The sequence below is a fragment of the Streptomyces sp. NPDC058401 genome (assembly GCF_042722885.1).
Lineage (GTDB): Bacteria > Actinomycetota > Actinomycetes > Streptomycetales > Streptomycetaceae > Streptomyces.
This window is the reverse complement of the sequence record NZ_JBHXKA010000012.1, coordinates 53,893-109,436: the sequence shown is the minus strand read 5'-3', so window position 1 is coordinate 109,436 and position 55,544 is coordinate 53,893. Positions and strand designations below refer to the sequence as shown.

Below are 55,544 nucleotides of genomic sequence, written 5' to 3'. Positions count from 1 at the left end.
CCGCCGCGGCCCCCGCGGGCGCGGGCCGGCGCGCCGGGCCTCCGCGCGCCCTACACCGAGGGCAGCGGTACCGGGACGCCCATGATCTCCCGCGAGTGCAGGTTCGGTACGAGCGACAGCCGCCACGCCTGCCAGCCCTCCGCCGGGTCCACCCCGCGCGCCAGGATCACCGTGTAGGACTCCAGGCAGTCCTCCAGCCGCCCGTCCCGCATCGGATGCGGGGCCGCCGCCAGCCGCGCCAGCTCCGTCCGCGCCTCGTCCGGGGCCGCCGGGACCGCGTACGGCAGGAGCGTGCAGCGCAGGAAGCGCGCCCAGTCCTCCCCGCGCCGGTCCCCGTAGGAGATGAACAGCCGCACCGCCTCCTCGCAGAGGTCCAGCGCCTGCGCGGTCCGCCCGTTGCCCGCGTCCACCACCGCCAGCTCCAGGCAGGTCCACGCCTCCCCGTGGGCCAGCCCGATCCGCCGGAAGTCCGCCCGCGCGTCCACCAGCAGCTGGCGGGCGAAGCCGGAGTTCTTCAGGTTCCCCGTCTGCGCCGCCCGCTGGTCGCGCGTGACCCGGCCCGAGTGGTGGCGGGCGTGCGCCAGCCCGTACACGTCCCGCATCCGCGAGAACATCGTGCGGGCCCGCTCCAGTTCCCGCACCGCCCGGTCCCGCTCCCCGGCCTCCTCCAGCGCCTGGCCCAGGTAGTACAGCGTCCACGCCTCGCCGCGCGCGTCCTCCGACTCCCGGTGCCGGGCCAGCGCGTCCCGCAGCCGCTCCAGCGCCGGCCCCGGATCCCCGTCGACCACCCGGGCCCGGCCCAGCTGGGTCAGCGCCCACGCCTGGCCCCGGTCGTCGCGCGTGCGCCCGTACAGCTCCAGCGCCAGGCGCAGCTCCGCCTCCGCGCGCGGCACCTCGCCCAGGCGCAGGTACACCTGGCCGAGCTGCAAGTGCGCCCAGGCCTCGCCGTGCACGCTCTCGCTCTCGCGGTGCAGGACGAGGGATTCGCGCAGCAGCCGCAGGGCCTCCGCGAGGTGTGCGCGGTCGCGTTCCACCGCGCCGAGCGCGTGCAGGCCCCACGCCCGGTCGCCCGCCAGCTCGTCCGGGGCCTGGAGCACGAGCGCCTCCCGGATGCGGGCCGAGGCCTCGGGGAGGTTGCCCTGGTGGTGCAGGGTGATGCCCAGGGAGACCAGGGCCATGCCCGCACCCGCCTCCTGCCGGGCCTCCTTGTACTGGTCGACCAGCGAGGTCAGGGTGGTGCGGGACTTGTCCAGCTCACCGAGCTGGCGGGCCGCGATGCCCGTACGCCACTGCACCGAGCGCACCAGCAGACCCTGGTCGACGGCCTGCGTGAGCTCGTTGATCTCACCGAGCCGGTACAGGTCGCCGCGCAGCAGGCAGAAGTCGCAGAGCGCGCCCAGGAGGTCCAGCACGGCCTGCTGGTCCACGCCCTCCGAGTGCCGCAGCGCCGCCGTGATGAAGCTCGACTCGTCGTCCAGCCAGCGCAGGGCCGCGTCCAGGGAGGCGAACCCGTGCCCGCCGACCGTGCCCGCCTTCGACAGGGCGTTCGCCCGCGTCGACATCTTCCCGTCGACCATCCGGATCACCGAGTCCGCGAGCTGCGCGTACGTACGGATCAGCCGCTCGTGCGCCGCCGAGGCGTCGGCCCGGTCCTCGTCCCGCTCGAGGCGGGCCGCCGCGTACGCGCGCACCGCGTCGTGCATGCGGAACCGGTCCCCGCGCACGTGGTCCAGCAGCCCCGCCCGCGCCAGCTCGCGCAGCAGCCGCCCCGCCTCCGCCTGGTCCGCGTCGATCAGCGCCGCCGCGGCCGCCGCCCCCAGCGAGGCCCGGCCGGCCAGCGTGAGGCGGCGCAGCAGCCGGCGCCGCTCCTCGGGCAGCGCCGCGTACGCCAGATCCAGGGCGGCGTCCAGGGAGGAGCCACCCGGCTCCGGAGCCTGCCCGGCGTGCCCGAGGGGGGCCAGCACGCGCAGCGCCAGCGGCAGGCCCGCGCCGAGCGCGAGCAGCGCCCGTACGGTCTCCTGCGGGTACGGGGCTGCGGGCGCGGCGCCGGCCGGGGGCGGGTCCGTCGCGGCAGGCGCGGCTCCCGGTCCCGCTCCGGGGCCTGCTCCCGGTCCTGCTCCGACTCCTGCCCCCGCTCCCGCTCCCGCGGCGGCCGCGCCTCCGGCGCCCGGCCCCGCGACCGCGACCGCCGCTCCTGCCCCGGCCCCCGACGCTTCCGCGGCCGCCGCCCGGACCAGCTCCGCGGCGGGCTCCTCCGCCAGCCGGGTCACCGGCAGCTGGTACACCCAGGCCGCCAGCTCGGCGGGCAGCTCCAGCGGCTCCCGGGCCGTGACCAGGACCAGGCTCTCGGACCGCTCGGGCACGAGCATCCGTACCTGCGCGGCATCCACGGCATCGTCCAGGACCACCGCCACCGGAGTGCCCTGCACGTGCTGGTGGTACAACTCGCCCAGCCTGCGCACCTGCTGCTCCGCCGACGAGCCCTCGCGGAACAGCAACTGCTCGCGCGGCGCACCGAGCCGGTTCATCAGGTGCAGCAGCGCCTCACGCGTAGGCAGCGGGCTCTCCGCGGCGCCCCCGCCGCGCAGGTTCACCACGCAGGCACCCCTGAACTGGTCCCGCAGCGCCTGCGCGGCATGCAGCGCCAGCGTGGTGCGGCCCACCCCCGGCTCCCCGTGCAGCACCACGACCACCGGACGGGTCTCGGTGCTCGCCCGGGCGCTCTGCACCCATTGCGCGATCCGGGCCAGCTCCGCCCGACGGCCGAAGAACCCGCCCTCCAGCGCCGGGAGTTGACCGAAGGACTGCTCCAGCATCGCCCGCCGGCGCGCCTCGGCGCTGCGATTGGCCCCGCGCAGCTGGAGCGTGGAACCGGCGCCGCCGCCGCTCCCGTTCACCTTGGCCGGGGCCTGCAGCGCCGCCGCCACCTTGCGCTGCTGCTCCAGGAAGGGGCGTATCCCGCGCATCTCCAGCGCCGTCAGCCACTGCAGCTTGAGCTGCTCCGCGCCGCCCGGCCGGCCCTGCTCCCCGGCACGGCGGTTCGCCGCGGGCAGGTGCAGGGCCGTCACCTTGACCACCGTCGCCGTCGCTCCGGCCACGCCCGCGATGGCACCGGCGGTCAGCGCCGTACCGGCGGCCACGCCGAAGGCCAGGTCGGCCACGACCGCGGCAGCGGCCGCAACTCCCGTGACCAGCACCGCCGTCGAGGTGTTCGCGCGCCGGAAGGCCTCGCCGAGCGACTCGTCCCCGGCCGCCGCCTCGTCCAGCGCGTGCGTGTAGGCCTCGTACTCGGCGGCCGCGCTCGCCGCGAGCGAATCCAGCGCCTGCCTGCCGCGCGCCAGCAGCGCCGCCCTGGCCTCCGGAGTACCGGCAGCCCCGCCCGCTCCCCGCCGGGACTCCTCCTCCACGGCCCGCCCCAGCAGCCGCTCGGCCTCACCGCGATGACTGTCCCGCATCGGCAATCCCCCTCAGAGAGCTCCGGCACCGTGCCACAAGTGTCCGTCGGGACGGTCGCGAGCGCGAGGGAATCTGAGCTAGTTCAGAGGGAGTTGGCCATCAACCGATCGCTTGAGGGATGCCGGTGGGCAGGCGCTGGGGATCCTCCGGACCGCGTGTGGGGCCGGTGGCCCTGCTCCTGCCGCGAGCGGCGCGGCCACCTGGACCCGAACACGAGGCGCCTGGACGGCTGATCTTGGGTCGTTACGGGTGGGGCGGTAATGAGCAATGGTGGTCCATGGCGGCCAATTTCGCACACTAGTGACCTTTTCGCGCATCCATGCGACTTGTGGGGCTACCGTCATATCTGTGCAGCTCCGATATAACTACCGGATATACCCGGATACCTCACAGCAGGCCGCATTGGCGCGGGCGTTCGGATGTGCCCGTGTGGTGTGGAACGACTGTCTGCGTGCCCGGAAGAAGGCGTATGAGGCGGGGCTGGCCTATCCGACTTCGGCGGTGATGTCCAAGCTCTGCATAACCCAGGCGAAGCGCACCAAGGAGAGGTCCTGGTTGGCCGAGGTGTCTGCCGTCGTACTGCAGCAGTCGCTTCGAGACCTCGATGCTGCGTTCAAGTCCTTCTTCGATTCGGTCGCGGGCAAGCGCACGGGGAGGAGGGTTGGCCCTCCACGGTTCAAGTCGAGGAAGGAAAGCCGGCAGTCCATTCGCCTCACCTCCGGTGCCTTCGGGGTGAGGGGCAATGGGCGCTGCATGTGGCAAGGGTGGGTGACCTCAAAGTCGCATGGTCGCGGGTCCTCCCGGCGGAGCCCACGTCGCTGACGATAGTCAAGGATTCGACAGGCCGGTACTTCGCGAGTTTTGTGGTCGATGTGGATGTAGATGTCCTGCCAGAAGTGGGTGGTGAGGTCGGTATCGATCTGGGTCTGGAGACGTTCGCGGTGCTCTCTGACGGCACCAAGGTCAAGACCCCGAGGTTCCTGCGTCGTGCGGAGAAGAAGCTCAAGAGGCTGCATCGGGAGCTGTCGCGTAAGGCGAGAGGTTCGAGGAACCGGTCCAAGGCGCGGATCAAGGTGGCGAGGCAGTATGCGCGGGTGGCTGACCAGCGCAGGGACTGGCATCACAAGGTGTCGACACGGATCATCCGCGATAACCAAGCGGTGTACGTGGAAGATCTCGCGGTGTTCGGCCTTGCGCGCACCCGGCTAGCCAAGTCGGTTTACGACGCAGGATGGTCGACGTTCGTGGGCATGCTGGAGTACAAGGCTGCCAAGCAAGGCAGGTACTTCGGGAAGATCGGGCGCTTTGAGCCGACCACGCAAGTCTGTTCTCTGTGTGGACACAGGGGAGGGCCCAAGCCTCTCAATGTCCGGGAATGGACCTGTGAGCCGTGTGGGGCCGTCCACAACCGGGACGAGAACGCAGCGATCAACACCCTGGCCGCCGGACGGGCGGACAGGCTAAACGCCTCGTGGAGCGCGGGTAAGACCGGGCCGAGAGCCTGGCGCAGCGCGATGAAGCAGGAAGCCGCCGAGACGGTCGTTTGACCGTGGCAGGAACCGTTGGCCCGTGGGTCGAGGGGTGCGTCAAATGAACGAGCACTTCGTGATGATGCGACCACACCGGTCGTTGCGGGGAGTGCTGGAGCGGTCGGGTTCCATGCGCGATGTGGCAGATCGCGCGCGCAGGCTTGCTGCGCATAGATTTGGCCCATGTCGAACCGCCTCGCGAACGAGACCTCCCCGTACCTGCTCCAGCACGCCGACAACCCCGTCGACTGGTGGCCCTGGTCCCCGGAGGCCTTCGCGGAGGCGCGGGAGCGTGGGGTGCCCGTGCTTCTCAGCGTCGGATACTCGAGCTGTCACTGGTGCCATGTCATGGCGCACGAGTCCTTCGAGGACGAGCTGGCGGCCGCCTACCTCAACGAGCACTTCGTCAACGTCAAGGTCGACCGTGAAGAGCGGCCCGACATCGACGCCGTCTACATGGAGGCCGTGCAGGCCGCGACCGGGCAGGGCGGGTGGCCCATGACCGTGTTCCTGACGCCCGACGCCGAGCCCTTCTACTTCGGGACCTACTTCCCGCCCGAGCCCCGGCACGGGATGCCCTCCTTCATGCAGGTGCTCGAAGGCGTGCGCACCGCGTGGGTCGGGCGGCCCGAGGAGGTGGCGGAGGTCGCGCAGCGGATCGTACGGGACCTCGCGGGGCGGCAGCTCGACTACGGGAAGGCCGGCACCCCCGGGCCCGAGGAGCTCGGGCAGGCGCTGCTGGGGCTGGTGCGGGAGTACGACGCCACGCGCGGCGGGTTCGGCGGGGCGCCGAAGTTCCCGCCGTCCATGGTGCTGGAGTTCCTGCTGCGCCACCATGCCCGGACCGGGTCCGAGGGGGCGCTGCAGATGGCGGCCGACACCTGCGGGGCCATGGCGCGGGGCGGGATCTACGACCAGCTCGGGGGCGGGTTCGCGCGGTACTCCGTGGACCGGGAGTGGGTCGTTCCGCACTTCGAGAAGATGCTCTACGACAACGCGCTGCTGTGCCGGGTCTACGCCCACCTGTGGCGCACCACCGGGGACGAGCTCGCCCGGCGGATCGCCCTGGAGACCGCCGACTTCATGGTCCGGGAACTGCGCACCCACGAGGGCGGCTTCGCCTCCGCACTGGATGCCGACAGCGAGGATCCGGCGACGGGCAAGCACGTGGAAGGGGTCTACTACGCCTGGACTCCCGCCCAGTTGCGCGAGGTGCTGGGGGAGGAGGACGGGGACCTGGCCGCCGCCTGCTTCGGGGTGACGGAGGAGGGCACCTTCGAGCACGGCATGTCGGTGCTCCAACTGCCCGCCCAGGGACCGGACATCGGTGACGAGCGGCTCGCCGGCTTCAAGGAGCGGCTGCTCGCCGCGCGGCAGGCGCGGCCCGCGCCCGGGCGGGACGACAAGATCGTCGCCGCCTGGAACGGGCTGGCCATCGCGGCGCTCGCCGAGTGCGGGGCCTTCTTCGACCGGCCCGACCTGGTCGAGCGGGCCACGGAGGCCGCCGACCTGCTGGTCAGGGTGCACATGGACGGGATGGCCCGCCTCGCGCGGACCAGCAAGGACGGGCGGGTCGGGACGAACGCCGGGGTGCTGGAGGACTACGGCGACGTCGCCGAGGGGTTCCTGGCGCTGGCGGCCGTCACCGGGGAAGGGGTCTGGCTGGAATTCGCCGGGTTCCTCGTCGACCTGGTCCTGGCCGGGTTCACCGCCGAGGACGGCTCGCTGTACGACACCGCGCACGACGCCGAGCAGCTGATCAGGCGCCCGCAGGACCCGACCGACACGGCGGCCCCCTCGGGCTGGACGGCCGCCGCCGGCGCCCTGCTCTCGTACGCGGCGCACACCGGCTCGCAGGCGCACCGCACGGCGGCCGAGCGTGCGCTCGCCGTGGTGCACGCGCTCGGGCCGCGCGCTCCGCGGTTCATCGGGCACGGGCTGGCGGTCGCGGAGGCGCTGGTCGACGGGCCGCGCGAGGTCGCGGTGGTGGGTCATCCGGAGGATCCGGCGCGGGCGGAGCTGCACCGGGTCGCGTTGCTGGCGACGGCTCCCGGGGCGGTCGTGGCGTCGGGTCTGCCGGGGGCGGCGGACGGCAGTGGCGGGGAGTTCCCCCTTCTGGCCGAGCGCACGCTGGTGCACGACCTCCCGACGGCGTATGTCTGTCGACATTTCGTCTGCGCGCGGCCTACGACCGATCCGGTCGAGCTGGCTGAGCAGTTGGGTACGGTTCATCCCTGAAAGTAGGGGAGTAGCGTCAATTCCGGTTGTATCAAGGTCAGTTCGGCAACGTGGTTTTTATCTCGAAAGCGCCTGAGCGTCATGTTCGCTGCCTAATCTCATGACTTCGGAGTCACCGATCAGTCACTGTCGGCGCCAGAGCGCGCCGGGGCAGTAGCGCGCACCGGGGGTTGCGCACGCGGGGGGAATCGGGGGGCGGGGCGAGTGCGGCGGGCTGGGGAGCCCGCCGCGCGACGCCCGTCCCCCGGGGGGTTCGGGGATCGCCGCATGGGGTTGCGGCACGTCTGTGGGGGACGCTTTGTTCATATCCGTGTTCATTTGTGTCGTATCGCTCGCGCTCTTCTGGATGGCGGCGTTCACGCTCTGGTGGCAGATGCACGCGTGGCGGACGCCCGAGACGCTCGCCTCGACCCGGTTCGACCGCCCCGACGGCGGCGGCCGGCTGGCCTTCTCCCTGCTGCTGCCCGCCCGCCACGAGCAGGCGGTCCTGGAGCACACCATCGAGCGGCTCCTGGAATCGAGCCACCGCGACTACGAGATCATCGTGATCGTCGGCCACGACGACCCCGGGACCGCGGAGGTGGCCGAGCGCGCCGCCGCCCGAGCGCCCGGCCTGGTGCGCGTCGTCACCGACCACCACGAGGTCAAGAACAAGCCGAAGGCGCTGAACACCGCCCTCCCGCACTGCCGGGGCGACATCGTCGGGGTCTTCGACGCCGAGGACCAGGTCCATCCCGAGCTGCTGTCCCACGTGGACCACGCCTTCCGCGCCACCGGCGCCGACGTGGTCCAGGGCGGGGTCCAGCTCATCAACTTCCACTCCAGCTGGTACAGCCTGCGCAACTGCCTGGAGTACTTCTTCTGGTTCCGCTCCCGGCTGCACCTGCACGCGGAGAAGGGCTTCATCCCGCTCGGCGGCAACACCGTCTTCGTGCGCACCGAGGTGCTGCGCGAGGCCGGCGGCTGGGACCCGAACTGCCTCGCCGAGGACTGCGACCTGGGCGTGCGGCTGTCCTCCGTCGGCAAGAAGGTGGTCGTCGCCTACGACTCGGACATGGTGACCCGCGAGGAGACCCCGGGCTCCCTGGTGAGCCTGCTCAAGCAGCGCACCCGCTGGAACCAGGGATTCCTCCAGGTCTACCGCAAGAAGGACTGGCAGCAGCTGCCCGGCCGCGGCCAGCGCTGGCTGGCCCGGTACACGCTCATGACCCCCTTCATGCAGGCCACGTCCGGGGTCGTCATCCCGGTGAACTTCGCCGTCGCCGTCTTCCTCGACGTGCCCGTGGGCGTCGCGATCGTCACCTTCCTGCCGATGATCACGGCGATGGTGACCTTCGTCTTCGAGGTGGTCGGCCTGCACGACTTCGGCCGTCAGTACGGGCTGCGCGTGCGCTTCACGCACTACGTCAAGCTCGTGGTCGGCGGCCCGTTCTACCAGGTGATGCTGGCCGGCGCCGCGATCCGCGCGGTCTGGCGCGAGCAGCGCGGACGGAGCGACTGGGAGCTCACCAGCCACACCGGAGCCCACCTCGCCGCCCCGACCGCCCCGACCAGCCCGAGCAGCCAGAGCAGCGCGACCGCCCCGACCAGCCCGACCAGCCCGAGCAGCCCGAAGACCCTCACCCGAGAGGACAGCCACCGGTGACCGCCACCCTGCCCACGGCCACTGATCCCGCGGCCGGTTCGACAGCCACTGCTCCCGCCACCACTCCCGCCGCCGCTCCCGCCACCGTTCCCGCCGCCGCTCCCGCCGCCGAAGTCCTCATCCCGCGCCAGCGGACCGGCGGCCTCGGGGTCCGACCGGCTGCGCCGGCCCGGCCGCTCGTCCGGTTCCGCTCCTCCCGTCCCGATCTGCTGCTGTGCGGTGCGCTGCTGCTCGCGATCCTCCTCGTGCAGGGCTGGAACATCACGAACTTCCCCACGCTCAGCGACGACGAGGGCACCTACCTCGCGCAGGCGTGGGCCGTCCAGCAGGGCAAGGGGCTGGCCCACTACACCTACTGGTACGACCATCCCCCGCTCGGCTGGATCCAGATCGCGGGCCTGACGTACCTGCCGTCCCTGTTCGTACCCGACGCGATGACCGTCGCACCGATGCGGTTCTCGATGCTCGCCGTGTCGGCCGCCAGCGCGGTCCTGCTGTACGTGCTGGCGCGCCGGCTCTGGCTGCCGCGCTGGGCGGCCGGTCTGGCCATGGGTCTGTTCGGGCTCTCCCCGCTCTCCGTCGTGCTCCAGCGGGAGATCTTCCTCGACAACATCGCCGTCATGTGGATGCTGCTGGCCTTCTGCCTCGCGGCGTCCCCCAGCCGCCACCTGTGGCACCACTTCGCCTCCGGCCTGGCGGCCGCCACCGCCGTGCTGACGAAGGAGACGATGCTGGTGGTGCTCCCGGCGCTGCTGGTGACGATGTGGCGCCACAGTCACCGCGACACCCGCAAGTTCGCCGTCACCGGAGCCGTCACCGCCTGCGTGCTGATCGGGGTGACGTACCCCCTGTACGCACTGCTCAACGCCGAGCTGCTGCCCGGCTCCGGACACGTCTCCCTCATCGACGGGATCGTCTACCAGATGGGCCGGGCCGGCTCCGGCTTCATCCTCGACCCCGGCTCCGGCTCGCACGGGGTCTTCGAGTCCTGGCTGTACTACGACACCGTGCTGCCGCTCGGCGGGCTGGCCGGCGCGGTGCTGCTCCTCGTCACCATCCGGTGGTCGGTCACGGCCCGGGCGCTCGCGGGCCCGGCGCTGGCCGTGGTCATCCTCGGCCTGGTCGCGCTGCGGCCCTCCGGCTACCTCCCGGCGATGTACGTGATCCAGGCGCTGCCCTTCCTGGCGCTGGTGCTCGCCGGGGGCGCGGCCAGCGTCACCCACGCCGTGCTGCGCCGCCGCCGCGCGCCGGGGGAGCGGCGCGCCCTGGCCTACGGGCGGTGGGCGCTGGTCGGCGTCCTGGCCGCCTCGGCCCTCGTCTACCTCGTCCCGCGCTGGTACGACGGCAACCGGACGGCGCTCACCGTCGACGCGAACGCCCCGTACCGGCAGGCCGCGGCCTGGCTCGGGAGCGAGGTGCGCGAGCCCGCCACGACCCGGGTGCTGGTCGACGACGCGCTGTGGCTGGACGCCGTCCACCACGGCTTCGATCCGGGGCTGGGCGCCATCTGGTTCTACAAGGCCGACCTGGACCCGGCGGTCACCAAGACCCTGCCGGGCGGCTGGCGGGACATCGACTACGTGGTCTCCTCGCCCACGGTCCGGCGCGACGCGGCCCAACTGCCCAACGTGAAGGCCGCGCTGGAGCATTCGACGCCGGTCGCCGTCTTCGGCGAGGGCGAGGACCGCATCGAGATCCGCCGCACGGACCGGCCGGCCGACAGCCACACCGCCCCTACCGCCAACGGGAGTTGATCCGGCATGAGCGAAGACCTGTGGGCCCCGCATGCGCCGCACGTCCCGCATGCCCCGCACCTGCCGGAGGGAGCCGTCGAGGCGCCCGCCCCCGGCAGTGTCACCCTGATCATTCCGACCTTCAACGAGGCCGGAAACATAGCGGAGTTGCTGAGCAGGCTGGCCGCCGCGCTGCCCGCGCACCTGCCCGTGTCGGTGCTGTTCGTCGACGATTCCACGGACGACACCCCGGCCGTCATCGAGACGGCCGCCCGGGAATGCGCCTTCCCGGTGGAGGTCCTGCACCGCGAGAGCCCCGACGGCGGGCTCGGCGGGGCCGTCGTGGCGGGGATCGGGCGGTCGGACACCGACTGGATCGTCGTCATGGACGCCGACCTCCAGCATCCGCCCCACCTGGTCCCCGAGCTGGTCGGGGAGGGGGAGCGCACCGGCGCCGACCTGGTCGTGGCCTCCCGCTACATCGCCGGGGGCAGCCGGGCCGGGCTCGCCGGGAGCTACCGGATCGCGGTCTCGCGCGGGGCGACCTGGCTGACCAAGGGGCTCTTCCCGCGCGCCCTGCGCGGGATCAGCGATCCGATGAGCGGGTTCTTCGCGATGCGCCGCTCGGCGGTCACGCAGGAGGCGCTGAAGCCGCTGGGCTACAAGATCCTGCTGGAACTGGCCGTGCGCTGCCGCCCGGCGCGGGTGGCCGAGGTGCCCTTCGTGTTCCAGGACCGCTTCTCGGGGGAGTCGAAGTCCACCGCCCGCGAGGGCCTGCGCTTCCTCACCCATCTCGCCTCGCTGCGTTCCGCGACCCCGCTGGCCCGCATGATCGGCTTCGGGCTGATCGGGCTCTCCGGCTTCGTCCCGAACCTGGCCGCCCTGTGGATGCTCACGCACACCGGCATGAACTACCTGGTCGCCGAGGTGGTGGCGAACCAGGCCGGGGTGCTGTGGAACTTCCTCCTCATCGAGACCCTGCTGTTCCGCGACCGGCGCCGGCACCGCCACTGGGCCGACCGCCTCGGACGCTTCACGCTGCTGGCCAACGCCGATCTGCTGCTGCGGATCCCGCTGATCGCGGTGTTCGTCGGCACTTGGGGCTTCGGGGTGCTGTCCGCGACGGCGCTGGCTCTGGTCACCACCTTCGTCCTGCGCTTCGCGGCGACGGAGGCATTCGTCTACCTTCCGCGCAAGACGGGCCGCACGCACACGAGTTGAGTCGTACGACGAGTCGTACGACGAGTCGTACGACGAGCCGCACGACGAGCCGCACGAAGGGATGCTCCCCATGGAGAGGAAGATCCGGCGCAGGGCAAGGGCAAGGTGGCGGGCCGCCCTGCCGGCCGTCGGGGCGATGATCGCGGGCCTGCTGCTGACCGCACCGCAGCAGGCCACGGCCGGACCGCCCAACCTGCTCACCAACCCCGGTTTCGAGACCGCCGGTCCGGCCGGCGCCGACATGCCGTCCTGCTGGTCGAAGTCCGGCTGGGGCGACAACGACTTCACCTTCGCGACCGTCGCCGACGCGCACTCCGGCACCAAGGCCATGAAGGTCTCGCTCACCCGCCGGGTCGACGGCGACCGCAAGGCCCTGGTCACCGAGAACGGCACCTGCGCCCCGACGGTCGTGCCGGGCCGCCAGTACGACCTGTCGGCCTGGTACAAGTCGAACACCCCTGACGTGTCGGTGACCGTGTTCCGCCACGACACGACGGCCGGCTGGCAGTACTGGACCGATCTGCAGAATCCCCCCGTCAGTGCGGCGTGGGCGCGCACGGCGGTCCGTACGCCGGCGGTCCCGCCCAATACCGACAAGATCGTGTGGGGCCTGTCCGTCTACGGGGTGGGCACGCTCACCACCGACGACTACGCGCTGGAAGAGGTGGGGGTGACCCCGCCGCAGCCCACCTGCACGGGTACGGCGACGGAGTGCGCGAAGGGCGCGTGGCAGGTGATCGCCGCCAAGAACCCGGTGCGCTCCATGCACGCCGTCGTGCTGAAGAACGGCAAGGTGCTGCTGATCGCGGGCTCGGGCAACGACATCGCCCAGTTCAACGCGGGCACCTTCACCTCCGCGGTCTACGACCCGGCGAACGGCTCGTTCAAGACGATCCCGACGCCCGTGGACATGTTCTGCTCCGGCCACGTCCAGCTGGCCGACGGCCGGGTGCTGGTGATGAGCGGCAACAAGGGCTACCCCTCGGCCGACGGCACGATCGGCTACCAGGGGCTGAAGGACTCGTACACCTTCGATCCGGCGACCGAGAAGTACACGAAGACGAACGACATGAACGGCGGGCACTGGTACCCGTCGGCGACCGTCCTCGGCAACGGCGACGTGATCACCTTCGGCGGGCTGAAGGAGGACTCCACGGGCAACGTGACCGCGGAGAAGTTCTCGGCCGCGCAGAACAAGTGGCTGCCGATGAACGAGGTCAACCAGACCTGGTCGTACTGGGGCCTGTACCCGTCGATGATCCTCATGCAGGACGGCCGGCTCTTCTACTCGGGCAGCCACACCTTCGGCAACGGAACCCAGGGCACCGGCTCCTCCGTGTACGACTACGGCGCCAACACCATCACCGACGTGCCGGGCCTGCGGGGCAAGGACCAGCGCGACGAGTCGGCGAGCGTGCTGCTGCCCCCGGCGCAGGACCAGCGGGTCCTGACCATCGGCGGCGGCAACAACGAGTCCAACCCGGCGGCGAACCGGCTCACCGACATCATCGACCTGAAGCAGCCGAGCCCCGCCTACACGGCCGGCCCGGACCTGCCCCAGGGCCTGGTCGACCAGGGCGCGGGCAAGCGCCCGCAGACCGGCGCCGAGGGCAAGATGTACGTGTCCGCGGTGCTGCTGCCGGACGGCAAGGTGCTGGAGACCGGCGGCGCGCTGCACGACCGGGCCGACCCGGTGTACGAGGCCTCGTTCTTCGACCCGGTGACCAACACCTACCAGCCGGGGCTGGCCACCGACCCGATCCCGCGGACCTACCACTCGGCTTCGTTCCTGATGCCGGACGGCCGCGTCATGTCGGTCGGCGACAACCCGGGCAACGGCACGTACAACAACAACGTGTCGATCTACACCCCGCCGTACCTCTTCAAGGGGGCGCGTCCGCAGATCACTTCGGTGATCGACAACCAGTGGGTGTACGGGGACACGCAGCGCATCACCGTCAACCGGGCGGTCGCCAAGGCGGAGCTGATCCGGCCGGCCGCGGTCACCCACTCCTCGGACCCGAACCAGCGGTTCGTGGACCTGCCGCTCACGGTCGTCAACGGCACCACCGTCGACCTGAACGTCACCAGCAACCCGAACCTGGCGCCGCCCGGCTGGTACATGCTCTTCGCGGTCGACGCGAACGGCATCCCGTCGATCGCGCAGTGGGTGCACCTGGGCGGCCCCTCCGCCCTGGCGGCCGAAGCCGAGCCCCCGACCGCGCACGAGCACACCTTCGCCGCCGAGCTGGCGGCCCCGAAGCAGAATCCCGCACGGCGGGACTCGGCCCCGGTGGCCCCGAGCGTGGCCGGCTGCGACCGGCACTACGGCACGGCCAACGTGTGCGTGCCCACGCGGTTCCCGGCGGAGGTGAAGGCGACGACGAAGTCCCGCTGCGACTGGCTGGCCGCCCACAAGTACCCGGCCCGCCTGAAGGTCAACGGCAGCGACCCCCTCCGCCTGGACCCGGACGGCGACGGCTACGCCTGCACGTAGGCGCACGCAGGTGCGCGTCCCAGGGGTGGTCCGGGCCCCTGGGACGCGTGCCGTGCGTCAGGCCCGACTGAGCCGGATCACCGGGATGTCCCGGTCGGTCCCCTGCTGGTACGCGTCGTACCGCGGGAACACGGCGAGCAGGAGGGGCCAGACCCTGGCCTTCTCCTCCGGGGGCAGCACCTCGGCCCGGGCCCGGAACCGCTCGCCCAGTACCCGTACGTGCACCTCGGGGTCGGCCTCGATGCTCGCGAACCACAGGGGGTGCCGGTCGGAACCTCCGTTGGAGGCCACGATCAGGTGGCTGTCCAGCTCCTCGGCGTAGATGAGCACGGTGCGGTGCCAGCCGCCGCTGACCCGGCCCCGGTAGTCCAGCAGCAGGCAGGGCGAGCCGTTCATGTCGGTGTCCCGCGTGCCGCCCGACTCCTCGTACCGAACCGCCTGGTCGCGCACGTGCGGGTTGGGGCTGAGCTTCACGGCGGCCGGGTCGTAGTCGGACATGTGGATTCCTCTAGTGCGAGTAGGCGGCCATCGAGATGCCCACGTAGTGGGCGACGAAGGCGGCCAGGGTCAGGGAGTGGAAGACCTCGTGGAAGCCGAAGAAGCGCGGTGAGGGGTTCGGGCGCTTCATGCCGTAGATGACGCCGCCGACGCTGTAGAGGAGGCCGCCGACGATGACCAGCACCAGGACGGCGATGCCGCCGGTGCGCATGAAGTCGGGGAGGAAGAAGACCGCCGCCCAGCCCATCGCGATGTAGCAGGGCGTGTAGAGCCAGCGCGGGGCGCCGACCCAGAAGACGCGGAAGGCGATGCCGGCCGCGGCCGCGATCCAGACCGCCCACAGCAGGGTCCGCCCGGTGGAGTCGGGCAGCAGCAGCACGGTCAGCGGGGTGTACGTGCCCGCGATGATCAGGAAGATGTTGGCGTGGTCGAGCCGCCGGAGGATGGCCTCGCCGCGCGGGCCCCACGTACCGCGGTGGTACACGGCGCTGACTCCGAAGAGCAGGCACGCGGTGAGGACGTACACCCCGCACGCCACCCGGGCCCGGGTCGAGTCGGTGAAGGCCATCAGGACGAGGCCGGCGATCACCACGGCCGGGAACATGCCGGTGTGGAGCCAGCCGCGCATGAGCGGCTTGGTCTCCTGATCGGCGGTTTCGACCATCGGAGCGGCCACGGCAGCGGCGTCGGAAGTCATGGCGGACATGCTACCTACGGTTGCGTAGGTTTCCGTTAGTGCGCTTTACGGAAGATTGACCGGAGTGGCGATGCTCACGTGAGAGGCCCCCTGGACATATGCGCACACGCACCGGATGATCAGATGAGTGCGGTCGACACCGGATGAGCGGAGCGCGAAGCGTCCGGGTCGCGGCCCCCACGGGGCAATCACAAATCAAACCCCTCAACAAGGAGCGATCGTGGCGCGCGACATCGCGGCTGGCACCACTTCCGACGTCCCCACCAAGCACCAGGAGCTCGTGTCCTGGGTCGGTGACATCGCAGCCCTCACCCAGCCTGACCGCATCGTCTGGTGTGACGGCTCGGAGGCCGAGTACGAGGCCCTCTGCGAGGAGCTCGTCTCCAAGGGCACCTTCAAGAAGCTGGACCCGGCCAAGCGCCCGAACTCGTACTACGCCGCCTCCGACCCCTCCGACGTCGCGCGCGTCGAGGACCGGACCTTCATCTGCTCCGAGAAGGAGGAGGACGCGGGCCCGACCAACCACTGGAAGGCCCCTTCCGAGATGAAGGAGCTCTTCGCGGGCAAGGGCGAAGAGGGCGGGATCTTCCGCGGTTCCATGAAGGGCCGCACGATGTACGTCGTCCCCTTCTGCATGGGCCCCCTGGGCTCCGAGCTCTCCGCGATCGGCGTCGAGATCACCGACTCCGCCTACGTCGCGGTCGCCATGCGCACCATGACCCGCATGGGCCAGGCCGTCCTCGACGAGCTCGGCACCGACGGGTTCTTCGTCAAGGCCGTCCACACCCTCGGCGCCCCGCTCGCCGCGGGCGAGGCCGACGTGCCGTGGCCGTGCAACACCACCAAGTACATCTCGCACTTCCCCGAGACGCGCGAGATCTGGTCCTACGGATCGGGCTACGGCGGCAACGCCCTGCTCGGCAAGAAGTGCTACGCCCTGCGCATCGCGTCCGTCATGGCCCGCGACGAGGGCTGGCTCGCCGAGCACATGCTGATCCTCAAGCTCACCCCGCCGCAGGGCGAGTCCAAGTACATCGCCGCGGCCTTCCCCTCCGCCTGCGGCAAGACCAACCTCGCCATGCTGGAGCCCACCATCCCCGGCTGGACCGTGGAGACCGTCGGCGACGACATCGCCTGGATGCGCTTCGGCGAGGACGGCCGCCTCTACGCGATCAACCCCGAGGCCGGCTTCTTCGGCGTCGCCCCCGGCACCGGCGAGCACACCAACGCCAACGCCATGAAGACCATGTACGCGAACACCGTCTTCACCAACGTCGCGCTCACCCCCGACGGCTCCGACGTCTGGTGGGAGGGCATGACCGAAGAGGCGCCCGCCCACCTGATCGACTGGAAGGGCAACGCCTGGACCCCGGAGAGCGACACCCCGGCGGCCCACCCCAACGCCCGCTTCGCCGTCCCGGCCTCGCAGTGCCCGACGATCGCCCCCGAGTGGGAGGACCCCAAGGGCGTCCCGATCTCCGCGATCCTCTTCGGCGGCCGCCGCGCCTCCGCCGTACCGCTGGTCACCGAGTCCTTCGACTGGAACCACGGCGTCTTCATCGGCTCGAACATCGCCTCCGAGAAGACCGCCGCCGCCGAGGGCAAGGTCGGCGAGCTGCGCCGCGACCCCTTCGCCATGCTGCCGTTCTGCGGCTACAACATGGGCGACTACATGGGCCACTGGGTCGACGTGGCCAAGGACAAGGACCAGGCCAAGCTCCCGAAGATCTACTACGTGAACTGGTTCCGCAAGAACGACGCGGGCAAGTTCGTGTGGCCCGGCTTCGGCGAGAACAGCCGCGTCCTGAAGTGGATCGTCGAGCGCCTCGACGGCGCCGCCGAGGGCGTGGAGACCCCGATCGGCATCCTGCCGACCGTCGCCTCCCTCGACACCGACGGCCTGGACCTGCCCGCCGCCGACCTGGAGTTCCTGCTCACGGTCGACAAGGAGGTCTGGCGCGACGAGGCCTCCCTGGTCCCGGCGCACCTGAACACCTACGGCGACCACACGCCGAAGGAACTGTGGGACCAGTACGAGGCGCTCGTCGAGCGCCTGGGCTGATCCCCGGTCCCTCCCCCCGCCGGGCGACCGGCACCACCGAACTCCTGCGGCCGGCTGTCCCCGGCCACGGGCTGACGCGGGATTCCCCGATCTAGGTTTCCCTGCGGCCTTCCAAATAGGTCGTGTGCGTCTGCTGACGGCGGGCCTCCGTTTCACGGAGGTCCGCCGTCATGCGTTCCGCCTCCTCGCGCAGCAGCGTCAGCTGCCGCTCCAGGTGGCGCTCGGGCGATTCGCCGCCCGCCGTCAGCCGGGTCCACCACCGGGTCCGGTTGTAGGTGTCCACGCACTCCGGCACGTCCGTGCGGATGGCCCGGGTCAGCGCGTGCACCGCCTCCGGGTCGGCGGCCAGCACGCCCGCCACCCAGCCCGGCTCCAGCATCGCCGCGTACAGGTCCAGCAGCCCGGTCAGCACCCCGGCGGGCTCCGAGGGCAGGTCCACCTCGCCGACGTACTCCTGGAGCCGCGCGAAGTCCTCCCGTACGAAGCCCAGCTGCTCGGCGGGCTCCGGCGGCACCGGCGGAGCCGGCACCTCCGGCGGGGCGACGAGCGCGCCCGCCCCGTACAGCCCGGCGACCACCAGCGGCCAGTACGTGCCGGCCACCCCGGTGAGGGTCAGCGCCACCCCGACCAGCCCGCAGGCGCTGCCGGCCAGGTTCTTCTTCGATTCGACGTAGGTGAGGAGACGCGGGCCGAGAGCCCTGCCGGTAGCCCTACTGGTAGCCACGGATCTCCTCGAAGGCTCCGTCCAGCGAACCGTTGCCGTCGGTGGCGTCGAAGAGCCGCCCGCCGGTCAGCTCGGTGATGTGGGCGAGTTCCTTGCGGTCCGAGTCGCCGAACAGCACCGCGAAGACCGGGGTGTGCTTCTGCGCCTCGGGCAGCCCCGCGTAGAAGGCGTCGAACTGCTTGGCGCCGGCGCCCGCGGTGTTCTCGCCGTCCGTCATCAGCACGATCGAGGTGAAGGCCTCCGCGTTGCCCTTGCCGAGCTGCTGGTACGCCGCCTCCAGGCTGCTGTAGATCGCCGTGCCCCCGTCCGGCCGCAGCGACTTCACGTCACCCCGGATCGCGTCCAGGGCAGGTCCGGCGTTGCCCGGCTCGACCGTGTGCGTCAGGACCTTCTTCACCTTGTCGCCGAAGGGCAGCAGCGTGACCTCCTCGCGGTCCCGGAACCGCTCCCCGGTGCCCGAACTCCCGGTCCCCGTCAGGTCGGTGAGCGCCGACTTCAGCCGGCCGATCCGGTCCTCGTCGGCCATCGACCCCGAGGTGTCCAGCACGTACACCGTGCGCGAGGGGCGCCTCAGTTCGTTCTCGTAACTGGCCAGCAGACCGTCCGCCACCGACCGGGTGCCCGGGAAGGGGAGCTCGCGCCGCTTGTCCGGGTTCAGCCCGGCCGCCGGGGTCACCCCGGCCGCGACGGGCCGCCGGAAGGTCTGCTCGGTGATCGCCTTCTGCGCCTCGGTGCCCCGCAGGTACTCGGTCAGTGCCCGCCCCGACTCGCGGGCCCCGGCCGGGGCCGAGGTCAGCAGGGTCAGCGGGTAGTGGGCCGTGACCACGCCGTCGAGCGGCCGGATCACCGTCAGGTCCGTCTTCGCGTCCCGGTTCATGGACAGCAGCACCGACTCGTAGTTCACCAGCGCGTCCACGTCCCCGCGCTGGGTGTACGCCGAGGCCAGCCAGCCCGAGGAGCCCGAGGTCAGCTTCTGCCCGGTGAAGAACCCCTTCAGCATCGGCTGCGCCTTCGCCACGTCGGCGTCGGTCAGCGCCGCCTGTGCGCCGGAGAGGCCGGAGGCCACCGAAATCAGTGCGGAGAAACCGGAGTTGGAACGCACCGGGTCGGTCATCCCGTACGTCAGCTTCCCGGCGGTCACGGCCTCGTGGACCGCCGACCAGGTCACCGACTCGGGCTTCCAGCCGAGCCGCGCCAGGGCCTCGGGCTTCACGCCGAGGGCGACGGGCGAGGACATCACCGGGGTCTCGCTCGACAGCTTGCCCGCGGCCTCGGGCCGCAGCCGCAGGTAGTCGTTGGAGGACAGCCAGACGGCGTCGTACGTGCCGTCCGCCTTGCCGGAGGCGATCTGCTCGACCGCGTCGAGGGTGCCCGACATGGTCAGCTCCACGCCGACCCCGGTGGCGGCCTTCGCGGCCTTCAGCACCTCGTCCATGTCGGACAGCTCGCTGGAGGCCAGGATGCGGAGCTTGCCCTCCTGGTAGGCGGTCTGCTTCGGCTTCGGGTGGTCGGGGTTCTCCGAGCACGCGCTCGCCCCGAGCAGGGTGGCGGCGAGGGCCACCGCCGCGGCGAGCCGTCTGCGCATCACGGCGCTGCGGATGCTCATGCCGTTCATCGGTCGTTACCGCCTTCCAGGGCGCTCGCGGTACGGGTGCGCGCCAGGTACGCGGAGGCGTGCTGGAGTTCGCCGGTCAGGGACTCCACGGTGGCGGCCATGCTCTCGGTCGCCTGCACCTTGAAGGTGTCGATGGTGTCGAGCGTCTTGTAGATCTGGGCGAAGGCCGTCCGCAGCGTCTCCGCGCCCACGGCCGGGTCGGCGGCGATCCGCTGGATCTCCCCGCTCTGCGTGGACAGCATCTCCGCATTGCCGCGGATCAGGCCCTCGGTGGTGTCGCGCAGGGTGTTGATCTGCTTGATCACCTCGCCCTGGGTGTTCAGGGCCTGCGCCAGCATCACGGCGATCCGCAGCGCGGACACCGTGGTCGTAGCGGCCCGGTCGACGCCCTTGATCAGCTCTTCGTTGTTGCGCCGGACCACGTCCATCGCCAGGTAGCCCTGCGCGCAGACGGCCAGCTGGGTCAGCAGGTCCTGGTGCTTCTGCCGTACCGGGAACAGCACGTCCACGCGCAGTGCGTCGGCCTGCTGCGGATCGCTCTGGCCGGCGATCCGCTGCTCGACGGCCGCGTCCAGGGCCTCGGTGAGCACCGCGTACTCCTGGAGCTTGCCCATGGTCTCCCACAGGCGGGCCCGCTCGGTGTGCAGGGCGGCGTTGTCGCGGCGCAGCTCGTCCTGGCCGCCGCGCAGCGCGCCGACGATCCGGTTGAGGGTGGTCTGCGAGGAGGCGTACCTGGCCACGTGGTCGCGGAACTTGTTGCCGCCGGGCAGCTTGGAGAGCAGCTTGCGCACTCCCTTGGTGGTGCCTTCGCTCGGATCCAAGTCCTCCACCGTGCGGCGCAGTTCGACGAGCGAGCCCGCGACACGGGCCTGGGCGTCGCCGCCACCGTCCGTGCCGAGGGAGCGCACGGCCCGCTCCAGCATGCGGTTGGACTGCTGGGCGGCGCCGCGGATGTCGGCGGCGCCGAGGCCGGTGATCTCCCCGATGCGGGTCGCGAACTCGGGGGAGCGGCTGTCGATCCCGGCCAGCGAGCCGACGTACTCCCCGGCCCGGCGGGCCATCTCCTCGCGCACCCCGTCCTGGAGCGGCACCAGGCCGGAGGCCTGCTCCCGCTTGACGGGGGCCACGGGTTCGGGGGCGGTGAGCACGAGCGGGCTGTCTTCAGGTGGTGTCAGTGTCATGGTGTGGTCCCCCTATCCCTTGGCGCGCGCGGCCAGCGCCATCAGGACCTTGACGGTCGGTGCGCCGACCTGGCGGATGCCGGTCAGTCCCGGGTTGAGGTACGCGGTGTGCGGCGCGGTGGCGGTCGTGAACTCCGCCACCCCCTCCGTCGGCCGGAACCCGTGGCGGACCACGAGCGAGCGCAGCTTCGGATCGGTGGCCAGCAGGGAGCCGAGCTCCCTGGCCTTCTCGCTGATCGGCACGAAGGTGTGCGGGGAGTTGACGGTGGTGTCGGGGTAGAGCACCACCATGTCGCCCGGATTCTGCTTCTGCTGGAGCAGGCTGGCCACCTGGGACTCGTAGGCCAGGATCAGCGGTTCGCCGCTGCCGCTGATGAAGGAGCGGAAGGGGTCGTCCGTGCTCTGCTCCAGGGCGCCCTGGACGGAGATCAGCTTCTTCATCAGGGGTGCGGTCCGCTCGATGCCGGCGTCGTCGGAGACGACGGTCGCGTTGTTGGCGACGTTCGAGGCGGTGGCGAGGAAGAGCGCGCCCGAATTGGAGGTGGTGGGGTCGGTGGTCTTGACGAACACCGTGCCCGCCAGCTCGGGGTAGGCGCTGGTCCCGCCCTGGAGCTGCTGCCACGTCCTGTCCTCGGCGGCGGCCTTCAGGAAGGGGCCGAGGAGGAGGGTGCCGGTGTTCTTGCCGGTCGTCTTCGCGAGGCCGTGGTCGGCGAGGACCTTGGCGGCGTTGGCGCGGGCGATGACCACGAGCGGGGAGAAGAAGGGCTTGCTGTTCTGAGCGCCCTTCACCCCGGCCGCCGCCTCGATCTCCGTGGCCGGCTCACTGCTGCTGGGGAAGGCGAAGTCGAATTCCTTCAGGGCGAGTTGGTCCATCGCCCAGGAGCCCGAGGTTTCGGTCTTCACGGTGTAGCCCTTGTCCGCAAGGGCCTTGACGACGTCGGGGTCGCGGAAGAACTCGGACTTCTCCGAACCGATGACGCCACGCACGGTCTTCGTTGCCGTGCCCTCCGGCTTCTTTCCTCCGATGGCGATGGCGGCTATCACGCCGCCCACCAGGAGGATCGCCAGGGCGATTCCTAGGATGCGTCTCACGGGTGCAGAGTGCTCGCGGAAACCCACATTCCGCGCGGAGTTGAGTGAATGCGAGGTGACGAGGCGGTCCCACTTCGAAATGCTGTGTGGGCCCGCGGGTGCTGGTGAGCGGGGCGGGCGGCCGGGAGGATCGTGTCATGGGCGTGAGCGCGTTGAAGTGGCAGGGCTGGTTGGTCGCCCTGGTGTTCGTGGCGGGACTGCTGGTCTTCGCCCCGCTGGGGCTGTACGTGTGGGCGGGCGGGCGGCCCGCGGGGCGGCCGGTGGGGGCCGCGCCGGACGACGTACGCATCACCGGCTGCCGGATCGACCCGACGAGCCGGCGCGTGGTCGCCTCCGTCGAGGCGGTCAACGGCTTCCCGGAGCCGGGGGCTTACGTGGTCACGGTGGAGTTCCGCGAGCAGCCTGCGGCGCCGGGCCCGGACCGGTCCGCGATGGGCCCGCAGGTACTGCTGAAGGTCCCGGGTGTCCGCCCGGCTGCGATGGAGCGAGCGGAGGCCGTCGGTCCGGTCTGGCCTCCGGCTGCGACGCCTTGGTGCGGCATCGCCGCTGTTGACTTTGCCCCGGACCCACCCTTCGCCCGTTCCCTGGGGCTTCGCCCCAGACCCCACGCCTCAAACGCCGGCGAGGCTGGATGGGCATCCTCAGCCCCGCCGGCGTTTGAGGCGCGGGTCCGGGCGGAGCCCGGGGAACGGGCGAAGGGCGGGTAGGGGACAAAGCCCCGCAGGGCCCGGCCCCGCCGTGCAGGGGCGGTGTGGCCGCAGGGGCGTACGGGTGCGGGCGGAGAGGGGTGCGGGTTCAAGCCCCGCAGGGTGTGGCGCCCGGTCCGGAGCCTCCGCGGCCCCGGACCGGGGCCGTCAGTGGGCGCCGACGAGGTCGAGCGCGGCGGCGTGCGCGTCCATGCGCTCGGCGGCGAGGATCGCGACCGTGGTGTCGGCGCGGGATGCGGCGACGAGCAGGGCGCGGGCGGCAAGATCGTGGGCGCGCTGGTGCAGCGCGGCGGCCTCGGCTCCGGGCTCCCGGCCGGCGCGCCGGGGCGCGCGGGCGGGCTGGGAGCCGCGCAGGCGGGTCACCTGGGCGGCGATTCCGGCGGCGGCTTCGTCGAGGCCGAGCTCGTCGGTCACGGTGAGCAGCGCGGCGAGGTGCCCGGCGAGCTGGATGTCGAGGGCTTCGGCGCGGCTGCTGCGCGGGTAGTCGCTGCGGTGGGCGCCTATGCGGGGGTCGACCGCCTTGGTGCGAATCGGCTCGTACATGGAGGCCTCCTGCGTGGTCAGGAGACCATCCTACATTGGATCCGTTCTAAAGTTGAGTTCAATCTCGTTCACGTGTGTCGGGTTGAATGTGTCTCGAATCCACCTTGTGGTGGCCGGGGAGCGCGATCACGCTGCTGCTTTCGGTATCCGTACTGGTGAACCCATTGCGGGCCGACGTTCGTGATGTTCAGAGTGGGTGGGTATGGCAGGGGTTGGGGACATGTCAGGCGTGTCGAATGGGTCGGGCATATCCGAGGTAGGGGTAGAGGTAGAGGTAGAGGTAGAGGCAGTGGTCAGGAGCGATGCGGCGCTCCTGGAGGAAGACCTGGCGGCCTTTCTGGCCTCGTTGACCACCGCGCCCGCGCGGCCTGGTCCGGGCTCGTCCGGGTCGGTATCGCTGTACGACGCGGTGCTGGGGCGTTCCCTGTACGGGCCGGTCGCGGACGCGGTCGGCTCCAAGGTGGGCCAGGAGGCGCTGGCGCCCACCGCGGGAGCGCCCGCGGGCCGGGCCCCGCTGCGGCCCTCGATGGTGTTCTGGGCCTACCGCAACTACCGGGGCTTCCCCGGAGGGGCCGGCGAGGAGGCCACCGCGGCGGACCTGGCCGCCGTCCGCCGTGCGGCCGTGGCGGTGCGCGTGCTGCTGAAGGCCGCGGTCGCCCTCGACGACATCCAGGACGGCAGCGGCATCCGCTACGGCGAGCCCGCCCTGCACGTCACCCACGGCATCCCGCTCGCCCTGAACACGGGTTCCCTGCTGATCACCGCGGCGCTGGAGCACGCGGCCGAGCCGGCCGTGGTGCAGAGCCTGCTGGAGTCGGTCCGCCGGGGCCTCACGGGCCAGGCCGTCGACGTCTCCACGCGCACCGCGCTCACCCGCGCCGAGCTGGTGGCCGCGCCCCTCGGCGAGCGGATCGCCTTCTGGGAGTCGATGGCCGCGCTGAAGACGGGCACGCTGTTCTGGATGCCGCTGGACGCGGCGGTGGCGGCCCTGGGCGTCGTGGAGGACGAGCGGCGGGTCCTGGACGAGGCCATGCGCGACCTGGGACTGGCCAGCCAGCTGTTCAACGACCTGACCGACTTCGTGCCCGAGTTCGGGGGTCGCAACACCCACGAGGACTTCGGTCAGCTGAGCAACCGGGTCTTCCTCGAACTGCTCGACTCCGCCCCCGCGGACCTGCGCGCGTCGGGCGAGCTCGTGGGGGCGCGGCTGAAGGAGTTCGTGCTCGGCCACCCCGACCTGCGCGAGACGCTCCTGCGCCTCGCGGCGCAGGCGGTGGAGCTGAAGCGCTCCTCGATGGAGGCGGTGCGCGGGGTGTGCCGTTCCGAGGAGAGCGCCCGCTACTTCGACGTGACGATCGAACGCAAGGGCCACCTCATCGACCGACTGCACGCCACGCTGCTGAAGGGTGATGACGCATGAGCCCCACGGAAGGCCACACGGTGGTCGAGCGGATACGGGCGAGCACCCGCGGTTGGCACGAGGACCTGGAGGGCACGCCCTTCTCCCGCGCCATGCTCGCCGGAACGCTCCCGCTCGACCGGTACGTCGACCAGCTCGCCGCCTACCGCACGGTCCTGGAGGCGCTGGAGGGCGCACTCTCCCGCGCCACCGACCCGTGCGTCGCCTCGGTGTGGTCGGCGGACCTGGTCAAGCTCCCCTGCATCGACCGCGACCTGATGTACTTCGCCGAGGACGGGGTGTTCCCGGCGTCCACCGCGGCCGCGGCGGCGGAGGCCTTCGCGCGCGAGATCCGCGGCGCCGTGGCCTCGGACCCCCTGGCCCTGCTCGGGTTCCTCTACGTACTGGAGGGCTCCACGCTCGGCGGCATGATCCTGCGCCGGTACGTCGCCGAGGCCTACGGGCTGCGCGACACGGACGGCGTGGCGTACTACGCCAGCGGTGACCGCGAGCGCTGGGCCGGCTTCACGGCGCGGCTGAACGGGGCGCTCGCCGGTCCGGGCGAGCAGGACCGGGTGCTCACCGCCACCGCGCGGGCCTACCACCACGTCGCCGCGATCTCCGTGGCGCTGTCCACCGGACTGCCCGCAGCCCCGTAGAACGGCGCGGCCCCCGCGCGCGGCCCGTGTCTACGGGGCTGCGGGCGGGGGCCGTTCAGCTTCTGCGTGCTCCTACGGCTGGCTGTAGCCGTCGAGGAAGTTGCCGATCCGGGTGACCGCGTCGGCGAGGTCCTTGGCGTTGGGCAGGGTCACGATGCGGAAGTGGTCGGGCTCGGGCCAGTTGAAGCCCGTACCGTGCACGACCATGATCTTTTCCTCGCGCAGCAGGTCGAGGACCATCTGCCGGTCGTCCTTGATCTTGTAGACGGACGGGTCCAGCTTCGGGAACAGGTACAGCGCGCCCTTGGGCTTCACGCAGGTGATGCCGGGGATCTGCGTCAGCAGGTCGTACGCGGTGTCGCGCTGCTCCAGGATCCGCCCGCCGGGCAGTACCAGGTCGTTGATCGACTGCCGGCCGCCGAGCGCGGTGGCGATGGCGTGCTGGGAGGGCATGTTGGCGCAGAGCCGCATGTTCGCCAGGATCGTCAGGCCCTCGATGTACGACGAGGCGTGCTTCTTGGGCCCGCACACCGCCATCCAGCCGGACCGGTACCCGGCGACGCGGTAGTTCTTGGAGAGCCCGTTGAAGGTGAGCGTCAGCAGGTCCGGCGCGATGGCGGCGGTGTTGGTGTGCGTGGCTCCGTCGTAGAGGATCCGGTCGTAGATCTCGTCCGAGCAGACGACCAGGTTGTGGCGGCGCGCGATGTCCGTGAGCCCGCGCAGCATCTCGTCGCCGTAGACGGCGCCGGTCGGGTTGTTCGGGTTGATGATCACGATCGCGCGGGTCCGGTCGGTGACCTTGCGCTCGATGTCGGCGAGGTCCGGCATCCAGTCGGACTGCTCGTCGCAGCGGTAGTGCACGGCGGTACCGCCGGCCAGGCTCACGGAGGCCGTCCACAGCGGGTAGTCCGGCGCCGGGACGAGCACCTCGTCGCCGTCGTCGAGCAGCGCCTGCATCGACATCTGGATCAGCTCGGAGACCCCGTTGCCGATGTAGATGTCCTCGACGTCCAGGTCGATGCCCTTGGTCTGGTAGTGCTGCATGACCGCACGGCGCGCCGAGAGCAGGCCCTTCGCGTCCCCGTAGCCGTGGGCGTTGCCCAGGTTGCGGAGCATGTCCTCAAGGATCTCCGGCGGGCACTCGAAGCCGAAGGCCGCGGGGTTGCCGGTGTTGAGCTTGAGGATGCGATGACCTGCTGCTTCGAGCCGCATCGCCTCTTCGAGCACGGGGCCGCGGATCTCGTAGCAGACATTGGCGAGTTTCGTTGACTGGATCACCTGCATGACGGGAGCTTACGGGTCCGGATGCGGGCGCGCCCCGCTATTTGACCCGGAGCCGAAGGGCGCACCGCGGACCGATATGTCCCCTTTCGCGCAAAGCTTGGGTACGGGCGCCACGAGCCCTTGGAAACCGGGGCCACCGCCGCGCTCCGACCTGCGGAATGGGTGGGCCGGGCGGAGGGGGCCGGACCGGTGTTGCGCTCGTCACCCTGCCGGGTCCCAAGGTGTCCGCGGTGCGCGGCAGTGGGCCGCGGCGCGAGTACGAGAGCGCGCGAGTACGCGAAAAGGGGCGGGGCGCCACCGGTCGGTCGGTGGTGCCCCGCCCCCGCTTTCGGGGTGGTGCTCAGGCCGTGTCGGCCGTGGTGGCCGTGGTGGCCATGTCGCCCGTGGCGGGCGGCGTGGTCGCGCCGGAGCGGATCCGTCGTACCCGGCCCTGGGCGTCCAGGTGCTGGAGGTCCCGGTGAATGGTCATCCGGCTGACGCCCAGCTCCCGTACGAGATCGGCGACCCGGACCCGGCCCCTGGCCCGTACCGCTCCCGCGATCAGCTCGCGCCGCTCCCCGCAAGGCGTTCCCTGTCCGGGAGTGCGCTGCGTGGCGGGCACGGTTACTTCGCCTCGGTCTTGAGGATCTCGGCGAGCTCCTCGTCGGACTCGCGGCCCGGGGTCGGCAGGTTCCACTTGGTGATCGCGAAGCGGAAGATGAAGTAGTACAGCGCCGCGAAGCAGAGCCCGATGCCGGCCAGGCCCCACGGGTTGGACGCGATGCCGAGGTTGAGGGCGAAGTCGATCGCGCCGGCCGAGAAGCCGAAGCCGTCCTTCATTCCGAGTGCCCAGGTCAAGGCCATGGACACACCGGTCAGGACCGCGTGGATCGCGTAGAGGACCGGGGCGATGAACATGAAGGTGAATTCGATCGGCTCCGTGATGCCCGTGACGAAGGCGGTGAGCGCGAGGGAGAACATCATGCCGCCGACGACCTTGCGGCGCTCGGGGCGCGCGCAGTGGGTGATGGCGAGGCAGGCCGCCGGGAGGGCGAACATCATGATCGGGAAGAAGCCGGTCATGAACTGTCCGGCGCTCGGGTCGCCGGCGAGGAAGCGGGCGATGTCGCCGTGCTTGCCGTCGAACTCACCGGCCTGGTACCAGGGGAAGGAGTTCAGCAGGTGGTGCATGCCGACGGGGATCAGCGCACGGTTGGCGACACCGAAGATGCCCGCGCCGACGGCGCCGGAGTTCACCAGCCACTCGCCGAAGCCGTGGATGCCCTTGCCGAGGACCGGCCAGATCAGACCCATCACGATGCCGATGACCAGGCCCGAGAAGGAGGACAGGATCGGGACGAGGCGGCGGCCGCCGAAGAAGCCCGCCCAGTCGGGGAGCTTGGTCCGGTAGAACTTCTGGTACAGCAGGGCGGTGACGATGCCCATCACGACGCCGCCGAGGACGCCCGCGTTGACGGGGGCGTTGACCAGGGCGACCTGGTGGTCGACGACCTTCTCGATCTGCGGGACGTTGCCGTCGGTGAAGGTGCCGAGCACGTTCGAGAAGACGAGGTAGCCCGCGACGGCCGCGAGGCCGGTGGAACCGTCGGCCTTCTTGGCGAAGCCGACCGCGATGCCCACGGCGAAGAGCAGCGCCAGGTTGTTGAAGATCGCGTTGCCGCCGGCGGCCATGTACTTGGCGATCTCGTTGCACCAGCCCGGCAGGTTCGCGCTGCCCAGCATGTCCTCCTGGCCGAAGCGCATCAGCAGCGCGGCGGCCGGCAGCACGGCGATCGGCAGCATCAGGCTGCGGCCGAGGCGCTGCATGACCGCCATGGCGGCGGAGTTCTTCTTGGCAGACGTGGCCGTCTGCTCGGCTGTACTCACGGTTGCTTCCTCCAGAGGAAACGGGGTGTGTTGCCAAGGCAGGCAGCGCTTGTGTGGGCTGGGCAACAGCTAAGGAAAATGCGCTATTTGCAGCGCGATGTTCCAGTTGTAACACGGTTAAAACCACATAAACCCATGGTCGAACAGACTGCGGACCTAGGACCCAAAGGGTGAGGTCTCAAGCCCCCCGAAGCACATGCCTTCCGGCGATGTCAGAGGGTCCGGATACCTTCGGGGCAGGGGAAAGGGGGGATCGATCCGCATGGATGAGCCGACGATCATCCGGGGGGACGCGACCAGTCCGCAGGCCCGGGGGCCGAAGATCATTGCGCACGTCTGCAACGACCTCGGAGGCTGGGGAAAGGGCTTCGTCCTCGCGCTGTCGAAGCGCTGGAGCGAGCCGGAGGCCGCGTACCGGGCCTGGCACAGGGGCCGCAGCGGGAACGACTTCGCGCTCGGCGCGGTACAGCTCGTCCAGGTCCGCCCGGACACCTGGGTCGCGAACATGGTGGGCCAGCACGGCATACGTACCGGCAGCGGCGGCCCGCCCGTCCGCTACGAGGCGATCGAGCGCTGTCTCGCACTCCTGGCCACCCACGCCACCGAGCTGGGGGCCTCCGTCCACATGCCCCGCATCGGCTGCGGCCTCGCGGGCGGCACGTGGTCCCGCATCGACCCGCTGATCCGCGACGGTCTGTGCGCGAAGGGGATACCCGTCACGGTGTACGACTTCGGCTAGGCCGTCGGGTCCCGGCGGTCGGGCGGTCCGGAGGGGGCGGGTCTGGTCCATACCGGGTGGGTGGGACGGGTCGTGGGCGTGGGGTGGTGGTGAGGGGCGTGGAGGGTGCCACGCTCGTCTTCCATGGATGTGAGCACCTTCTACGCCCTCTTCTCCGCCACCTGCTTCACCCTGGTGGGCCTGTGGTGGAACGTCGTCCAGAGCCACCACGACTGGATGCGCGACCCCGCACAGCGGCGCGTCGTCGGCGGGATCTACCTGTCCTTCCTGCTCCCCGCCCTGATGGGCCTGTTCGCCCAGGTCGGCGGCACGGATCAGCCGCAGGTCTGGCGGGCGGCCTTCGTCGTCCTCGCGGTGATCGGCTGCGCGTCCACCCTGCGGCTGCTGGCCCGGGTGCGCGGCGACCGCTTCCTGACCTGGCAGCAGGCCGCCGCCACCCTGCTCTACGCCCTGATCGCCGTGGTCGGCGCCTTCCCCGAACTCGCCGACCCGGCAGGGCTGCGCCCCATCCAGGCCGAGGCCCTGATGCTGATCGGCCTGATCGTGCTGGGCCACGCCCTGGTCTGGCGGTTCATGGCCGGCGAGGGCAGGGCCGCCGCCGAGGAGGAGCAGTAGGACGGGGAGACCGGGGGCGGCCTAGTAGGCCGTCCCCGACCCGGGCCGCTGGGTGGTGAAGCCCTTGGCGAGCAGGCGGGTGGCCAGGGCCAGTTCCCAGGCGAGGACCGGGAGGGCGGCGGCGGCGCCCGCGGGGGAGAGCTGGTCGTAGGCGCCGAACGTCACGGCGACCGCCGAGGCGCAGATCAGGGGGCCGCCGATCAGGCCGAGCAGGGCGATGGGGCGCGGGACGAGGCGGGCGCGGTAGGTCACGTACGCGAGCAGGGCGGTGTTCAGGCCGAGGGCGATGTTCGGGCCGAGCAGGAACGTCCAGTCGTGCAGGGCCACCAGTGCGGTGTCGGCGCCGTCCGGCGCCCCCGCGGTCCGCCGCAGGGTGACGAGCGCCAGGACGGAGACGATCCCGAGGGCGATGAGGGCCGCCTCCAGCAGCCGTCCGAAGGCGTACCCGAGCGCGAGCCCCTCGCCGTGGCGCCGCAGGACGGGGAACAGGGCCGCCCCGGTGCCGGCCACCGCCACCACGAGCACCACCTCGCACAGGGCCCCGAGCAGGGCCCGGGTGTCGGCGCCCTGCGGGAGCGCGCCGTCCGCCGCGCCGAGCAGGGGTCGGTAGAGCACCGCCCCGGCTATCGCGGAGACCTCGGTCAGCAGGAACAGCAGCCCGGCGGCCACCGCGGTTCTCCGGTCGGGACTCATCTTCTCGGCACCCCTCGCTCGATCTCGCTCGATGGAGGTGTACGCCGTACACCTGGCAGCGACCATAGGTGTACGGCGTACACTCGTCAAGGTGAAGCAACGCATCCCCCTGAACAGGGACCGCGTCCTGCGCGCCGCCGTCGCGCTCGCGGACGCCACCGGCATCGACGGGCTCAGCATGCGCAGGCTCGCGCAGGAGCTGGACGTCGTACCGATGGCCCTCTACAAGCACGTGGCCAACAAGGAGGAGCTGCTCGACGGCATGACCGACGCCGTCGTCGGCGAGATCGACCCGCCGGCCGCGGGCCCCGACTGGCGGCGCGTGGTCCGCGGCCGGATCCTGTCGGCCCGCCGGGTCCTGCTGCGCCACCCCTGGGCGGCCCGGGTCATCGAATCGCGGACCGGCCCCACCCCGGCCGTACTGGCCTACCTGGACTCGATGGCCGGGACCTTCCGCGAAGGCGGCCTCTCCGCCGACCTCACGCACCACGTCATGCACGCGATGGGCAGCCGCCTGCTCGGCTTCAGCCAGGAACTGTTCGACACCTCGGGCCCCGCCGGCCCGCCGGACCCCGCCCTGGCGGCCCGCTTCCCGCACATCGCGGAACTGGCCGCGACGGCCGCCCACGACGAGGGCTCCACGGTCGGGGGCGGCGGCTGCGACGACCAGTTCGAGTTCGAGTTCGCCCTGGACCTCCTCCTGGACGGCTTCGAAGGCCTCCGCCACCGCGGCTGGACCTCCGCGCGGTAGATCAGGCGGCTGCGGCGGCCGGTTCGCGCGCGGCCACCGCCGCCGGGTAGGTGCGCTGGGTCTCCCGGTCGCGCAGGCACCACCAGAGGAGGCCGAGGACCACCGAGGCGGCGCCGGTGCAGACTCCGACGGTGCGGACGTCGCTGACGGCGAGGAGGCCGCCGAACAGGGCCAGCGAGACGCGGGCCATCGCCCCGTACGTGGTCATGTGGAGGCTGGAGACCCGCCCGCGCACCGCTGCGGGGACGGTGGCCAGCAGGACGGTGGTGTCCAGGGCGATGATGACGCCGCTGGCCAGCCGCATCACGCCCAGCAGCGCCACGGCCAGGACGGGATGCCCCGCGAGGAAGAAGGCCCCCCAGGCCAGCCCCTGGAACACGTAGGCCGCGGTGTACGCCGCCAGGTGGCGGCGGACCACGATCCGCGCGGCCAGCACCGTGCCGAGGATGACGGCGACCCCGTCCGCCACGTACAGCGAGCCCAACACCGCCCCGCCGCCGCCCAGACGGCCCGTGGCGTAGGCGGCGAGCAGGATGTCGTACGCCCCGCCGATGCAGCCCCAGGCGATGCCGATCCAGACGACGGAGCGCGCCAGCGGCAGCCCGCGCAGCACCCGCAGACCCGCGGTCAGCTCCTTGCGCATCGGTTCACGCGCGAGCACCCCCGCAGGTTCCGCGTACGGCATCGGCCGCCGGGACTGCGCCAGCAGCGGTACGACGGCCAGTACTTGGAGCACGCACGCGACGGCCATCGCGCCGACGGGGCTCCAGCCGGCCAGCGCACCGCCGAGCGAGGCGCCGACGACGGTCATGGTGCCCGAGACGGATGCCAGCCGGGCGTTGGCCGCGGGCCGGGACTCCGGTGCCACCACCCCGTACAGCCACTGCTGACGGGCCGGCGGCCAGAGGGTGTTGCCGAGGCCCTGGAGCCCGTAGAACGCGGCGGTGATCCAGATCCCGTGGTCGAGGAAGAGGGCCATGCCGAGCACGCAGACGGCCTGCGCGACCATCGAGCCGACGGCCAGGCGCCGCACGTCGAACCGGTCCGCGAGGGTGCCGGCCACCATCATGAACGCCAGCGCGGGCACGGTCCCGATGAGCTCCACGGCCGCGAGCCTGGCGGGGGAGGACTCCTGCAGCACCTGGATGAACAGGCTGATCTGCATGACCCAGGTCGACCCCGAGGACAGCGCACTGGCCGCCCAGAGGCGGGCGGTACCGCCGCGGGCACGGTCGGGGGGTGTGATCATCCGGATCATCCGGAGATTTGATCACACCGCTCGGCTCCTGGCGCATCCGCTTCGTGGACGCCGATGCCAAGCACCTCTCCGACCCCGGCCAGGAGGGCCGCATCGCGGTCACCGGCTGAGGCCCCTGCGGCCGCGGGGGGTCAGCGCTCGATGATGACCAGCGGGATCTCGCGGGGTGCGGCCGCCGCCTGGTGGTCCTCGTAGGCGGGCCACAGGGCGGTCATGGCCTCCCAGTACGTCTCCCGCTCCGCCGGGGTCGCCGTGCGCGCGCGGACCTGCGCGGTCAGGGCGCCGACCTGGAGGCGGACCTCGGGGTGGGCGGTGAGGTTGCGGTACCAGGAGGGGACGCCGGGCGTGCCGTCGGCCGCGGTGGCCAGGACGATGTGGCGGCCGTCGTCCTTCGCGTAGATCAGCGGGGTGCGGACGGGCCGGCCCGAGAGCCGGTCGAGGGTGGTCAGCAGGAGCGTCGGTACCCCGTGCCACAGGTGCCCGTCGGCGCCGGAGCTGTCCACGTACGCGCGCACGTGCGTGGAGAGCTCCGGCGCCGGCGGGTCGGCCGGGTGGTCCCAGTCGACGGTCGTGGACGGGGCGGAGTGGGCGTGGGAAGCGGCCTGGGCGCGCATCGTTGTCGTCCCTTCGGAATCGGCCCCCGCGCGGGCTAACGAGCATCCATCGATTCTGGATGCGCATCGGCCCGCGCGCACCTCGGGGGCGGGCCGATGCGCCGGTCCGCCCCGCTCCGGGCCCACCTACGGGAGGTAGCGTTCGAGCGCTCGCGCGCCTTCCTTCTCGATCAGCTTGCGAGCCTTCTCGACCCGTTCCGGAGTGACGTCCTGGCCGCGCGCCATGACGAGGTCCTCGGGGTCGAAGGGGTGCTCCGACCCCGTGTAGAGGTGGGCGGGGCGCTGGGGCTGCTGGTCCGATTCACTGTCCATGGCTACCTCCTGCTGTGTCCCCCTGGCCCCATACTCCGGCCGCGCCCCCATGAACGCACCTCGACGTCACGTCGACAGCGCCAGCGCCGCCGTCAGGGCGACGATGGCGCCGCAGATGCTGAGGTTGGCGATCTTGTGCTCCCAGAACACGGCCACGAACTCGCGGATCGTCGCGCTCGGCCAGAAGTACTTCGCCGTCGGCGAGCCGAGCACCTGCCCGTTGACCCCGGCCTTGCGGGCCATCATCGCGGCGCGGAAGGCGTGGAAGTTGTTGGTGACCACCACGCAGCGGTAGGAGGGGTCCTCCGACTCCATGATCGTCCGGCTGAACAGGAGGTTCTCCTCCGTCGTGCGGGAGCGGTCCTCCAGCCGCAGGTGCTCCTCGGGCACGCCGCCCTCCGCCATCAGCCAGTCCGCCATCGCCCGCGCCTCGGCGACCTTCTCGTCCGTCCCCTTGCCGCCCGAGGCGAGCATCAGCGGCGCCCGGCCGCCCCGCGCGATCTGGGCGTCGTGGATCTCCTGCCCCTTGCGCAGCCGCGAGGCCAGCAGGGGCGGGACCCGGTCGCCGCCGATCAGGCCGGAGCCCAGCATCACCACGTAGTCCACGTCCCCGCGCACCTTGATCCGGCCGTAGAGGTAGGCGTAGGCCAGGAAGCAGAGGAAGAGGAAGGAGACGTACGCGGTGAGGAGGACCACCCCGGCCACCACGGCGTCCACGGCGGGCGGTCCGGTGTCGGCCGCCACGAAGACGAAGGCGATGAGGAGGAAGATCGCCACGCCCGCGGCGAAGGACAGCAGGTTGCCCGGCCGCCGGCCCTCCTTGCGGACCATCGTCAGACCATTGCTGATCAGGAAGACGCCGAGCGCGAGCGTGCCGACCGTGGGCACCAGGAAGACCGCCAGGATCACGATCTCGGCCAGCACGGGCGGCAGGTGTCCGACCTGGAAGAGCAGGCCGAGCGAGGTGAAGATGAAGGTGAGGCCCAGGTAGACCGCGTTGCGGAAGCGTCGGCGGTCCTCCCGGACGCTCACGCCGAAGAGGACGAGGAAGAGGGCGGCGGGTACGAAGGCGTACATGCCGCTCATCGTAAGTGTGGAATACGCCTGTTCAGCGGCCCTCGTGCGGTGTGCGACGGACGGCCCGGCCGGCCAGGACGTCCGTCCTGCGCCCGTCCCGTACGACGAAACGACCGTCGATCAGGACGTACGGGATCCCGTACGGCAGCGCGCGCGGGCGCTCGTACGTAGAGCCGGCCGCGACCGTCAGCGGATCGAAGAGGACGAGGTCGGCCCGGTGCCCGACCCGCACCAGCCCCCGGTCCGGCAGCCGCAGCCGCGCGGCGGGACGGCCGGAGAGGTGGGCGACGCACTCCTCCAGGGACAGCACGCCCAGCTCGCGCACGTAGTGCCCGAGGTAGTGCGGGAAGGTGCCGTAGGCCCGCGGATGCGGTTTCGCGCCCTGGAGGATGCCGTCCGAGCCGCCCGTGTGGACCGGGTGGCGCATGATCGCCCGGACGTTCTCCTCGTGCCCGACGTGCTGCAGGATGCTCGGCCCGAGCCGGTCGCCCAGCAGCAGGGCCCGGGCCGTGTCCCAGTCGGGGACGCGGGTGCCGACGTACGCCCCGTAGGCCGGATCCGTGGTCCCGGCGATCTCGATCGTCGACCAGTCGACGGGGACCCCGTGGCAGCCGTCGGCGCCCTCCACCTCCAGCGCGTACCGGATCCGCTCGGCCTCGGTGTCGTCGGCGAGGCGGGCGAGGACCGCCCCGGGGCCGCCCTCGTTCGCCCAGCTGGGCAGCAGGGCGACCAGGGTGGTGCAGCCGGGGGTGTACGGGTAGCTGTCGAGGGTGATGTCGGCGCCGCCGGCCAGGGCTCCGTCGAGCAGGTCGAGCAGCTCGCCCGCCCGGCCCTCGTTCTCCCCGAAGTTCATCGTGGCGTGCGCCAGGTGCAGGGCGCAGCCGGCCTCGCGGGTCAGCTCGACCATCTCGGCGTAGGCGGCCAGGGCGCCGCGGCCGTACGAGCGGTGGTGCGGGCAGTAGTAGCCGCCGTACCGGGCCACCACCCGGCACAGCTCGCTCAGTTCGGCGCCGGACGCGTACATGCCCGGGGTGTAGGTGAGTCCGGAGGACATGCCGACGGCGCCCTGCGCGAGCCCCTCGGCGACCATGTTCCGCATCCGGTCGAGCTCCGCGGGGGTGGCGGGGCGGTCGCCCCAGCCGACGGCGTGCGCGCGGACGGTGCCCTGGGGGATCAGGTAGGCGGCGTTGACGGCGATGCCCTGCCCGCCGTGGGCCCGGTCCAGCCGGTCCAGGTATCCGCCGACCGTGCGCCAGTCGAAGTCGATGTCCTCGCCCGTGCCGTTCCAGCCGGCGATGGCGGCCCGCACCTCGGTGAGCGTGCGGTCGTCGACGGGGGCGTAGGACAGGCCGTCCTGGCCGAGGACTTCGAGGGTGACGCCCTGGGCGGCCTTCGCGCCGTGGTCGGGATCGCGCAGCAGGGCCAGGTCGCTGTGGGCGTGCATGTCGATGAAGCCGGGGGCCAGGGCGAGGCCGCGGGCGTCGAGCGTGTGCCGCCCGCCGCCCGCGATCCGGTGGCCCACTTCGGCGATGCGGCCCTCGTGGACGGCGATATCGGCGGTGTAGGAGGGCCCGCCCGTGCCGTCGACGACGCGGGCCCCGCGGATGACCAGGTCCATGGGCTAGAAGAACGTCCGGACGTACTCGGTGACCGTGCCGTCGGCCTCCACCACCGGGATCAGCGGCCACTTCTCGAAGATCGTGCACGGGTGGGACATCCCCAGCGCCACCCAGTCGCCGACCTGCACGTCCTCGGCGGAGTCGGTTTCCAGCCAGGCGTGCTGGTCGGAGAGCTTGAGGACCCGGATCCCGGTGGCCGGGCGCTCGGCGCCGGTGAGCGGGTCGCGGACCAGCTCGGCCTCGGGCAGCCCCAGGTCGTAGGCGATGTCCCGCTTGCCGGCGTTGACGAACGCCTGGGTGGGGGAGGGGCGGGAGACCACCTGCGTCCAGAGCCGGAAGGCGGGGCGCAGGCCGCCCTCCTCGGGGATCCGGTTGAAGGGGGTGAGCCGGGTGTACCAGCCGTGGTCGTGGGAGACGTACGCACCGGAGCGCAGCAGCTTCAGGACCGGCCGGGAGAGCTCCGGGAGCTCGGCGAACACGTCCGCGACGGCGTCGAACCAGGCGGAGCCGCCGGCGCTGACGATGATCTCCTCCGCTCCCTCGAACCGTCCCGCCTTGTCGAACTCCACGGCCAGGCCGGTGAGCCGGCGCAGGTAGGCGTGCACGGAGTCCGGGTCGGCGCCGGGCACCTCCGCCTCGTACCCGGCGATGCCGACCAGGCGCAGGGTGTCGGTGCCCGCCACCGCGTCGGCGACGGCCCGGCAGTCCTCGTCGGTACGGGCCCCCGTGCGGGCGCCCTCCCCGGCGCCGAGCTCGACGACCACGTCGACCTGCTGGGACTGGCCCTGGAGGGCCCGGTCCATGAGCCGGACCCCGCGCACGGAGTCCACGTAGCAGACGAAGCGGAAACCGGGGTCCGCGGCGAGCTCGGCGGCCACCCAGCGCAGGGCCGCGGCGTCGACGAGCTCGTTGGCGAGGAAGATCCGCCCGATGCCGAACGCCCGGTAGACGCGCGCCTGGTGGGGGACGGCGGCCGTGATGCCCCAGGCGCCGTGCTCCAGCTGACGGCGGAACAGCTGCGGGGCCATGCAGGTCTTGCCGTGCGGGGCGAAGGCCAGGCCGTGGCGCGCGGCGTAGGTGCCGAGGGCGGCGAGGTTGTGGCTCAGCGCCTCGGCGTCGAGGGTGAGTACTGGTGTCGTGAACCCGCCGGTGTAGAGGCTGCGCCGCTGGGCGGTCAGCTCTCCCACGGTGAGGCCCGCCTGTCCGGCGTCCGGGGGGAGGCCCTTGAACCGGTGGTCCACCGGCTCCTGGGCGAGGGCCTGGACGGGGTCGCTGGGCATGTGTGTGTGCCTCCCGGGGCATTGCGGTTGTTGCGTACGAGGCATTGCAGTTGTTGCGTACAGTGCAACAGTCGTTGCGTGCACCGCTGCATGCTGTCTAACATCCCGGATGACGACGGGTCAACGGGTCCGGGTTCCCTACGGAGGTACGCGGAGTGAGCCAGTCGGTGGAGCGGGCGCTCCGCATCCTGCCCGCCCTGGCCAAGGGCCCGGCCGGGCTCGGCGAGGTCGCCGAGGTGCTCGCCGTGCACAAGAGCACGGCCCTGCGGCTGCTGCGGACCCTCCAGGAACACGGCTTCGTGTACCGGCAGGGCGACGGGCGCTACCGGCTCGGGGCCTCCCTCTTCGCGCTGGCCGCCGAATCCATCGAGAACCTCGACGTGCGCGAGGTCGCGCACCCGCACCTGCTGGAACTGAACCGGATCACCGGGCACACCGTGCACCTCGCCCTCCACCAGGACGACGAGGTCGTCTACGTGGACAAGGTCGACAGCCGCTACGCGGTCCGGATGTACTCGCGCATCGGCCGGCCCGTCCCGCTCACCGTCGCCGCCGTCGCGAAGCTGCTCATCGCCGATCTGCCGGAGGCGGAGCGCCGGGCCCTGGCCGCGCGCATCGACTACCCCGCCTACACCTCCCGCTCCACCCCCGACGCCGCCGCGTACCTGCGCGAGCTGGACCTCGTACGCGCCCAGGGGTGGGCCACCGACATCGGCGGCCACGAGGAGTCCCTGAACTGCCTCGCCGCCCCCGTCCGCGGACCCGACGGCCGCGTGGTCGCCGCGATGTCCCTCTCCGCCCCCGGCGTGGTCCTCTCCGTCGTGGGGCTGATCGAACTCCTCCCGCTCGTACGGCAGACCGCCGACGCCATCGGCCGCGAGTACTCAGGCTCGGGCCCCGTACAGGAACAGGAAGAAGACAGGCCATGACCGACAAGATCGCGATCGTCCCCGCCACCCACACCGACCCGCCCGCGAAGTTCTCGCACGGCGTCCGCAAGGGCAACATCCTCCAGGTCGCCGGCCAGGTCGGCTTCCTGCCGCACGTGGACGGCCAGGAGCCCACCCCGGCCGGCCCCACCCTGCGCGAGCAGACCCTCCAGACGCTGGAGAACGTCCGCTCCGTCCTGGAAGCGGGCGGCGCCACCTGGGACGACGTGATGATGCTGCGCGTCTACCTCACCGACACCACGCACTTCGAAGAGATGAACGAGCTCTACAACGCCTACTTCGAGGAGCAGAACCTGAAGGCCGCCCCCTCCGCCCGCACCACGGTGTACGTGGGCCTCCCCGGCGACCTCCTGATCGAGATCGACGCCCTCGCGGTGCTCGACGCCTAGCCGGCGTGTACCGGCCGGCGGGGGCAGGCAGCATCGCGTGCTGCCAACTCCCGTCGTCGGGAACGCGGTCCGGGGGCGGTCGGCCGCCGCGCATTGGGTACCCTCACGGGTGACTTCGGGGCGCCGGCGGGGGCCGGGACGCCGCTAGCAGGGACGGATCCTCCATGAGCAGCGCACCTTCGCCAGGCATCTTCCAACCGCTCAAGGCGGACGACCCTGAGGTCGTGGGCGGCTATCGGCTGGCCGCGGTGCTCGGGGCGGGCGGGATGGGCAAGGTGTACCTCTCGTACACGCCCGGCGGCCGGCCCATCGCCATCAAGGTGATCCGGTCCGAGTTCGGCGAGGACCCCGAGTTCCGGCGGCGCTTCCAGCAGGAAGTGCGGTCCGCCGAGCGGGTCCAGGGGCTCTACACCGCCCCGGTCATCGACTCCGACACCGAGGGGGCCCAGCCCTGGCTGGCCACCGCCTACGTCCCCGGGCCCTCCCTCGCGCACGCCGTGGCCCACCACGGCGCACTGCCGCCGCGCAGCGTGCTGCTGCTGGCCGTCGGGGTCGCCGAGGCCCTGACCGTCATCCACGGCGCGGGCATCGTCCACCGCGACCTGAAGCCCGCCAACGTCCTCCTCGCCTCCGACGGCCCGCGCGTCATCGACTTCGGCATCGCCCGCGCCGCCGACACCACCGCCCTGACCAGCACGGGCGTCAGCATCGGCACCCCGGCGTTCATGGCGCCCGAACAGGCCTCTGCGGGCACGATCACCCCGGCCACCGACGTATTCGCCCTCGGCCAGATCGCCGCCTACGCCGCGATCGGCTCCTCCGTCTACGGCGACGGGCCCTCGCACGCGGTGCTCTACCGGATCGTGCACGAGGCCCCCGAGCTGGGCGGGCTGCCCGAGGAGCTGCGGCCCCTGGTGACCCGTTGCCTCAGCCGCGACCCGGCCGACCGCCCGTCGCTGACCGAGGTCATCGCGCTGTGCAACGAAGCCGCGGGCGCCGAGCCGCTGCGTCAGGGCGAGGACTGGCTGCCGCGCGCGGTCGCCGGTTCCATCACCGAGCGGGTCCAGCTGCTGCCCGCCCCGGCGCCCACCCCGCCGCCGCGGCCGGCCGCGCCGGTGCCGACGGAGGTCTCGGCGCAGCCGCCCGCCGCCGCGCCCGGCTACACCCCCACCGGCCTGGCCGGCGCCCCGACGCACGCCGCCCCGACGCACGCCGCCCCGGCGCAGCCCGGCCCGCATACGCCGCCGCCGGGCTACGGGACGCCGCGGCCGTACGCGCAGCCCTCGTACCCGCAGCCCGGGTACCAGCAGCCCGGGTACCCGCAGCCCCCGCGTCCGCAGCCCTCGTACGCCCAGCCGGGGTTCGCGACGCAGCCCACCTACGCGCAGCCGGGCGGGTACGCGCAGCCCACCTACCCGCCCGCCCCGGCCAAGCCCAGGCGGACCGGGCTGATCGTGACCCTGTCCGTGGTGGGCGCGGTCATCGGGCTCGCCGTCCTCGGGTCCCTGCTGCCCGACTCCGACAAGGGCGATGCGGGCGCGCAGCCCAAGGGCGGGGCGAGCGGGAGCGCCCAGCCCGGCGGGTCCAAGCAGCAGACCGACCCGCAGCCGGTCTCGTACAAGGGCATTGACGTGCCCGAGAACCACCAGCTGATGCTCGCCGACAATCCGCCGCGCCCGGCCAAGAAGGAGGGCGGCGGGGGAGTGATGTACGACGGCGGGGACCTCTACTACTACCGCGACTCCATGTTCGGCGACGAGAAGTTCGGCAGCGCGAACGGGAAGCTGGTCCTGCTGAACAACGCGGAGAAGGGCTCCCTGGAGACCTGCCGCGCGGTGACCCGCTTCACCGAGAAGATCGGCCTCGACCAGCTCACGGAAGGTTCGCAGGTCTGCGTCCTCAGCGATGCGGGGCACATCGCACTGGCGACCTTCCGCGGCAAGTCGGGCTCGAAGGAGGCGAGCCGCTACATCTCCCTCGACCTCCAGATCTGGCGCAACGCCGAGGAAGCGAAGAAGGACTAGCCGGAGCCGCCGGCCGCGGCGCACGCGGAGGGGCGCCCCCCTGGCGGTGGGGCGCCCCGGTTCACGTGATCGGTCCTGCGGGCGCTACGGGCAGTACTGCGCCTGCTTGCCGATCGACCGGTACATGCAGTCCGCGTTCTCCAGGAGCTGCAGCACCGCCTCCTTGTTGCGGACGGTCTCGCGGTCGATGACCTCGTCCGGCGGGTAGAAGCCGCTGCTGCCGGAGTCCGTCGGGTACATCTCGAAGGTGTAGGCGAAGATCTTCTGGTTGCCCCACAGCCAGTCGTCGATGGTCCCGTCGGTGATGTACAGGTCGCTCGACTGCTCCGGCGTGTAGCCGTTGCTGGCCGCCATGCTGGTGCCGATCTTCTTGTACACGGCCAGGTCGTCGGCGGTCAGTCCGGGCGCGGTGTCGTTGTACGTCCACCCGAAGGGCCACAGCACGAGCTCGCTGTACGTGTGGAAGTCGATGGCGGCCTTGATCTGCTGCTTGCCGCCGACCACCCGGCTGCGCACGAAGTCCGAGACCACCTTCACCTCGGGCGCCGACTCGGCGGCCGCGCCCCGGTAGGTCTCGGAGCTCTTGCTGCTGCTGGAGCCGCCGCAGCAGCCCCATTTGTAGTTCCAGTTGCGGTTCTCGTCCGTGCCGACGTAGGAGGAGCCGGCGTTCGGCTGCCGGTTCTTGCGCCAGGAGCGGTACGAGCCGGAGGCGATGTCGTACTCGCCGCCGTCGGGGTTGAGGTCCGGGACGATCCAGATCTCGCGGCCGTTGATCATGTTGGTGATGCGCGAGTCGGTCCCGTACTTGGAGCCGAACTCCTTGAGCAGGTAGAGGGCCATCTCGACGGTCAGGTGCTCGCGGGCGTGCTGGTGCGCGGTGAAGAGCACCTCGGGCTCGGCCTCGTCGGTGCCGACGTTGTCGCTGATCTTGATCGCGACGAGGTCCCGGCCCTCGTACGACTTCCCGATGACCTGCTTGCTCATGAGGGTCGGGTACTGGGCGATGCGCTGGTTGATCTCCGCGCTCGCCTCGGCGTAGTTGTGGTAGAGCGCGTCCTTCGACGGGAAGTCGTTGATCCCGGCGGCGATGTCGCGCTGGTCGCGCCGGTCCGGCGGTCCGGGCAGCGCGGTCAGCTCGTAGCCGAGGGCGCGCAGCTTGGCGGCCTGCATCGGGTCGGCGCTGACGACGACCGAGCGGGCGTCCACCTCGTCGATGGAGACACCGGTACGGAGCAGGGCGGTGCGTTCGGCCGCGGTGGCCGGGCCCTGGATCTCGTACTGGGCGATCGCCTCGTCCTGGGTGGCGGTCGACGGGGTGGGCGGCGGGGCTGCCGTCGCGCTCAGGCCGTAGGCGGGTGCGCCGAGCGCGAGCGCGAGAAGGGCCGCCGTGACGGCGGCCCTTCGGCGGTGGTGGAGCCGCATGCGTTCTCCTGGGTGGGAGTGTGGGGGTAGCCGTGCGGACGCGCACAGCGTGCTCTCATGGCATGTCCGGGTCAAGAACCTCAAACCAGCCACCCCCACACACCTACCTGCTACGGCAGGGCGTGGACCTTCGGACCCACCGCGTTGGACCAAGCGCCACCCGCTTTGGCGTCCCAGTTGGTCGACCAGGTCATCGCGCCGCGCAGCCCCGGGTAGGTCTTCGACGGCTTGAAGGTCCCGCAGCCGGTACCCCGGGCCAGGCAGTCCAGGGCGTTGTTCACGATGGTCGGCGAGACGTAGCCGCTGCCCGCGCCGCTGGGGGAGGCCGGGACCCCGATGCCCACCTGCGAGGGGTCGAGCCCGCCCTCCAGCTGGATGCAGGCCAGCGCGGTGAGGAAGTCCACCGAGCCCTGGGAGTAGACCTTGCCGTCACAGCCGAGCATCGCGCCGCTGTTGTAGTACTGCATGTTGACGACGGTGAGGATGTCCTTCACGGCGAGCGCCGTCTTGAAGTAGCCGCCCTGCGTCGACTGCATGTCGATGGTCTGCGGGGCCATGGTGAGCACGAACGAGGGCCCGGCCTTCGCCGCCAGCGCCTTCAGCGCCTGGGTCATGTAGGTCGGGTTCAGGCCGTTCTCCAGGTCGATGTCGATCCCGGTGAAGCCGTACTCCTGCATCAGCGCGTACGCGGAGTTCGCGAGGTTGGTCGCGGACGCCGAGTCGTTGACCGAGATGGTGCCCTTCTCGCCGCCGATGGAGAGGATGACGGACTTGCCGGCCGCCTTCTTCGCGGCGATGTCCGCCTTGAACTGGGGGACCGTGTAGCCGCCGAGGCCGGCCGAGTCGAGGTTGAAGCTGATGCCGCCGGGCGTGCTCGTGGCATCGGCGAAGGAGACGGCGATGATGTCGTACTGCGCGGAGACGTCGGAGATCTTCTGGACGGTCGCGCCGTTGTTGAAGTTCTGCCAGTAGCCGGTCACCGCGTGCTTGGGCACCGACGGGTTCGGGTTGCCGCCCCCGCCGCTCGTGGTGGTCCCGGTGACGGCCGCGCCCTTCGTGCCCTCGCCGGCCGCGTTGTACGCGCTCACCTGGAAGGAGTACGAGGTCGACGCGGCGAGCCCGCTGATCTGCGCGGAGGTGCCCGAGGTCACGGTCTGGACGCGGACGCCGTCCTGATACACGTAATACCCGGCGGCCCCGCTGACCGTGTTCCACGAAAGGGTGAGCCCGCTGGCGCTCTGGCCGGAAACGGCGCTGCCGGCCGGTGCGCCGGGGATGGTCGGCGAGGGGTCGGTGCCGCCTCCGCCGTCGGGGCCGAAGACGCTGAACTCGTCGACCACGAAGCCGGGCTGGCCGTACCAGCCGTGGGTGTAGACGGTGACCTGGGTGGTGCTCGGGCCGGTGGTGAAGGTGGTGGACAGCTTCTGGAAGCCGCCGCCGGTGCCGGGGGTCCAGGTGGAGACGTCCTGCGTGCCGGTCCCGGTCGCGCCGAGGTACACGTACGAGCCGTTGACCTGCTCGCTGAGCGTGTAGGTCGAGCTCGGCTTCACGGTGACGACCTGGCTGCACTGGCCCTTGTCCTGGCCTGCCGGGGTGGCCTTGAGGGCGCCGGCCCCCGCGAAGACGGGGGAGGGGACGACGGCGCCGCTGCCGGAGGTGCACGTCCAGTTGGCGAGTCCGGACTCGAAGCCGCCGTTGCGGACGACGTTGACGTCGGCCGCCTGGGCGGTGCCGGTGGCCAGGGCGGTGAGCCCGGCGGCGGCGAGGGTCACGGCGAGGGGGATGGCGAGGGAGCGTATGCGGTTCACGTGGGCTCCGGTGGGGGGAGTGGGGAAGTGAGGTCGCGTCAGAACGGGTTGTGGGGCTGGTTCGGGGCAGGTGTGGGACAGGTGCGGGGCAAGTGGGGTGCCCCGCAGCCAAGTTGGTCTAGTCCAATGTCCATGTCAAGAGTGTTTGCAATATGGCTTGAACTGATCGATCTGCACGCCGTCTTGCCATCCCTGTTGTCCGGATTTTCCCGCCCCCCGTGACACGTGCCCGTGGCACGGGAATGTGCAAGGCCCTGCCCTGTCAGGAAGGACGTGGATATGGTGCTGGGGCAAGGGGGAAGGGTGTTGATCGTTTGCGGTCGCGCAGCATGCGCGCACCCGCCGCGGTCAGGGGAACACCCGTGGATGACGGGGTGAACGGGGGGATGCGCGTGCCGATCGCCATTGCTGTCACCAGCGCCGATCTGGTGCTGCCGGCCCCGGACCGGCACACCCCGGCCGCCGCCGTGCTGCCGCCGCCCGAGGAGCTCGACCTGGACGGCGCGCTCGCCCAGACGGCCGGCCTGCTGGAGCGCCACGGCCACCTGGTGGTGCTCGTACCGACCTGGCTCCGCGCCTCCGCCGTACGCCGCCTGCACACCGTCCGGGCCATCCTGGAAACCGACCGGATCGCCCTCGTCGACGTCGATCTCCCGCCGCTGGCCACCGCCCTGCTGGTACGTCAGCTGCGCCAGCTGAGCGTCTGCGACTTCAGCCCCGGGGTCCTGGCCTCGGCGGCCCGGTTACTGACCCACTACATCTACGCGGGCGCGCTGCTCGGCTCGGTCGCCAAACTGGACCGGGTGCCCGTCGGCCTGAAGGCGCACGCCAAGTCCTGGTCCCCGAACGCCCAGTTCGCCGTACTGGCCCACCCGGTCCCGCACCTGGTCAAACTGGGCTCCGGCTCCGGCGGCGCCCACGGCGGGGGCGCCACGCTGCCCCCGGGCCCCGACTTCGCCACCCACCTCACCTTCGCCCGTGGCCAGCTCGCCTCCGACTGGGTGGCCACCGACCTGGCCCCCGCCTGGCGGGTCCAGGGCGTCATGGAGAACCCGCTGCCCGCCGACTCGGCCGCCTGGTGGGCCACGCCGAAGCTGGTGGAGTTCGCGGCCGCCATCCCGGACCCCTCGGTGCTCTACCAGCTCGTCGCCTCGGTCCGCCGCGAGGAGTGCCGCTGGTGCGGCTTCGAGTTGATCGGCGACCGCTGCGGCTTCTGCGCCGCCCCGCTCCTCGCACCGCAGCCGCCCCCGACGGCATCGGCAGGCAATGCCGCGGCCGCCGCACAGCTCCGCCCCAGATCCAGATCCAGACACTGACCGGCCCGAACGAATGAAGAACGGCGAGGTAAGACGGCCATGAACTCACGCCAGCGCCGCGGCGTCATCCTGCTGATCCTGTCGGCCCTGTGTGCCCTCGCCGCCTTCGGCGGAGTCCTCGTCGTGGTGGGAGACGTCAACTCCAAGGTCGGCAACGAGGTCGTCGCCTACCGGGTGAAGGGCGACATAGCCCCGTACACGCCCCTGACGCCGGGCCAGTTCGAGCAGGTCACGGTCCCCGAGCGGTGGCTGTCCGAGACCGCCGTCACCGACCTGGGCGCACTCAAGGACAAGCTGGCGCTCACCTCCCTGAAGAAGGGCTCGCTGCTCCAGAGCGACATGTTCGTCGACAAGCCGAAGCTCCAGGCCGGGGAGCAGGAGATCGCGATCATGATCGACTCCTCCACGGGCGTCGCCGGAAAGGTCACCCCCGGCGCCAAGGTCAACATCATCGGCACCTACAAGGGCAAGAAGCCGACCGACCCCGACGTGTCCGTGCTCATGGTGGCCAACGCCCGCGTCATCAACGTCGGCAAGCTCACCCCCATCGACAGCAAGGACCCCGACAAGAAGAGCCCCACCGACGCGGTCCCGATCACCTTCGCCCTGGCCACCAAGGACACCCAGCGCGTGGCCTACGCCGAGTCCTTCGCGGTGCACGTACGCCTGGCCCTGGTGGCCCCCGGCACCGACTCGGCGCCCAACCCGGGCGACCACTTCTACACCCTCGAAGGGGACCGGTGAGGCGCCGATGACCACCCGAATCCTCCCCGCGGTCGGCGACCCGGAGTCCGCCCGCATCATCGCCACCCTGCTCAGCCAGCTCCCGGGCGCCGAGCCGGCCGCCCCGGTGCCCGACTCGACCTTCCTCCTCGACACCCTCGCCCGGTTCGCCGGGGAGTCGATCGACGAGCTGCCCGAGGTGGTCCTCGTCCACGAGCGGATCGGTCCGCTCCCCGCCCTGGACCTGATCCGCGAGGTGGCCCTGCGCTTCCCCGCGGTCGGCGTCGTCCTCCTCACCTCCGACGCGAGCCCCGCCCTCTTCTCCGCCGCCATGGACTCCGGCGCCCGCGGCCTGATCGGCCTGCCCCTGGCCTACGAGGAGCTCGCCGCCCGCGTCCAGGCCGCCGCCCAGTGGTCCGTGGGCGTACGCCGCCACCTGGGCCGGGGCCCGGAACTGCCCAGCGGCCCGGGCGGCAGGGTGGTCACGGTCACCGGGGCCAAGGGCGGGGTCGGCGCCACCTTCGCGGCCGTGCAGTTCGCGCTCGCCGCGGTGGCCGCGGGCCGGCGTACGGCCCTGCTCGACCTGGACCTCCAGGCCGGCGACGTCGGCTCGTACCTCGACGTGCAGTTCCGCCGCTCCATCGCCGACCTCGCCGGCATCCAGGACATCTCCCCGCGGGTCCTCCAGGACGCCGTCTACGACGACCGCACCGGGCTCGCCCTGCTCCTGGCCCCGGCCGACGGGGAACGCGGCGAGGAGGTCGACGACCGGGCCGCCCGGCACGTGATCGCCGCCCTGCGCGCCCGCTACGAGGTGGTCGTCATCGACTGCGGCACCCAGATGACCGGCGCCAACGCGGCCGCCGTGGAACTCGCCGACACGGCCGTCCTGGTCGTCACCCCCGACGTGGTCGCGGTACGGGCCGCCAAGCGCATGGTCCGGATGTGGGAACGGCTCCAGGTCAGGAAGGCGGAGGAGACGACCATGGTGGTCAACCGCTGGTCCAAGCAGACAGAGATCCAGCCCGCCCTGATCGAGAAGATCACCAAGACCCGGGCGGTACGCACCCCCGTGCCGGCCGCCTTCAAGGAACTCCAGGCCGTCGTCGACGCGGGCCGGGTGCAGGACCTCGACAACCGCTCGACGGTCAAGCAGGCCCTGTGGGCGGTGGCCGGCGAACTGGGTCTGCTGACCGCCCCGGAGGCCGCGGACGGCCCGCCGGCCGAACCCGGCGCGGCCCTGGCCGTACGCGGCTCCGGCCCGGTGGCCCGACTGCGCGGCCGGGGCGACCGGGGCTCCGTCGCACCGTGGACACGGCGCGGGCGGGAGGGCTGACGGGTGGCGGGTCGCAGACGGTTCCGGTGGAAGGACCGGGGGGACGACGGGCAGGTCGTGATCGAGTTCGTCGGCATGCTGCCCTACATCCTGCTGATCGTGGTGGCGGTGTGGGAGTGCGTGCTGATCGGCTACGCCTTCTCCCTCGCTGGGAACGCCGCGGACGAGGCGGCGCGGGCCGGGGCGGTACACGGCGCCGGAGCCTGCCAGGAAGCCGCGGGGGAGCACATCGGGGGGGCCTGGACCATGTCGGCCGCCTGCGGGAAGTCCGGGAACCTCTACACGGCCGAGGTCAGTCTCAACCTCCCCGTCCTGTTCCCGGGGTTCAACATCGGCGTCCCCATCCGCGGCACGGGCGGTTCCCCGAACGAGGAGAGGTGAGATGAACCGGATCCGGATCAGTGGTCTGCGCGGTCTCCGCGGTCTGCGTGGTTTCCGCGGTCTCCGCGTTCTGCGCCGCGGCGACCGCGACAGCGGTCAAGTCGCCCTGGAGTACATCGGCTTCCTCCCCATCCTGTTGCTCGTCGGGATCGGCGCCATGCAGCTGGGCTGGTCCGCGTACGTGGTCCAGCAGGCCCAGACCGCCGCCCGCGCGGCGGCCCGCGTGGAAGCCCGCCATCCGGGAGACGGCGCGGCCGCCGGCCGTGCGGCGATCTCGGACAACCTCGCACGGGGAGCGCAGATCGACCGGGCCCGGACCCGGGACGCGGTCAGGATGACGGTGACCCTGACGATCGAATCGATCGTGCCCGGCGTGGCCGGCCGCACGGTCACCCGGAGCGCCGTCATGCCCAACGACGACCCCGAGGTGACCGGACCATGAGCCTTCGTTCCCGGGTCAACACCCCCGACGACCGCCACAATCCGCGCGAGGACGGCCGCCTGGTCTCCTCGTACCGCGCGAAGCTGCTGGAGGAGATCGACCTCGCCGAGATGTCCGCGCTCGCGCCCGCGGAGCGCCGCGCGCGCCTGGAGCGTGTGCTCGGCCACATCATCAGCCGCGAGGGCCCGGTCCTCTCCACCGTCGAGCGGTCCCAGCTCATCCGCCGCGTCGTCGACGAGGCCCTCGGCCTCGGCGTGCTCGAACCGCTCCTCGAAGACCCCACCATCTCCGAGATCATGGTCAACGGCCCCGACCAGATCTTCGTGGAACGCTCCGGCCGCGTGGAGCAGCTCCCGCTCCGCTTCGCCTCGCACGAGCAGCTGATGCAGACCATCGAGCGCATCGTCTCCACGGTCAACCGCCGCGTGGACGAGGCCAATCCGATGGTCGACGCCCGGCTGCCCAGCGGCGAGCGCGTCAACGTGATCATCCCGCCGCTCTCCCTGACCGGCGCCACCCTCACGATCCGCCGCTTCCCCCGGGCCTTCACCCTGCACGAGATGATCGGCCTCGGCTCCCTCGACGAGCAGATGCTGCTCCTGCTGTCGGGCCTGGTGACGGCCAAGCTGAACGTGATCGTCTCCGGCGCCACCGGCACCGGCAAGACCACCCTCCTCAACGCCCTCTCCGGACTGATCCCGGAGGGCGAGCGCATCATCACCATCGAGGACTCCGCCGAACTCCAGCTCCAGCAGGCGCACGTCATCCGCCTCGAATCCCGCCCGCCCAACGTGGAGGGCAAGGGCCAGATCACCATCCGCGACCTGGTCCGCAACTCCCTGCGCATGCGCCCCGACCGCATCATCGTCGGCGAGGTCCGCGGCGGGGAGACGCTCGACATGCTCCAGGCGATGTCCACCGGCCACGACGGCTCGCTCGCCACCGTGCACGCGAACAGCGCGATCGACGCCCTGATGCGCCTGCAGACCCTCGCCTCCATGTCGGAGGTGGAGATCCCCTTCGAGGCGCTCCAGGACCAGATCAACAGCGCCGTCAACATCATCGTCCAGCTGACCCGCTTCGGCGACGGCATGCGCCGCATCACCGAGATCTCCCTCCTCGACTCGCACGGCCGCGAGCCCTTCCGGATCACCACGGTCTGCCGCTTCGCCGCCCAGCCCATGGGCCCCGACGGCCGCGTCCACGGCCGCTTCGAGTACTACCCGCTGCCCCGCTGGCTCGCCGACCGCCTCTACATGAACAACCAGCCGATCCCGCAGGCCTTCGGGGTCGCACCGGCGGACGCCCCCTTCACCGACCCGCTGACCGATCCGCTGGCCGGCCCGCTCCCCGCCCGCATCACCCGGACCGCCCTGTGAACCCACTGATCTCCCTCACCCTCGGCGTCTCGCTGCTGACCTGCGTACTGGCGGTCCTCGGCATCCACGCCTACGCCACCGGCCGCGCCGAGCGCGCCGCGCTCATCGAGCGGCTCTCCGCGACCGGCCTCCCGGCCCCCCTCGGCCGCCGGCGCCGCTTCCCGGGCGTGGACCGGCGCCTGCGCAGGACCAAGCTCGGCCGCACCATCGAGCGCAAGCTCGCCGTGACCGGCCTGGACCTCACCGTCGGCGAGTACTTCGTCTACATGCTGGCCGCGGTCATCGGGATCTGGCTGGTCGCGGCCTCCTTCCTGGCCCCGTTCTTCGGCCCGGTCGCCGCACTGATCGCCCTGTGGGGGGCCAACGCCTTCCTCAACTGGCAGCGGGCCCGGCGCACCGAGCGGTTCATCAACCAGCTCCCGGACGTGGCCCGCATCCTCGCCAACGCCACCCAGGCCGGGCTCGCCCTGCGCACCGCCATCGGCATGGCCGCCGAGGAACTGGAGGCACCGGCCGGCGAGGAACTGGCCCGGGTCGCCGACCGGCTCGCGGTGGGGCACTCCATGGAGGAGGCCCTGGGCGAGATCGAGGAGCGGCTGCCCTCGCGGGAACTGGTCGTCCTGGTCTCCACCCTCGTCCTGTCCGCCCGCGCGGGCGGCGCCATCGTGGGCAGCCTGCGCAACCTGACGGTCACCCTGGAACAGCGCAAGGAAACCCGCCGCGAGGTCCGTACGCAGCTCTCCCAGGTCACGGTCACCGCGTACCTGGTACCGGTCATGGGCGTCGGCTCCCTGCTCCTGGTGGACGCGATGATGCCCGGCGCCCTGGACCGCATGACGGGCTCCGTCGTCGGACAGAGCGCCGTCCTGGTCGCCCTCGGGCTCTTCGCGCTCGGCTTCGTCTTCATCCGCCGCCTGACCAAGATCGCCGTCTGAGGAGGCCGGAATGATCGCGCTGCTCCTCGCCCTGGCCGTGGCCCTGTCGGTCTTCGGCGTGTTCCACGGCATCCGGCTCTACCGCGCCGACACCAGGCTCCCCAGCGACCTGATGCTCGCCCTGGAGGTCGGCGCCACCCGTACGACGGCCGTCGGCTCGCTCATCGACCGCGCCGGCATCCGCTACGCCCCGCTGATACTGCGCCTCATGGGCCCGGACCGGGTGGCGCGCAAACGCCGCCAGATCGACCGGGCAGGCAACCCCTCCGGCCTCACCATCGACCGCTACGCCGCACGCCGCGCCGTCTACGCCTTCCTGGGCGGCCTCGGCGCCTTCGCCATGCTGATCAACGGGCAGCTGGTCCTCGCGCTGGTCATGGTCGCCTTCGGGGTGTTCTGGATCGAAGCCGGCCTCTGGTCGGCGATCCGGATCCGCCGCGACCACATCGAGCGGACCCTGCCCGACTTCCTGGACGTCCTGGCCGTGGTCGTCAGCGCCGGGATCGGCTTCCGGCCCGCGCTGGAGCGGGTCGCCGCCAAGTACGAGGGCCCCTGGTCCGACGAGATCCGGATCACCCTGCAACAGATGACCATGGGCGTCAGCCGCCGCCAGGCCTTCGACGACCTGCGCCGGCGCAACGACTCCGAGCAGGTGGCGCAGTTCGTCACCGCCCTCCAGCAGGGCGAGGAACTGGGCTCCCCGATCGTCGACACCCTGATCGCCATCGCCGAGGACATGCGCCGCACCGACGCCCAGAACGCCCGCCGCCGGGCCGCCAGGGCCGTCCCGAGGGCGACCTTCGCCGTCACGACATTCATGCTGCCGGGGACGATGATCCTCCTCATCGGCGGGTTCGTGTACGGAGCGGACGTCGACTTCAGCGGCCTGTTCGGGGGCGGGTGAGCCATGACCGCCTCGCTGGACGTCACGGCCTTCGCCGCCGTGCGGAACCGGCTGTCCGCACGTTCCGCGGTACAGCTGCCGATCGCCCTCCAGGTCAACGCCCTCCAGGCGCTGTGCCGCCAGGTGTTCGCCTTCCGCCTCGTGATGATCGCCCTCGGCACCCCGGTCGTCCTGAGCCGCACCCCGCCCGGAGCCCCGACGCACCTGGCCGGCGGCGCGGTCCTGCTCACCTTCATGCTGTCCTACCTCCTGTTCCGCGACTGGGAACGCTTCGGCCCCCTCCTCCTGCGCCACCGCTGGCCCCTGGCCGTCGACTGGATCTTCAGCGGCCTCCTCCTCATCACCGCCACCCCCGGCTCCCCGCTCCTCCTCGCCTCCGTGTGCACCCCGCTCCTGGCCGGCATCGTCTACGGCTGGCGCGGCTCCGCCGTCTACGCGGGCATCCAGGCGGCCGTGGTGGCCGTCGTCGCCGAGGCACTGATGCTCTCGATGCTCTGCGTCCTGGCGGGGGCGGTCGGAGCCAGCCTCCGCGACCTGCTCCTCCGCTTCGGCACGGCCGGCCAGGCCCTGCTGGAAACCCGCGCCCGGCTGGCCGTCGCCGAAGCCGTGCAGGCCGAACGGGACCACCTGGCACGCGAGTTGCACGACTCCGTCTCCAAGACCCTGCACGGCCTGGCCCTCGCCGCCGACTCCCTGACCCGCACCACCGACCCGGCCGCCCTGCGCAGCCGGGCCGACCTGGTGGCCAGCGCGGCCCGCCGCGCGGTCGCCGAGTCCCGGGACGTACTGGCCGACCTGCGCCGCGACCTGGACGCGCCCGGGGTGTCCCTGGCCACGGAACTGCGGGCCCGGGTCGCTGCTGATGTGGCCGAACTGCGCGTGAGCGGCACCCTCCCGGTGGTGCCCTCCCCGGTGGCCCGGCACCTGCTGGCCATCGCGGGGGAGGCGGTGGAGAACGCCCGACGCCATGCGGGCGCGACCCGGATCACGGTCGAGGCGGCCGTCGACACCGCCGACCTGGTGCTCCTGATCGAGGACGACGGCCGCGGCCTCCCCGGCGGCGTCGACCTCGCAGCCCTGCCCGGCGCGGGCCGCTACGGCCTGCTCGGCATGACGGAACGGGCCGCCGCCATCGGAGCCCGCATCGACATCGGCGCCCGCCGGGGCGGCCGCCCGGGAACCCAGGTCCGCCTGACCCTCCCCCTGTCCGCCCTCCCCGCGGGGAGGGGAGCCTGATGGCGGCGACCCCGCTGCGCGTGCTCATCGCCGACGACAACCCGGTCGTACGGGCAGGCCTGGCGGCCTTGCTAGTCACGGCGGGGGGCATGGAGATCGCAGCCGAGGCGGCCGACGGCCGCGAAGCCCTGCACATGACACGCCTCCACACCCCCGACGTCATCCTCCTCGACGTCCGGATGCCCGGCGTGGACGGCATCTCGGCCCTGCCGCACCTCGTACAGCTCGCACCGGTGCTGATGCTGACGTACAGCCAGGAGTCAGAGATCGTCCGCGAGGCGCTGCTGCTGGGTGCGGGCGGCTACTTGGTGCACGGCGAATTCACGCCGGACCACCTCGTCGAAGCCGTCCGCGACGTCCGCGCGGGCCGCGCCCACTTCAGCCCGACGGCGGCGAGCGCGGTGCTCACGGAACTCCGGGCCTCTTCGCATCCGCAACGAACTGTGGGACAGTCTACGGAGCGTCTTCCCAACCATGCTGTGTTCGGGCTGAGTTCGCGTGAGGAGGAGGTCATGGATCTCATCGCTTCCGGCATGAGTAACCAGCAGATCGCGGCCAGTTGCTTTATCAGCGAGAAGACGGTCAAGAACCACATCAACCGGATCTTCGCGAAGCTCCAGACCGCCACGAGGAGCGAGGCGATAGCCCGTTGGCTGGGAACCGCCCGTCCGGGGGTGGCTGGCCATGGGTAGACGCAGTGCGCAGTGGGTCCGTAATTGGGTCCCGGGACCCTTTGCAACTGCTGGTGTGTCGACGTACCGTCCGCGGATCGACATCGGCGCCAGGTCTGGAGAGGACTCCCATGCAGAACCTCAAGCTGCTCAAGGCGATCGTCGAACGGAAGAACCGGCTGCGGCGGGGTGCGGACGAGGGGCAGACGGTCTTCGAGTATCTGGGGATCATCGTGATCATTGCGTTGATCATTGCGGCGATCATCGGGTCGGGGCTCGCCGCCAACATCGCGAACGCCATCTCAGAGGTCTTGACCGACATCACCTCCTGATAGGCGTGGCGGGCTCGCGCGACCGGGGGCAGGTTCTCCCCTTCTACGCCGCGATGATGGCACTCATGCTCTTTGCCGCGTTGGCCTTCGTCGTCGTCGGGATGGCGGGGGCCAGGCGCAGCGATGCGCAGGGTGCAGCCGATGCGGCGGCTCTCGGGGCCGCCCAGCAGGTTAGGGACAACGCGCTCACGGGCTGGAATCTCCTCACCCTCACACCGGAGGATTGGGAGGCGATCATCAGGGGGCGTCGCTTCGATACCGAGGGGGCCTGTTCCAGGGCCAGCGACTACGCCGGCACGAACGAAGCCACTGTTTCGGAATGCGATGTCGACATGCCTGAGTTCACCGTCTCGGTGAGGACCAGTCGCACGGTCGGGGACTCGGTCATCCCGGGGACCGAGGACATGCGTGCCAATGCCACGGCAACGGCCCTGATCGAACCACGGTGCTTCCTGCAACCGCCGTCCACCCCGCCACCGCCCGAGGGTGGCGGGGCTGTCGACATCAAGTGCCGGGATGGCTCGGTGGTCATCGTCAATCCGTCAGATCCTGGGTCTTTGTACGAGCTGGCGAGGAAACTCTTCGTTGTGCGACTGACTGACTGACACCGAACGAGAGACAAGGAAACGGCGTACATGAGCATGCGGCAGAAGGCGAAGGTCCGCGGGGGAGCGGCCGTTGCGGTTGCGGCGGTCTTGACCCTCGCGTTGGCCGGGTGCGGAGGTGGCGACGACCAGGCAAAGGAGCCGCAGAAGTCCGCCACTCCTCAGAGTCAGGGAAGTGACGCTTCGCAGCCCGCACCCACCCAGTCAAAGGGATCGGAGCCTGCTGAGGTCATAGCCACGTCACAAGGTCCGGCGGGTGTGATCTTGGAGATCAATTCGGCTGTGCGCAACCAAGACGGATACCTCACCGTCAGCGGGCGGATCAAAAACACGGGCTCCTCGACGTTCTCGCAGATGGCTACATGGCGTGGTGATGAGAAGACTGCCAGCCCGGCATCGATCGCTGGGGCCACTGTGGTCGATACTGCGGGCAAGAAGCGGTACTACGTGCTGCGTGACACCGAAGGTAGGTGCGCGTGCACCACTGGCCTGACGCCTATCAAGGCCGGGGAAAGCGTCCCCATCTTCGCGCAGTACCCTGCGCCGCCGACAAGTACGACCGAGGTCGCGTTCGGCTTGCCGAGCTTCGCCGCGGCCACCGTCAAAATCTCCGGGTGACCCCATGACCAAACGCCACCGCACCACAGCTGCCACAGCCGTCGCCGGTCTCGTCATCGCCGGTGCCCACTTCATCGGAGCGACCAGCGCGTATGCGGACGACGTCACGCCGTCCGTACCCCCCGGTACGGAAGCCTCGGCCTCTGCGCCGACGCCCGTCAAATCCGACTCCCCAGGGCTGAAGCTCCCCCAGGGCGGCATCCTCGCTGCGCCCAAGGTCCTGGACATGGTCGAGGTCGTCGAAGACCTAGGGGGCGAGGAACGCCGCCAGGAGACCAACCAGACCGTCATGATGGCGCTGCAATCCGAGGTGATGTTCCCCGAGGACAGTGCCATCTTCAACGCCCAGGCCGCCGCCCGTATCCAGGCCATCGCGCAGGAGATCAACTCCCAGAAGGCCACCACCGTCCGGGTCTTCGGTTTCACCGACGACCAGGGCACGTACGAGCACGGCAAGGAACTGTCGAAG

Annotated in this window: 51 protein-coding genes (1 of these 51 running past the window's edge); 31 read left to right on the top strand and 20 right to left on the bottom strand. The window is 71.4% G+C overall.

Features of this window, described 5'->3' with window-relative positions; all coding sequences use genetic code 11:
• Positions 1-50 precede the first annotated feature (50 nt).
• Entirely contained in the window at positions 51-3,455 is a 3,405-nt protein-coding gene (locus ACFWNV_RS06955) for a tetratricopeptide repeat protein (protein WP_383941684.1), read from the bottom strand.
• 268 nt (positions 3,456-3,723) lie between these two features.
• Between ACFWNV_RS06955 and ACFWNV_RS06950 the strand changes: the two genes are divergently transcribed.
• The 7 genes from ACFWNV_RS06950 to ACFWNV_RS06920 all read left to right on the top strand — a co-directional run bounded on the left by ACFWNV_RS06950 (position 3,724) and on the right by ACFWNV_RS06920 (position 14,319).
• Positions 3,724-4,278 carry an RNA-guided endonuclease InsQ/TnpB family protein gene (locus tag ACFWNV_RS06950; protein ID WP_383941681.1) on the top strand — a complete coding sequence of 185 codons (555 nt, stop codon included), beginning with the start codon at positions 3,724-3,726 and terminating at the stop codon, positions 4,276-4,278.
• Positions 4,221-5,003 (top strand): RNA-guided endonuclease InsQ/TnpB family protein, encoded by a 783-nt coding sequence (locus tag ACFWNV_RS06945; RefSeq protein WP_383941678.1) that lies wholly within the window; start codon positions 4,221-4,223, stop codon positions 5,001-5,003. Before ACFWNV_RS06950 ends, ACFWNV_RS06945 begins: the two co-directional genes overlap by 58 nt.
• Before the next feature lie 165 nt (positions 5,004-5,168).
• Positions 5,169-7,223, top strand: coding sequence for a thioredoxin domain-containing protein (locus ACFWNV_RS06940; protein WP_383941676.1), 2,055 nt, complete (start codon positions 5,169-5,171; stop codon positions 7,221-7,223).
• A gap of 298 nt (positions 7,224-7,521) precedes the next feature.
• Positions 7,522-8,868: a glycosyltransferase gene (locus ACFWNV_RS06935; RefSeq protein WP_383941673.1), complete on the top strand. Its 1,347-nt coding sequence runs from the start codon at positions 7,522-7,524 to the stop codon at positions 8,866-8,868.
• On the top strand, positions 8,865-10,622 hold the full coding sequence (locus ACFWNV_RS06930) for an ArnT family glycosyltransferase (RefSeq protein WP_383941670.1): 1,758 nt from the start codon (positions 8,865-8,867) through the stop codon (positions 10,620-10,622). The genes ACFWNV_RS06935 and ACFWNV_RS06930 overlap by 4 nt, the downstream gene beginning before the upstream one ends.
• A 6-nt stretch (positions 10,623-10,628) precedes the next feature.
• Positions 10,629-11,822 (top strand): glycosyltransferase, encoded by a 1,194-nt coding sequence (locus ACFWNV_RS06925; protein ID WP_383941667.1) that lies wholly within the window; start codon positions 10,629-10,631, stop codon positions 11,820-11,822.
• A gap of 136 nt (positions 11,823-11,958) precedes the next feature.
• The gene (locus tag ACFWNV_RS06920; RefSeq protein WP_383941698.1) at positions 11,959-14,319 is read left to right on the top strand and encodes a galactose oxidase-like domain-containing protein; all 2,361 of its coding nucleotides are present in this window, start codon (positions 11,959-11,961) and stop codon (positions 14,317-14,319) included.
• Between the two features lie 57 nt (positions 14,320-14,376).
• On the opposite strand, the gene ACFWNV_RS06915 is transcribed toward ACFWNV_RS06920, so the two are convergent.
• Both ACFWNV_RS06915 and ACFWNV_RS06910 read right to left on the bottom strand, forming a co-directional pair.
• The gene (locus ACFWNV_RS06915; protein ID WP_383941664.1) at positions 14,377-14,817 is read right to left on the bottom strand and encodes a nitroreductase/quinone reductase family protein; all 441 of its coding nucleotides are present in this window, start codon (positions 14,815-14,817) and stop codon (positions 14,377-14,379) included.
• 10 nt (positions 14,818-14,827) lie between these two features.
• Positions 14,828-15,514: a hemolysin III family protein gene (locus tag ACFWNV_RS06910; protein ID WP_383941661.1), complete on the bottom strand. Its 687-nt coding sequence runs from the start codon at positions 15,512-15,514 to the stop codon at positions 14,828-14,830.
• Positions 15,515-15,734: 220 nt separating this feature from the next.
• On the opposite strand from ACFWNV_RS06910, the gene ACFWNV_RS06905 reads away from it, so the two are divergent.
• A complete protein-coding gene (locus ACFWNV_RS06905; protein ID WP_383941659.1) occupies positions 15,735-17,576 on the top strand; it encodes a phosphoenolpyruvate carboxykinase (GTP) in 1,842 nt (613 codons plus the stop codon).
• Between the two features lie 91 nt (positions 17,577-17,667).
• Here ACFWNV_RS06905 and ACFWNV_RS06900 read toward each other — a convergent pair whose 3' ends face one another.
• Genes ACFWNV_RS06900 through ACFWNV_RS06885 form a run of 4 tightly spaced genes read right to left on the bottom strand, consistent with a single transcriptional unit; the run spans position 17,668 to position 22,188 of the window.
• Entirely contained in the window at positions 17,668-18,300 is a 633-nt protein-coding gene (locus ACFWNV_RS06900; RefSeq protein ID WP_383941656.1) for a hypothetical protein, read from the bottom strand.
• Entirely contained in the window at positions 18,287-19,906 is a 1,620-nt protein-coding gene (locus tag ACFWNV_RS06895; RefSeq protein WP_383941653.1) for a substrate-binding domain-containing protein, read from the bottom strand. Before ACFWNV_RS06895 ends, ACFWNV_RS06900 begins: the two co-directional genes overlap by 14 nt.
• Before the next feature lie 5 nt (positions 19,907-19,911).
• Positions 19,912-21,096 (bottom strand): toxic anion resistance protein, encoded by a 1,185-nt coding sequence (locus tag ACFWNV_RS06890; protein ID WP_383941650.1) that lies wholly within the window; start codon positions 21,094-21,096, stop codon positions 19,912-19,914.
• Between the two features lie 12 nt (positions 21,097-21,108).
• Complete coding sequence (locus tag ACFWNV_RS06885) at positions 21,109-22,188, bottom strand: hypothetical protein (RefSeq protein ID WP_383941646.1); 1,080 nt, start codon at positions 22,186-22,188, stop codon at positions 21,109-21,111.
• A 143-nt stretch (positions 22,189-22,331) separates the two neighbouring features.
• Between ACFWNV_RS06885 and ACFWNV_RS06880 the strand changes: the two genes are divergently transcribed.
• A complete protein-coding gene (locus ACFWNV_RS06880) occupies positions 22,332-22,895 on the top strand; it encodes a hypothetical protein (protein ID WP_383941643.1) in 564 nt (187 codons plus the stop codon).
• A 147-nt stretch (positions 22,896-23,042) separates the two neighbouring features.
• Here the strand turns inward: ACFWNV_RS06880 and ACFWNV_RS06875 are convergent, their stop codons facing one another.
• Positions 23,043-23,438 (bottom strand): hypothetical protein, encoded by a 396-nt coding sequence (locus ACFWNV_RS06875; protein ID WP_383941640.1) that lies wholly within the window; start codon positions 23,436-23,438, stop codon positions 23,043-23,045.
• Positions 23,439-23,727: 289 nt separating this feature from the next.
• Here ACFWNV_RS06875 and ACFWNV_RS06870 point away from each other — a divergent pair, with 289 nt between their 5' ends.
• A complete protein-coding gene (locus tag ACFWNV_RS06870; RefSeq protein WP_383941637.1) occupies positions 23,728-24,858 on the top strand; it encodes a polyprenyl synthetase family protein in 1,131 nt (376 codons plus the stop codon).
• Positions 24,855-25,496 (top strand): biliverdin-producing heme oxygenase, encoded by a 642-nt coding sequence (locus ACFWNV_RS06865; protein WP_383941634.1) that lies wholly within the window; start codon positions 24,855-24,857, stop codon positions 25,494-25,496. Before ACFWNV_RS06870 ends, ACFWNV_RS06865 begins: the two co-directional genes overlap by 4 nt.
• Positions 25,497-25,568: 72 nt before the next feature.
• Here ACFWNV_RS06865 and ACFWNV_RS06860 read toward each other — a convergent pair whose 3' ends face one another.
• The 3 genes from ACFWNV_RS06860 to ACFWNV_RS06850 form a co-directional block, all read right to left on the bottom strand.
• Positions 25,569-26,780: a pyridoxal phosphate-dependent aminotransferase gene (locus tag ACFWNV_RS06860; RefSeq protein ID WP_383941631.1), complete on the bottom strand. Its 1,212-nt coding sequence runs from the start codon at positions 26,778-26,780 to the stop codon at positions 25,569-25,571.
• 340 nt (positions 26,781-27,120) lie between these two features.
• On the bottom strand, positions 27,121-27,381 hold the full coding sequence (locus ACFWNV_RS06855) for a DeoR family transcriptional regulator (RefSeq protein ID WP_383941629.1): 261 nt from the start codon (positions 27,379-27,381) through the stop codon (positions 27,121-27,123).
• Positions 27,382-27,383: 2 nt separating this feature from the next.
• Positions 27,384-28,646, bottom strand: coding sequence for a PTS transporter subunit EIIC (locus ACFWNV_RS06850; RefSeq protein WP_383941626.1), 1,263 nt, complete (start codon positions 28,644-28,646; stop codon positions 27,384-27,386).
• A 262-nt stretch (positions 28,647-28,908) separates the two neighbouring features.
• Between ACFWNV_RS06850 and ACFWNV_RS06845 the strand changes: the two genes are divergently transcribed.
• Positions 28,909-29,385, top strand: coding sequence for a macro domain-containing protein (locus ACFWNV_RS06845; RefSeq protein WP_383941623.1), 477 nt, complete (start codon positions 28,909-28,911; stop codon positions 29,383-29,385).
• Positions 29,386-29,508: 123 nt separating this feature from the next.
• A complete protein-coding gene (locus ACFWNV_RS06840) occupies positions 29,509-30,000 on the top strand; it encodes a hypothetical protein (protein ID WP_383941620.1) in 492 nt (163 codons plus the stop codon).
• Positions 30,001-30,021: 21 nt separating this feature from the next.
• Here ACFWNV_RS06840 and ACFWNV_RS06835 read toward each other — a convergent pair whose 3' ends face one another.
• Entirely contained in the window at positions 30,022-30,693 is a 672-nt protein-coding gene (locus ACFWNV_RS06835) for a DUF4386 domain-containing protein (protein WP_383941617.1), read from the bottom strand.
• A gap of 91 nt (positions 30,694-30,784) precedes the next feature.
• Between ACFWNV_RS06835 and ACFWNV_RS06830 the strand changes: the two genes are divergently transcribed.
• Positions 30,785-31,444, top strand: coding sequence for a TetR/AcrR family transcriptional regulator C-terminal domain-containing protein (locus tag ACFWNV_RS06830; RefSeq protein WP_383941614.1), 660 nt, complete (start codon positions 30,785-30,787; stop codon positions 31,442-31,444).
• 1 nt (position 31,445) lies between these two features.
• Here ACFWNV_RS06830 and ACFWNV_RS06825 read toward each other — a convergent pair whose 3' ends face one another.
• The 6 genes from ACFWNV_RS06825 to ACFWNV_RS06800 all read right to left on the bottom strand — a co-directional run bounded on the left by ACFWNV_RS06825 (position 31,446) and on the right by ACFWNV_RS06800 (position 37,604).
• The gene (locus tag ACFWNV_RS06825; RefSeq protein ID WP_383941611.1) at positions 31,446-32,693 is read right to left on the bottom strand and encodes an MFS transporter; all 1,248 of its coding nucleotides are present in this window, start codon (positions 32,691-32,693) and stop codon (positions 31,446-31,448) included.
• A 140-nt stretch (positions 32,694-32,833) separates the two neighbouring features.
• Positions 32,834-33,316 carry a nitroreductase/quinone reductase family protein gene (locus ACFWNV_RS06820; RefSeq protein ID WP_383941608.1) on the bottom strand — a complete coding sequence of 161 codons (483 nt, stop codon included), beginning with the start codon at positions 33,314-33,316 and terminating at the stop codon, positions 32,834-32,836.
• Positions 33,317-33,442: 126 nt separating this feature from the next.
• The gene (locus ACFWNV_RS06815; protein ID WP_243340661.1) at positions 33,443-33,628 is read right to left on the bottom strand and encodes a hypothetical protein; all 186 of its coding nucleotides are present in this window, start codon (positions 33,626-33,628) and stop codon (positions 33,443-33,445) included.
• 66 nt (positions 33,629-33,694) lie between these two features.
• Positions 33,695-34,705, bottom strand: coding sequence for a YdcF family protein (locus ACFWNV_RS06810; protein WP_383941604.1), 1,011 nt, complete (start codon positions 34,703-34,705; stop codon positions 33,695-33,697).
• Between the two features lie 31 nt (positions 34,706-34,736).
• On the bottom strand, positions 34,737-36,323 hold the full coding sequence (locus ACFWNV_RS06805; protein WP_383941601.1) for an amidohydrolase family protein: 1,587 nt from the start codon (positions 36,321-36,323) through the stop codon (positions 34,737-34,739).
• 3 nt (positions 36,324-36,326) lie between these two features.
• Positions 36,327-37,604, bottom strand: coding sequence for an amino acid deaminase (locus ACFWNV_RS06800; protein WP_383941598.1), 1,278 nt, complete (start codon positions 37,602-37,604; stop codon positions 36,327-36,329).
• Between the two features lie 155 nt (positions 37,605-37,759).
• Here ACFWNV_RS06800 and ACFWNV_RS06795 point away from each other — a divergent pair, with 155 nt between their 5' ends.
• The 3 genes from ACFWNV_RS06795 to ACFWNV_RS06785 all read left to right on the top strand — a co-directional run bounded on the left by ACFWNV_RS06795 (position 37,760) and on the right by ACFWNV_RS06785 (position 40,967).
• Positions 37,760-38,533: an IclR family transcriptional regulator gene (locus ACFWNV_RS06795; protein ID WP_383941595.1), complete on the top strand. Its 774-nt coding sequence runs from the start codon at positions 37,760-37,762 to the stop codon at positions 38,531-38,533.
• On the top strand, positions 38,530-38,943 hold the full coding sequence (locus tag ACFWNV_RS06790; protein ID WP_383941592.1) for a RidA family protein: 414 nt from the start codon (positions 38,530-38,532) through the stop codon (positions 38,941-38,943). Before ACFWNV_RS06795 ends, ACFWNV_RS06790 begins: the two co-directional genes overlap by 4 nt.
• A gap of 164 nt (positions 38,944-39,107) precedes the next feature.
• Positions 39,108-40,967, top strand: a complete 1,860-nt coding sequence (locus tag ACFWNV_RS06785) for a serine/threonine protein kinase (RefSeq protein WP_383941590.1) — start codon at positions 39,108-39,110, stop codon at positions 40,965-40,967.
• 84 nt (positions 40,968-41,051) lie between these two features.
• On the opposite strand, the gene ACFWNV_RS06780 is transcribed toward ACFWNV_RS06785, so the two are convergent.
• Both ACFWNV_RS06780 and ACFWNV_RS06775 read right to left on the bottom strand, forming a co-directional pair.
• On the bottom strand, positions 41,052-42,389 hold the full coding sequence (locus ACFWNV_RS06780) for a M14 family metallopeptidase (RefSeq protein ID WP_383941588.1): 1,338 nt from the start codon (positions 42,387-42,389) through the stop codon (positions 41,052-41,054).
• Positions 42,390-42,499: 110 nt separating this feature from the next.
• Positions 42,500-44,197: a chitinase gene (locus tag ACFWNV_RS06775; protein WP_383941585.1), complete on the bottom strand. Its 1,698-nt coding sequence runs from the start codon at positions 44,195-44,197 to the stop codon at positions 42,500-42,502.
• Between the two features lie 386 nt (positions 44,198-44,583).
• Here ACFWNV_RS06775 and ACFWNV_RS06770 point away from each other — a divergent pair, with 386 nt between their 5' ends.
• The 14 genes from ACFWNV_RS06770 to ACFWNV_RS06705 all read left to right on the top strand — a co-directional run.
• Entirely contained in the window at positions 44,584-45,513 is a 930-nt protein-coding gene (locus tag ACFWNV_RS06770; RefSeq protein ID WP_383941582.1) for a hypothetical protein, read from the top strand.
• Between the two features lie 39 nt (positions 45,514-45,552).
• Complete coding sequence (locus ACFWNV_RS06765) at positions 45,553-46,257, top strand: Flp pilus assembly protein CpaB (RefSeq protein ID WP_383941579.1); 705 nt, start codon at positions 45,553-45,555, stop codon at positions 46,255-46,257.
• A 7-nt stretch (positions 46,258-46,264) separates the two neighbouring features.
• Positions 46,265-47,572, top strand: coding sequence for a CpaE family protein (locus ACFWNV_RS06760; protein WP_383941576.1), 1,308 nt, complete (start codon positions 46,265-46,267; stop codon positions 47,570-47,572).
• Positions 47,573-47,575: 3 nt separating this feature from the next.
• Positions 47,576-47,953 (top strand): TadE/TadG family type IV pilus assembly protein, encoded by a 378-nt coding sequence (locus tag ACFWNV_RS06755; RefSeq protein ID WP_383941573.1) that lies wholly within the window; start codon positions 47,576-47,578, stop codon positions 47,951-47,953.
• A 1-nt stretch (position 47,954) separates the two neighbouring features.
• Entirely contained in the window at positions 47,955-48,395 is a 441-nt protein-coding gene (locus ACFWNV_RS06750) for a TadE/TadG family type IV pilus assembly protein (protein ID WP_383941570.1), read from the top strand.
• A complete protein-coding gene (locus ACFWNV_RS06745) occupies positions 48,392-49,774 on the top strand; it encodes a CpaF family protein (RefSeq protein ID WP_383941567.1) in 1,383 nt (460 codons plus the stop codon). The genes ACFWNV_RS06750 and ACFWNV_RS06745 overlap by 4 nt, the downstream gene beginning before the upstream one ends.
• Positions 49,771-50,709 (top strand): type II secretion system F family protein, encoded by a 939-nt coding sequence (locus ACFWNV_RS06740; protein ID WP_383941564.1) that lies wholly within the window; start codon positions 49,771-49,773, stop codon positions 50,707-50,709. The genes ACFWNV_RS06745 and ACFWNV_RS06740 overlap by 4 nt, the downstream gene beginning before the upstream one ends.
• A 13-nt stretch (positions 50,710-50,722) precedes the next feature.
• A complete protein-coding gene (locus tag ACFWNV_RS06735) occupies positions 50,723-51,613 on the top strand; it encodes a DUF5936 domain-containing protein (RefSeq protein ID WP_383941695.1) in 891 nt (296 codons plus the stop codon).
• A 3-nt stretch (positions 51,614-51,616) separates the two neighbouring features.
• Positions 51,617-52,849 (top strand): sensor histidine kinase, encoded by a 1,233-nt coding sequence (locus tag ACFWNV_RS06730; RefSeq protein ID WP_383941561.1) that lies wholly within the window; start codon positions 51,617-51,619, stop codon positions 52,847-52,849.
• Positions 52,849-53,541: a response regulator gene (locus ACFWNV_RS06725; protein WP_383941558.1), complete on the top strand. Its 693-nt coding sequence runs from the start codon at positions 52,849-52,851 to the stop codon at positions 53,539-53,541. Before ACFWNV_RS06730 ends, ACFWNV_RS06725 begins: the two co-directional genes overlap by 1 nt.
• Before the next feature lie 110 nt (positions 53,542-53,651).
• Complete coding sequence (locus tag ACFWNV_RS06720) at positions 53,652-53,852, top strand: hypothetical protein (RefSeq protein ID WP_382977104.1); 201 nt, start codon at positions 53,652-53,654, stop codon at positions 53,850-53,852.
• 5 nt (positions 53,853-53,857) lie between these two features.
• Positions 53,858-54,457, top strand: coding sequence for a pilus assembly protein TadG-related protein (locus tag ACFWNV_RS06715; RefSeq protein WP_383941555.1), 600 nt, complete (start codon positions 53,858-53,860; stop codon positions 54,455-54,457).
• 258 nt (positions 54,458-54,715) lie between these two features.
• Complete coding sequence (locus ACFWNV_RS06710; protein WP_383941552.1) at positions 54,716-55,075, top strand: hypothetical protein; 360 nt, start codon at positions 54,716-54,718, stop codon at positions 55,073-55,075.
• 4 nt (positions 55,076-55,079) lie between these two features.
• Positions 55,080-55,544: the 5' portion of an OmpA family protein gene (locus tag ACFWNV_RS06705; RefSeq protein WP_383941549.1), read on the top strand. 174 nt of this gene lie beyond the right edge of the window; the window shows 465 of its 639 coding nt (coding positions 1-465); it begins with the start codon at positions 55,080-55,082; its stop codon lies off the right edge, out of view.

Coding starts and splice junctions, on each gene's coding strand:
- ACFWNV_RS06955 (WP_383941684.1), bottom strand. CDS start 3,455: ATGCGGGACAGTCATCGCGGTGAGGCCGAGCGGCTGCTGGGGCGGGCC.
- ACFWNV_RS06950 (WP_383941681.1), top strand. CDS start 3,724: ATGGTGGTCCATGGCGGCCAATTTCGCACACTAGTGACCTTTTCGCGC.
- ACFWNV_RS06940 (WP_383941676.1), top strand. CDS start 5,169: ATGTCGAACCGCCTCGCGAACGAGACCTCCCCGTACCTGCTCCAGCAC.
- ACFWNV_RS06925 (WP_383941667.1), top strand. CDS start 10,629: ATGAGCGAAGACCTGTGGGCCCCGCATGCGCCGCACGTCCCGCATGCC.
- ACFWNV_RS06920 (WP_383941698.1), top strand. CDS start 11,959: ATGATCGCGGGCCTGCTGCTGACCGCACCGCAGCAGGCCACGGCCGGA.
- ACFWNV_RS06915 (WP_383941664.1), bottom strand. CDS start 14,817: ATGTCCGACTACGACCCGGCCGCCGTGAAGCTCAGCCCCAACCCGCAC.
- ACFWNV_RS06910 (WP_383941661.1), bottom strand. CDS start 15,514: ATGACTTCCGACGCCGCTGCCGTGGCCGCTCCGATGGTCGAAACCGCC.
- ACFWNV_RS06895 (WP_383941653.1), bottom strand. CDS start 19,906: ATGAGCATCCGCAGCGCCGTGATGCGCAGACGGCTCGCCGCGGCGGTG.
- ACFWNV_RS06890 (WP_383941650.1), bottom strand. CDS start 21,096: ATGACACTGACACCACCTGAAGACAGCCCGCTCGTGCTCACCGCCCCC.
- ACFWNV_RS06875 (WP_383941640.1), bottom strand. CDS start 23,438: ATGTACGAGCCGATTCGCACCAAGGCGGTCGACCCCCGCATAGGCGCC.
- ACFWNV_RS06865 (WP_383941634.1), top strand. CDS start 24,855: ATGAGCCCCACGGAAGGCCACACGGTGGTCGAGCGGATACGGGCGAGC.
- ACFWNV_RS06860 (WP_383941631.1), bottom strand. CDS start 26,780: ATGCAGGTGATCCAGTCAACGAAACTCGCCAATGTCTGCTACGAGATC.
- ACFWNV_RS06845 (WP_383941623.1), top strand. CDS start 28,909: ATGGATGAGCCGACGATCATCCGGGGGGACGCGACCAGTCCGCAGGCC.
- ACFWNV_RS06840 (WP_383941620.1), top strand. CDS start 29,509: ATGGATGTGAGCACCTTCTACGCCCTCTTCTCCGCCACCTGCTTCACC.
- ACFWNV_RS06835 (WP_383941617.1), bottom strand. CDS start 30,693: ATGAGTCCCGACCGGAGAACCGCGGTGGCCGCCGGGCTGCTGTTCCTG.
- ACFWNV_RS06825 (WP_383941611.1), bottom strand. CDS start 32,693: ATGATCACACCCCCCGACCGTGCCCGCGGCGGTACCGCCCGCCTCTGG.
- ACFWNV_RS06820 (WP_383941608.1), bottom strand. CDS start 33,316: ATGCGCGCCCAGGCCGCTTCCCACGCCCACTCCGCCCCGTCCACGACC.
- ACFWNV_RS06815 (WP_243340661.1), bottom strand. CDS start 33,628: ATGGACAGTGAATCGGACCAGCAGCCCCAGCGCCCCGCCCACCTCTAC.
- ACFWNV_RS06810 (WP_383941604.1), bottom strand. CDS start 34,705: ATGTACGCCTTCGTACCCGCCGCCCTCTTCCTCGTCCTCTTCGGCGTG.
- ACFWNV_RS06805 (WP_383941601.1), bottom strand. CDS start 36,323: ATGGACCTGGTCATCCGCGGGGCCCGCGTCGTCGACGGCACGGGCGGG.
- ACFWNV_RS06800 (WP_383941598.1), bottom strand. CDS start 37,604: ATGCCCAGCGACCCCGTCCAGGCCCTCGCCCAGGAGCCGGTGGACCAC.
- ACFWNV_RS06790 (WP_383941592.1), top strand. CDS start 38,530: ATGACCGACAAGATCGCGATCGTCCCCGCCACCCACACCGACCCGCCC.
- ACFWNV_RS06785 (WP_383941590.1), top strand. CDS start 39,108: ATGAGCAGCGCACCTTCGCCAGGCATCTTCCAACCGCTCAAGGCGGAC.
- ACFWNV_RS06780 (WP_383941588.1), bottom strand. CDS start 42,389: ATGCGGCTCCACCACCGCCGAAGGGCCGCCGTCACGGCGGCCCTTCTC.
- ACFWNV_RS06770 (WP_383941582.1), top strand. CDS start 44,584: ATGCGCGTGCCGATCGCCATTGCTGTCACCAGCGCCGATCTGGTGCTG.
- ACFWNV_RS06765 (WP_383941579.1), top strand. CDS start 45,553: ATGAACTCACGCCAGCGCCGCGGCGTCATCCTGCTGATCCTGTCGGCC.
- ACFWNV_RS06760 (WP_383941576.1), top strand. CDS start 46,265: ATGACCACCCGAATCCTCCCCGCGGTCGGCGACCCGGAGTCCGCCCGC.
- ACFWNV_RS06750 (WP_383941570.1), top strand. CDS start 47,955: ATGAACCGGATCCGGATCAGTGGTCTGCGCGGTCTCCGCGGTCTGCGT.
- ACFWNV_RS06745 (WP_383941567.1), top strand. CDS start 48,392: ATGAGCCTTCGTTCCCGGGTCAACACCCCCGACGACCGCCACAATCCG.
- ACFWNV_RS06730 (WP_383941561.1), top strand. CDS start 51,617: ATGACCGCCTCGCTGGACGTCACGGCCTTCGCCGCCGTGCGGAACCGG.
- ACFWNV_RS06725 (WP_383941558.1), top strand. CDS start 52,849: ATGGCGGCGACCCCGCTGCGCGTGCTCATCGCCGACGACAACCCGGTC.
- ACFWNV_RS06720 (WP_382977104.1), top strand. CDS start 53,652: ATGCAGAACCTCAAGCTGCTCAAGGCGATCGTCGAACGGAAGAACCGG.